The sequence below is a fragment of the Streptomyces sp. NPDC005962 genome (assembly GCF_040629205.1).
Classification (GTDB): Bacteria; Actinomycetota; Actinomycetes; order Streptomycetales; family Streptomycetaceae; genus Streptomyces.
Genome location: NZ_JBEXVE010000046.1, coordinates 1 through 55267, shown reverse-complemented (window position 1 = coordinate 55267; position 55267 = coordinate 1). Strand labels below are relative to the sequence as shown.

The 55267-nt window shown below is 71.1% G+C and carries 58 protein-coding genes and 2 tRNA genes (1 of these 60 cut by a window edge); 38 read left to right on the top strand and 22 right to left on the bottom strand.

Annotation, left to right across the window (positions count from 1 at the left end; all coding sequences use genetic code 11):
- The 6 genes from ABZ370_RS42070 to ABZ370_RS42045 all read left to right on the top strand — a co-directional run.
- Window positions 1-126 carry the end of a beta-N-acetylhexosaminidase gene (locus ABZ370_RS42070; RefSeq protein ID WP_358633220.1) on the top strand. 1542 nt of this gene lie to the left of the window's left edge, so the window shows 126 of its 1668 coding nt (coding positions 1543-1668); its start codon lies beyond the left edge, outside the window; it ends in the stop codon at window positions 124-126.
- A 275-nt stretch (window positions 127-401) separates the two neighbouring features.
- Entirely contained in the window at window positions 402-1301 is a 900-nt protein-coding gene (locus ABZ370_RS42065; RefSeq protein WP_358633217.1) for an FAD binding domain-containing protein, read from the top strand.
- Window positions 1298-3424 carry a 2Fe-2S iron-sulfur cluster-binding protein gene (locus ABZ370_RS42060; RefSeq protein WP_358633214.1) on the top strand — a complete coding sequence of 709 codons (2127 nt, stop codon included), beginning with the start codon at window positions 1298-1300 and terminating at the stop codon, window positions 3422-3424. The genes ABZ370_RS42065 and ABZ370_RS42060 overlap by 4 nt, the downstream gene beginning before the upstream one ends.
- Window positions 3421-5742, top strand: coding sequence for a molybdopterin cofactor-binding domain-containing protein (locus tag ABZ370_RS42055; protein WP_358633211.1), 2322 nt, complete (start codon window positions 3421-3423; stop codon window positions 5740-5742). The genes ABZ370_RS42060 and ABZ370_RS42055 overlap by 4 nt, the downstream gene beginning before the upstream one ends.
- Window positions 5743-5746: 4 nt before the next feature.
- The gene (locus tag ABZ370_RS42050; protein ID WP_358633208.1) at window positions 5747-6703 is read left to right on the top strand and encodes a GNAT family N-acetyltransferase; all 957 of its coding nucleotides are present in this window, start codon (window positions 5747-5749) and stop codon (window positions 6701-6703) included.
- A 63-nt stretch (window positions 6704-6766) separates the two neighbouring features.
- Window positions 6767-7156: a DUF3592 domain-containing protein gene (locus ABZ370_RS42045; RefSeq protein ID WP_358633205.1), complete on the top strand. Its 390-nt coding sequence runs from the start codon at window positions 6767-6769 to the stop codon at window positions 7154-7156.
- A gap of 30 nt (window positions 7157-7186) precedes the next feature.
- Here the strand turns inward: ABZ370_RS42045 and ABZ370_RS42040 are convergent, their stop codons facing one another.
- Window positions 7187-7582, bottom strand: a complete 396-nt coding sequence (locus ABZ370_RS42040; protein ID WP_358633203.1) for a GNAT family N-acetyltransferase — start codon at window positions 7580-7582, stop codon at window positions 7187-7189.
- Window positions 7583-7635: 53 nt separating this feature from the next.
- Window positions 7636-8874 carry a GNAT family N-acetyltransferase gene (locus ABZ370_RS42035; RefSeq protein WP_358633200.1) on the bottom strand — a complete coding sequence of 413 codons (1239 nt, stop codon included), beginning with the start codon at window positions 8872-8874 and terminating at the stop codon, window positions 7636-7638.
- An 86-nt stretch (window positions 8875-8960) separates the two neighbouring features.
- Between ABZ370_RS42035 and ABZ370_RS42030 the strand changes: the two genes are divergently transcribed.
- A complete protein-coding gene (locus ABZ370_RS42030; protein WP_358633197.1) occupies window positions 8961-9722 on the top strand; it encodes an SDR family oxidoreductase in 762 nt (253 codons plus the stop codon).
- A 16-nt stretch (window positions 9723-9738) separates the two neighbouring features.
- Here ABZ370_RS42030 and ABZ370_RS42025 read toward each other — a convergent pair whose 3' ends face one another.
- The 4 genes from ABZ370_RS42025 to ABZ370_RS42010 form a co-directional block, all read right to left on the bottom strand.
- Window positions 9739-10506, bottom strand: a complete 768-nt coding sequence (locus tag ABZ370_RS42025; protein ID WP_358633194.1) for a sulfite exporter TauE/SafE family protein — start codon at window positions 10504-10506, stop codon at window positions 9739-9741.
- A gap of 121 nt (window positions 10507-10627) precedes the next feature.
- A complete protein-coding gene (locus ABZ370_RS42020) occupies window positions 10628-14641 on the bottom strand; it encodes an amino acid adenylation domain-containing protein (protein ID WP_358633191.1) in 4014 nt (1337 codons plus the stop codon).
- A gap of 353 nt (window positions 14642-14994) precedes the next feature.
- Window positions 14995-15069 (bottom strand) — tRNA-Cys (locus ABZ370_RS42015).
- 125 nt (window positions 15070-15194) lie between these two features.
- The gene (locus ABZ370_RS42010; RefSeq protein WP_358633188.1) at window positions 15195-16079 is read right to left on the bottom strand and encodes an alpha/beta hydrolase; all 885 of its coding nucleotides are present in this window, start codon (window positions 16077-16079) and stop codon (window positions 15195-15197) included.
- A 159-nt stretch (window positions 16080-16238) separates the two neighbouring features.
- Here ABZ370_RS42010 and ABZ370_RS42005 point away from each other — a divergent pair, with 159 nt between their 5' ends.
- The 9 genes from ABZ370_RS42005 (at window position 16239) to ABZ370_RS41965 (ending at window position 23490) form a co-directional block, all read left to right on the top strand.
- On the top strand, window positions 16239-17144 hold the full coding sequence (locus ABZ370_RS42005; protein WP_358633185.1) for a LysR family transcriptional regulator: 906 nt from the start codon (window positions 16239-16241) through the stop codon (window positions 17142-17144).
- 137 nt (window positions 17145-17281) lie between these two features.
- Window positions 17282-17842: a cysteine dioxygenase family protein gene (locus ABZ370_RS42000; protein ID WP_358633182.1), complete on the top strand. Its 561-nt coding sequence runs from the start codon at window positions 17282-17284 to the stop codon at window positions 17840-17842.
- Between the two features lie 34 nt (window positions 17843-17876).
- The gene (locus ABZ370_RS41995; protein WP_358633180.1) at window positions 17877-18992 is read left to right on the top strand and encodes a putative sulfate exporter family transporter; all 1116 of its coding nucleotides are present in this window, start codon (window positions 17877-17879) and stop codon (window positions 18990-18992) included.
- Between the two features lie 72 nt (window positions 18993-19064).
- On the top strand, window positions 19065-19262 hold the full coding sequence (locus tag ABZ370_RS41990; protein WP_014061073.1) for a ribbon-helix-helix protein, CopG family: 198 nt from the start codon (window positions 19065-19067) through the stop codon (window positions 19260-19262).
- The gene (locus tag ABZ370_RS41985) at window positions 19263-19646 is read left to right on the top strand and encodes a type II toxin-antitoxin system death-on-curing family toxin (RefSeq protein ID WP_358633177.1); all 384 of its coding nucleotides are present in this window, start codon (window positions 19263-19265) and stop codon (window positions 19644-19646) included.
- Window positions 19647-19760: 114 nt separating this feature from the next.
- Window positions 19761-21557, top strand: a complete 1797-nt coding sequence (locus tag ABZ370_RS41980; RefSeq protein ID WP_358633174.1) for a DEAD/DEAH box helicase — start codon at window positions 19761-19763, stop codon at window positions 21555-21557.
- A complete protein-coding gene (locus ABZ370_RS41975) occupies window positions 21536-21805 on the top strand; it encodes a hypothetical protein (protein ID WP_358633171.1) in 270 nt (89 codons plus the stop codon). Before ABZ370_RS41980 ends, ABZ370_RS41975 begins: the two co-directional genes overlap by 22 nt.
- A gap of 137 nt (window positions 21806-21942) precedes the next feature.
- The gene (locus ABZ370_RS41970) at window positions 21943-22584 is read left to right on the top strand and encodes a helix-turn-helix domain-containing protein (protein WP_358633168.1); all 642 of its coding nucleotides are present in this window, start codon (window positions 21943-21945) and stop codon (window positions 22582-22584) included.
- A 105-nt stretch (window positions 22585-22689) separates the two neighbouring features.
- Window positions 22690-23490, top strand: coding sequence for a S16 family serine protease (locus tag ABZ370_RS41965; RefSeq protein WP_358633165.1), 801 nt, complete (start codon window positions 22690-22692; stop codon window positions 23488-23490).
- A 31-nt stretch (window positions 23491-23521) separates the two neighbouring features.
- On the opposite strand, the gene ABZ370_RS41960 is transcribed toward ABZ370_RS41965, so the two are convergent.
- From ABZ370_RS41960 to ABZ370_RS41950, 3 genes are read right to left on the bottom strand one after another with little or no spacing between them, the layout of a single operon-like run.
- Window positions 23522-24664, bottom strand: a complete 1143-nt coding sequence (locus ABZ370_RS41960; RefSeq protein ID WP_358633252.1) for a methyltransferase domain-containing protein — start codon at window positions 24662-24664, stop codon at window positions 23522-23524.
- Between the two features lie 26 nt (window positions 24665-24690).
- Window positions 24691-25095: a hypothetical protein gene (locus ABZ370_RS41955; RefSeq protein WP_358633162.1), complete on the bottom strand. Its 405-nt coding sequence runs from the start codon at window positions 25093-25095 to the stop codon at window positions 24691-24693.
- Window positions 25092-25328: a hypothetical protein gene (locus ABZ370_RS41950; protein ID WP_358633160.1), complete on the bottom strand. Its 237-nt coding sequence runs from the start codon at window positions 25326-25328 to the stop codon at window positions 25092-25094. The genes ABZ370_RS41955 and ABZ370_RS41950 overlap by 4 nt, the downstream gene beginning before the upstream one ends.
- Window positions 25329-25438: 110 nt before the next feature.
- Here ABZ370_RS41950 and ABZ370_RS41945 point away from each other — a divergent pair, with 110 nt between their 5' ends.
- Both ABZ370_RS41945 and ABZ370_RS41940 read left to right on the top strand, forming a co-directional pair.
- Window positions 25439-26269, top strand: a complete 831-nt coding sequence (locus ABZ370_RS41945) for a helix-turn-helix transcriptional regulator (RefSeq protein ID WP_358633157.1) — start codon at window positions 25439-25441, stop codon at window positions 26267-26269.
- The gene (locus ABZ370_RS41940; protein ID WP_358633154.1) at window positions 26266-26475 is read left to right on the top strand and encodes a DUF397 domain-containing protein; all 210 of its coding nucleotides are present in this window, start codon (window positions 26266-26268) and stop codon (window positions 26473-26475) included. Before ABZ370_RS41945 ends, ABZ370_RS41940 begins: the two co-directional genes overlap by 4 nt.
- A gap of 83 nt (window positions 26476-26558) precedes the next feature.
- Here the strand turns inward: ABZ370_RS41940 and ABZ370_RS41935 are convergent, their stop codons facing one another.
- From ABZ370_RS41935 to ABZ370_RS41925, 3 genes are all read right to left on the bottom strand, one after another.
- Entirely contained in the window at window positions 26559-26738 is a 180-nt protein-coding gene (locus ABZ370_RS41935; protein ID WP_358633151.1) for a hypothetical protein, read from the bottom strand.
- Between the two features lie 22 nt (window positions 26739-26760).
- Window positions 26761-27360: a helix-turn-helix domain-containing protein gene (locus ABZ370_RS41930; RefSeq protein ID WP_358633148.1), complete on the bottom strand. Its 600-nt coding sequence runs from the start codon at window positions 27358-27360 to the stop codon at window positions 26761-26763.
- Between the two features lie 68 nt (window positions 27361-27428).
- Entirely contained in the window at window positions 27429-27896 is a 468-nt protein-coding gene (locus tag ABZ370_RS41925) for an Lrp/AsnC family transcriptional regulator (RefSeq protein ID WP_358633146.1), read from the bottom strand.
- 148 nt (window positions 27897-28044) lie between these two features.
- On the opposite strand from ABZ370_RS41925, the gene hppD reads away from it, so the two are divergent.
- A complete protein-coding gene (hppD, locus tag ABZ370_RS41920) occupies window positions 28045-29190 on the top strand; it encodes a 4-hydroxyphenylpyruvate dioxygenase (protein WP_358633143.1) in 1146 nt (381 codons plus the stop codon).
- On the opposite strand, the gene ABZ370_RS41915 is transcribed toward hppD, so the two are convergent.
- Window positions 29191-30456: a mannosyltransferase family protein gene (locus tag ABZ370_RS41915; protein WP_358633140.1), complete on the bottom strand. Its 1266-nt coding sequence runs from the start codon at window positions 30454-30456 to the stop codon at window positions 29191-29193.
- Between the two features lie 296 nt (window positions 30457-30752).
- Between ABZ370_RS41915 and ABZ370_RS41910 the strand changes: the two genes are divergently transcribed.
- Both ABZ370_RS41910 and ABZ370_RS41905 read left to right on the top strand, forming a co-directional pair.
- Complete coding sequence (locus ABZ370_RS41910; protein WP_358633138.1) at window positions 30753-31784, top strand: teichoic acid biosynthesis protein C; 1032 nt, start codon at window positions 30753-30755, stop codon at window positions 31782-31784.
- Between the two features lie 54 nt (window positions 31785-31838).
- Window positions 31839-33206: an FAD-linked oxidase C-terminal domain-containing protein gene (locus ABZ370_RS41905; RefSeq protein WP_358633135.1), complete on the top strand. Its 1368-nt coding sequence runs from the start codon at window positions 31839-31841 to the stop codon at window positions 33204-33206.
- Between the two features lie 105 nt (window positions 33207-33311).
- On the opposite strand, the gene ABZ370_RS41900 is transcribed toward ABZ370_RS41905, so the two are convergent.
- Window positions 33312-34361, bottom strand: a complete 1050-nt coding sequence (locus tag ABZ370_RS41900; RefSeq protein ID WP_358633132.1) for an NAD(P)-dependent alcohol dehydrogenase — start codon at window positions 34359-34361, stop codon at window positions 33312-33314.
- 108 nt (window positions 34362-34469) lie between these two features.
- Window positions 34470-35411, bottom strand: a complete 942-nt coding sequence (locus tag ABZ370_RS41895; RefSeq protein ID WP_358633129.1) for a helix-turn-helix transcriptional regulator — start codon at window positions 35409-35411, stop codon at window positions 34470-34472.
- A 285-nt stretch (window positions 35412-35696) separates the two neighbouring features.
- On the opposite strand from ABZ370_RS41895, the gene ABZ370_RS41890 reads away from it, so the two are divergent.
- The 3 genes from ABZ370_RS41890 (at window position 35697) to ABZ370_RS41880 (ending at window position 38580) form a co-directional block, all read left to right on the top strand.
- Window positions 35697-37325, top strand: a complete 1629-nt coding sequence (locus tag ABZ370_RS41890) for an RDD family protein (RefSeq protein ID WP_358633126.1) — start codon at window positions 35697-35699, stop codon at window positions 37323-37325.
- Between the two features lie 118 nt (window positions 37326-37443).
- Window positions 37444-38022 (top strand): RDD family protein, encoded by a 579-nt coding sequence (locus ABZ370_RS41885; protein WP_358633123.1) that lies wholly within the window; start codon window positions 37444-37446, stop codon window positions 38020-38022.
- 51 nt (window positions 38023-38073) lie between these two features.
- On the top strand, window positions 38074-38580 hold the full coding sequence (locus tag ABZ370_RS41880; RefSeq protein ID WP_358633120.1) for an RDD family protein: 507 nt from the start codon (window positions 38074-38076) through the stop codon (window positions 38578-38580).
- Here ABZ370_RS41880 and ABZ370_RS41875 read toward each other — a convergent pair.
- Complete coding sequence (locus ABZ370_RS41875; RefSeq protein ID WP_358633117.1) at window positions 38566-38838, bottom strand: hypothetical protein; 273 nt, start codon at window positions 38836-38838, stop codon at window positions 38566-38568. The two genes, ABZ370_RS41880 and ABZ370_RS41875, sit on opposite strands and share 15 nt — an antisense overlap.
- 331 nt (window positions 38839-39169) lie before the next feature.
- On the opposite strand from ABZ370_RS41875, the gene ABZ370_RS41870 reads away from it, so the two are divergent.
- Window positions 39170-41557 carry an immune inhibitor A domain-containing protein gene (locus tag ABZ370_RS41870; RefSeq protein WP_358633114.1) on the top strand — a complete coding sequence of 796 codons (2388 nt, stop codon included), beginning with the start codon at window positions 39170-39172 and terminating at the stop codon, window positions 41555-41557.
- Between the two features lie 112 nt (window positions 41558-41669).
- Window positions 41670-41981, top strand: coding sequence for a hypothetical protein (locus tag ABZ370_RS41865; RefSeq protein WP_358633111.1), 312 nt, complete (start codon window positions 41670-41672; stop codon window positions 41979-41981).
- Window positions 41982-42067: 86 nt separating this feature from the next.
- Here the strand turns inward: ABZ370_RS41865 and ABZ370_RS41860 are convergent, their stop codons facing one another.
- Both ABZ370_RS41860 and ABZ370_RS41855 read right to left on the bottom strand, forming a co-directional pair.
- Entirely contained in the window at window positions 42068-42652 is a 585-nt protein-coding gene (locus ABZ370_RS41860; RefSeq protein WP_358633108.1) for a nicotinamidase, read from the bottom strand.
- Window positions 42653-42783: 131 nt separating this feature from the next.
- A complete protein-coding gene (locus tag ABZ370_RS41855; RefSeq protein WP_358633105.1) occupies window positions 42784-44118 on the bottom strand; it encodes a nicotinate phosphoribosyltransferase in 1335 nt (444 codons plus the stop codon).
- 81 nt (window positions 44119-44199) lie between these two features.
- Between ABZ370_RS41855 and clpS the strand changes: the two genes are divergently transcribed.
- The 8 genes from clpS to ABZ370_RS41815 all read left to right on the top strand — a co-directional run bounded on the left by clpS (window position 44200) and on the right by ABZ370_RS41815 (window position 49809).
- Entirely contained in the window at window positions 44200-44511 is a 312-nt protein-coding gene (clpS, locus tag ABZ370_RS41850; protein ID WP_358633249.1) for an ATP-dependent Clp protease adapter ClpS, read from the top strand.
- On the top strand, window positions 44511-45119 hold the full coding sequence (locus tag ABZ370_RS41845) for a DUF2017 domain-containing protein (RefSeq protein WP_358633102.1): 609 nt from the start codon (window positions 44511-44513) through the stop codon (window positions 45117-45119). Before clpS ends, ABZ370_RS41845 begins: the two co-directional genes overlap by 1 nt.
- 219 nt (window positions 45120-45338) lie before the next feature.
- Window positions 45339-46745, top strand: coding sequence for an amino acid permease (locus ABZ370_RS41840; RefSeq protein ID WP_358633099.1), 1407 nt, complete (start codon window positions 45339-45341; stop codon window positions 46743-46745).
- An 82-nt stretch (window positions 46746-46827) separates the two neighbouring features.
- Complete coding sequence (locus ABZ370_RS41835) at window positions 46828-47250, top strand: M67 family metallopeptidase (protein ID WP_358633096.1); 423 nt, start codon at window positions 46828-46830, stop codon at window positions 47248-47250.
- Between the two features lie 91 nt (window positions 47251-47341).
- The gene (locus ABZ370_RS41830) at window positions 47342-47458 is read left to right on the top strand and encodes a putative leader peptide (protein ID WP_358633093.1); all 117 of its coding nucleotides are present in this window, start codon (window positions 47342-47344) and stop codon (window positions 47456-47458) included.
- A gap of 133 nt (window positions 47459-47591) precedes the next feature.
- Window positions 47592-47870 (top strand): MoaD/ThiS family protein, encoded by a 279-nt coding sequence (locus ABZ370_RS41825; protein ID WP_358633090.1) that lies wholly within the window; start codon window positions 47592-47594, stop codon window positions 47868-47870.
- On the top strand, window positions 47870-48820 hold the full coding sequence (locus ABZ370_RS41820; protein WP_358633087.1) for a cysteine synthase: 951 nt from the start codon (window positions 47870-47872) through the stop codon (window positions 48818-48820). Before ABZ370_RS41825 ends, ABZ370_RS41820 begins: the two co-directional genes overlap by 1 nt.
- Before the next feature lie 236 nt (window positions 48821-49056).
- A complete protein-coding gene (locus tag ABZ370_RS41815) occupies window positions 49057-49809 on the top strand; it encodes an MBL fold metallo-hydrolase (RefSeq protein ID WP_358633084.1) in 753 nt (250 codons plus the stop codon).
- Between the two features lie 93 nt (window positions 49810-49902).
- Here the strand turns inward: ABZ370_RS41815 and ABZ370_RS41810 are convergent, their stop codons facing one another.
- Window positions 49903-51201 (bottom strand): PTS transporter subunit EIIC, encoded by a 1299-nt coding sequence (locus tag ABZ370_RS41810; RefSeq protein ID WP_358633082.1) that lies wholly within the window; start codon window positions 51199-51201, stop codon window positions 49903-49905.
- 196 nt (window positions 51202-51397) lie between these two features.
- On the opposite strand from ABZ370_RS41810, the gene ABZ370_RS41805 reads away from it, so the two are divergent.
- From ABZ370_RS41805 to rdgB, 4 genes are all read left to right on the top strand, one after another.
- Complete coding sequence (locus tag ABZ370_RS41805) at window positions 51398-51691, top strand: PTS glucose/sucrose transporter subunit IIB (RefSeq protein ID WP_358633246.1); 294 nt, start codon at window positions 51398-51400, stop codon at window positions 51689-51691.
- Between the two features lie 102 nt (window positions 51692-51793).
- Complete coding sequence (gene rph, locus ABZ370_RS41800) at window positions 51794-52519, top strand: ribonuclease PH (protein WP_358633079.1); 726 nt, start codon at window positions 51794-51796, stop codon at window positions 52517-52519.
- 63 nt (window positions 52520-52582) lie between these two features.
- Window positions 52583-52978, top strand: a complete 396-nt coding sequence (locus ABZ370_RS41795; RefSeq protein WP_358633076.1) for a hypothetical protein — start codon at window positions 52583-52585, stop codon at window positions 52976-52978.
- Window positions 52979-53004: 26 nt separating this feature from the next.
- Window positions 53005-53646, top strand: a complete 642-nt coding sequence (gene rdgB, locus ABZ370_RS41790) for an RdgB/HAM1 family non-canonical purine NTP pyrophosphatase (protein ID WP_358633073.1) — start codon at window positions 53005-53007, stop codon at window positions 53644-53646.
- Window positions 53647-53711: 65 nt separating this feature from the next.
- On the opposite strand, the gene ABZ370_RS41785 is transcribed toward rdgB, so the two are convergent.
- From ABZ370_RS41785 to ABZ370_RS41775, 3 genes are all read right to left on the bottom strand, one after another.
- Window positions 53712-53795 (bottom strand) — tRNA-Leu (locus tag ABZ370_RS41785).
- 54 nt (window positions 53796-53849) lie between these two features.
- Window positions 53850-54854: an HNH endonuclease gene (locus ABZ370_RS41780; protein WP_358633070.1), complete on the bottom strand. Its 1005-nt coding sequence runs from the start codon at window positions 54852-54854 to the stop codon at window positions 53850-53852.
- Between the two features lie 65 nt (window positions 54855-54919).
- Window positions 54920-55267: zinc ribbon domain-containing protein (locus ABZ370_RS41775; protein WP_358633067.1), on the bottom strand; the 348-nt coding region annotated here is incomplete at its 5' end.

Here is a 55267-nt window from a genome sequence, read left to right as displayed (position 1 = left end):
GAAGCACACTACGCCCGTCTGGACGCGCTGGGCGTGAGCTATCGCCCGCCCTCCGGTCCGCGCCCCTGGCAGCGCCGACCCGGCCTGCTCGGACGTCCGATCGAGGGATCGCCCCCGATCGTGTGAGCCCACGGCAAGGCGCTCGCCCCCGCGCCCCGCCCCTGGGACGGTGGACGTCCGGTCGTTACGCAAGTTCGTACAAGGGTCCCTGAAACGTGGCAATCCACACTCGACGGAGACGTCACCCGAAACCCGTACCATCCCCCAGGTCAGGGACGGAACCGTGCTTCCTGGACCCTCGCGACGGCAGGCGTGCGAGATGTGCCAGAGTTGCCACGTCCGGGCTGTGAGCACGTACCGTACGGCGCAACAGCCGGGACACCGGGGAAGGGGCAGCTGGGTTGACCACGCACGCACCGCAGGCGGCGCACACGGTGACGTTGCCGGGCTCGCTCGATGAGGCCGTGGCGGCGCTGGCCGCCATGCCCGCCGCCGTGCCCGTCGCCGGCGGTACCGATCTGATGGCCGCGGTCAACTCCGGCCTGCTGCGGCCCGCCGCGCTCGTCGGGCTCGGCCGGATCAGCGAAATCCGCGGCTGGCGCTACCTGGACGGACACGCCCTGCTCGGCGCCGGACTCACCCACGCCCGGATGGGCCGCCCCGACTTCGCGGCGCTCATCCCGGCCCTGGCCGCGGCCGCGCGCGCCGCGGGCCCCCCGCAGATCCGCAACGCCGGAACGCTCGGCGGCAACATCGTCACCGCCGCCCCCACCGGCGACGCGCTGCCCGTGCTCGCCGCCCTGGAGGCCACCCTCGTCATCGCCGGGCCCGAGGGCGCGCGCCGCGAGATCCCGGTCAGTCATCTGCTCGCCGGAGTCGAGATGCTGAGCCCCGGTGAACTCGTCGGATTCGTCCGGGTTCCGCTGCTGCACGCCCCGCAGGCCTTCCTCAAGGCCACCGGGCGCACCGGCCCCGGCCGGGCCACCGCGTCCGTCGCCGTCGTCCTCGACCCGGCGCGCCGGGGCGTGCGCTGCGCGGTGGGGGCGGTCGCGCCGATGCCGCTGCGCCCGCTGGAGGCCGAGCGCTGGGTCGCCTCGCTCATCGACTGGGACGGCGAGCGCGGCCATCTCGATCCGCAGGTCACCACGGCATTCGGCGAGTACGTGGCCGCCGCGTGCATCCCGGACCAGCCGCCGCCGGAGGACGGCTCCGAGCCGGTCCCCCTGCCGCCCGCGGCGATCCATCTGAGGCGTACGGTGGCAGCCCTGGCCCGCCGAGCATTGGGGAGGGCACTCGCGTGAGTGACGAACAGCGGCCGGACCCGGGGAGCGGGTGGCAGCCGATGCCGCACGGCCCGGAGTACGACGCGGAGTCGACGGCTTTCGTCCAGCTTCCGCCCGACTTCCAGTTCCCGGAGCCGGGCGACCCGGCCGCGGGCTGGGACCCGCTCGCCGCGCCCGGCACCGGCTACACCCCGCCGCCGATGCCCGGCGCGCCGTCCCAGGGCGGCCAGTGGCAGCCGGGCGGGCACGGCGGCCCGTACGACACGTCCGGACAGGACCACTCCGGCACCGGGCACTGGACCATGCCCCACCCGGACACCGGCGGCTACGCGTACGGCGGCCACCAGGACCAGCACGGCGGTCACCAGTGGCCGGCGCCCGCCGAGGACGCCGGGGGCCAGGCAGGACATGTGCCGCACACCGGTCACTGGCCGGTGCGCACCGAGGAGCCGGTCGACGACTGGCCGCTGCCCGAGGGCGCCACCCACGGCGAGGGCACCCCGGTGCACACCAGCCAGTGGACGATCCCGGTCGCGGGCGACGAGGGCGTGGACGAGACCGGTGAGTACCGGGTCGACGACCACCCCGGCCCGGCGGCCCCGCCGTACGGCGGCCCGGTCGCCCCGGGGGACCCCGGAGACCTCGGCGATCCGGCGGAGACCGCCCAGCTGCGGCTGCCGTTCGGCCGTAACGCGCGGCAGCAGCAGGCCGCCCCGTACCAGCAGCAGCCTCAGCAGCCGTCGCACGCCGACCAGGTCCATACCGACCAGGCGGGACACAGCGGCCAGTGGTCGGTCCCGGCGGCCGACGAGGGCGTGGACGACTCTGGGGAGTACGTGGTCGAGGGCCGCCCCGGCCCGGCCGCCCGGCAGGGCGCCCCGGCGCGCCGTCCGCTGCGGATGCCCGACGACGACGCGCCGCGCGAGCACTCCGCCCCGGCGACCCCGCCGCACGGCACGCCGCCCCAGGGCACCCCCGCGCAGGGCACCCCGGCCCAGGGCACGCCCGTCCACGGCACTCCGCCGGACGGTATGGACGGCAGCACCTGGCACGGCGCGTTCGTACGGGAACGGGTGCGGGAGCGGGGACAGGAGCGGGAGGACGACCGGCACGCGGGCCCCGCGGCGCCCGGCGTCCCGCCCGAAGAGGCCGCCTGGCAGCGCGAGTTCACCGACGGCACCGGGCTACACGGCCCCTCCGCCGGGGACTCGGGCGAGTTCGTGGTGGACCCCGGACACCCCGGTCACCCCGGGCCGCACACCCCGCCGCACGGCAGCCCGGCCCCCGGCGGGCCCGCTGCCGAGGACCGGGCCGGGGCCGAACAGCAGGCGGCCGACGAGGCGTTCACGGACGCCCCGGAGCGGCCCGTCCCGGCCGAGAACCCGGCCTCCGACCCGGCCGAGAGCCCGGCGGACGCCCCCGAGGCCGCCGACGCTCCCGCCGAGCCCCTCCCCGCCCCCGCCGAGGACGAGGACCCGGGGCCCCGAGCCGACCAGCCGGACCCGGCCCACAGCGAGCACCCCCAGGCGTCGTACGTGCTGCACGTCAACGGCGCCGACCGGCCCGTCACCGACTCCTGGATCGGCGAGTCGCTGCTCTACGTGCTGCGCGAGCGGCTCGGCCTCGCCGGTGCCAAGGACGGCTGCTCGCAGGGCGAGTGCGGCGCCTGCTCGGTCCAGGTCGACGGGCGGCTCGTCGCCTCCTGCCTGGTGCCCGCCGCGACCGCCGCGGGCTCGGAGGTCCGTACGGTCGAGGGCCTCGGCCAGAACGGGCAGCCCTCCGACGTCCAGCGCGCGCTGGCCGAGTGCGGCGCCGTCCAGTGCGGCTTCTGCGTGCCCGGGCTCGCGATGACCGTGCACGACCTGCTGGAGGGCAACCACGCCCCCACCGACCGGCAGACCCGCCAGGCGATCTGCGGCAACCTCTGCCGCTGCTCCGGCTACCGCGGAGTCGTCGACGCCGTACGCGAGGTCGTCGCGGCCCGCGAAGCGGCCGACGAGGCGGCGCGGGCCGCGGAAGCCGACGAGGACGAGGCGGCGGTACACGACCCGGCCCGCATCCCGCGGCAGGCGGGCCCGCCCGGCACCGGGAACCGGGGCGACGGCGGCAACGGCAGCGGTATGGGAAGGGCATCGGCATGACCGGAATCGCGGACGGCGCGGGAGCCGTCACCGCCACCCCCTCCGCCGGAACGCCCGTCCCGCCGCCGCCCCACATGGGGCTCGGCGTGTCGCTCCAGCCCGCCGACGTGACGGCCAAGGCGTCCGGGACCTTCCCGTACGCGGCCGACCTGTGGGCCGAGGGGCTGCTGTGGGCCGCCGTACTGCGCTCTCCGCATCCGCATGCCCGCATCGTCTCCATCGACACCTCCCCGGCCGCAGGAATGCCCGGCGTGCACGCCGTGGTGACCCACGCCGACGTCCCCGGCGACGCCTCGCACGGCCGCCGGGTCGCCGACCGGCCGGTCTTCGCCAAGGACTTGGTGCGCCACCACGGCGAGCCCATCGCCGCGGTCGCCGCCGACCACCCCGACACCGCCCGGCTGGCCGCCGCCGCCATCGCCGTCGAGTACGAGGTGCTGGAGCCGGTCACCGACCCCGAGCAGGCCTTCGCCGCCGAACCGCTGCACCCCGACGGCAACCTGGTCCGCCACATCCCGCTGTCCTTCGGCGACCCGGAGGCCATGGGCGACGTCATCGTCGAGGGCCTGTACCGGATCGGCCGCCAGGACCCCGCGCCCATCGGCGCCGAGGCGGGCCTCGCCGTACCGCGCCCGGACGGCGGCGTGGAGATCTACACCGCCTCCACCGACCCGCACACCGACCGCGATCTGGCCGCCGCCTGCTTCGGTCTCGAACCGGAGCGCGTCAAGGTCGTCGTCACCGGCGTCCCCGGCGCGATGGGCGAGCGCGAGGACCCCGGTATGCAGCTGCCGCTCGGGCTGCTCGCGCTGCGCACCGGCCACCCGGTCAAGCTCGCCGCCACCCGCGAGGAGTCCTTCCTCGGCCACGCCCATCGCCACCCCACCCTGCTGCGCTACCGCCACCACGCGGACGCGCAGGGCAAGCTGGTGAAGGTCGAGGCGCAGATCCTGCTCGACTCGGGCGCCTACGCGGACTCCTCGGCGGAGACCCTGGCCGCCGCCGTGTCGTTCGCCTGCGGCCCCTACGTCGTCCCGCACGCCTTCATCGAGGGCTGGGCGGTCCGCACCAACAACCCGCCCTCCGGCCATGTCCGCGGCGAGGGCGCGATGCAGGTGTGCGCCGCGTACGAGGGCCAGATGGACAAGCTCGCGGCCAAGCTCGGCATCGACCCGGCCGAGATCCGGATGCGCAACGCCCTGGCCACCGGCGATCTGCTGCCCACCGGGCAGACCGTCACCTGCCCGGCGCCGGTCGCCGAGGTGCTGCAGGCCGTATGCGACGCCCCGCTGCCCGACCTCCCCGCCGACGAGCCCGAGGAGGACTGGCTGCTGCCCGGCGGCCCCGAGGGCGCCGGCGACCCGGCCGCCGTGCGGCGCGGCGTCGGCTACGCGCTGGGCATGGTGCACATGCTGGGCGCCGAGGGCGCCGACGAGGTGTCCACCGCCACCGTCAAGGTCACCGGCCCGGTCGCCACCGTCATCTGCGCGGCCGTCGAGACCGGCCAGGGCTTCACCACCCTGGCCCGCCAGATCGTGCAGGACGTCCTCGGCATCGAGGAGGTCCACGTCGCCCCCGTCGACACCGACCAGCCCCCGGCCGGACCCGCCTCGCGCGGCCGCCACACCTGGGTCTCGGGCGGTGCGGTCGAGCGCGCCGCGAAGATGGTCCGCACCCAGCTGCTCCAGCCGCTGGCGCACAAGTTCGGCATGTCCACCGAGCTGCTGACCATCGCCGACGGCAAGATCACCTCGTACGACGGCGTCCTCAGCACCACCGTCGAGGAAGCCCTCGAGGGCAAGGAGCTGTGGGCCACCGCGCAGTGCCGCCCGCACCCCACCGAACCGCTCGACGAGACCGGCCAGGGCGACGCCTTCGTCGGGCTCGCCTTCTGCGCCGTCCGGGCCGTGGTGGACGTCGACATCGAGATCGGCGCGGTCCGGGTCGTGGAGATGACCGTCGCCCAGGACGTGGGCCGGGTGCTCAACCCGCGCCAGCTGCGCACCCGCATCGAGTCCGGCATCGCCCAGGGCATCGGCGCCGCCCTCACCGAGAACCTGCGCACCTCGCGCGGCGTCATCCGCCACCCCGACCTCACCGGCTACGCCCTGCCGACCGCCGTGGACGTCCCCGACATCCGCATCGTCAAACTGGTCGAGGAGCGCGACGTGGTGGCCCCCTTCGGCGCGAAGGCGGCCAGCGCGATCCCGGTCGTCACCTCCCCGGCGGCGGTGGCGGCAGCCGTCCGCGCCGCCACCGGCCGCCCGGTCAACCGCCTCCCCATCCGCCCCCAGGCAGCGGTCGTCAACCGGACATAGCCACATGCTCGTGGACCCCTACGCGCTGCGCCCGTACCGCGGCGCCGACGACCACGAGGCCATGGCCGCCGTACGGCGCGGCTGTGCGGCACGGGATGGGGCCGACGTCCGCTCGGTCGTGGAGGGTGTACCGACGGCGGCCGAGATCGCCGAGACCTCCGCCGCGCTGGACGACCCGTTCCGCGACCAGGTCCTGGTGACGCACGGCGGACGTGTCGTCGGCCATGTGACGCTCCGGTGGTGGGAGGAGCGGGACGGTACGTGGCTGTACCTGCACCGCGGCCACCTCTTGCCCGAGCACCGCGGCCGGGGCGTTGGCACGGCCATGCTGGACTGGGCCGAGACCCGCGTCCGTCACCTCGTCGCCCGGCACGGGACCGCGCGGACGGCAGTCATCGGCGCGAACGCCATGGCCACCGAGCGGGACGCCACGGCGCTGCTGCTGGACGCCGGTTACCGGCGTGTCTTCAGCCTCGTCGAACTGGCCCTGCCCGACTTGCGCCAACTGCCCGGCCCCGGCCGCACCTTGCCGGCCGGCTTCACCCTGGGCCCCGTCGAACCCGCCGACTACCGCGCCGCCTGGCGGACGGTCGTCGACTCCTACGCGAACGCCCCCTTCACCGAGACCTGGGCCTTCGAGGACTTCCTCGCCACCGCCGCCCCGGCCTGCTGGCGAGCCGTCCGGCAGGGCGACCGGCTGGCCGGTGTCGCCCTGTGCTCGCCGCGCCGCCACGACCGTACGGTCGGCGAGGTCCAGGAGCTGAGCGTCGACGCGGACTTCCGCCGCCTGGGCCTCGGCCGGGCCGTCCTGCTCGCCGGACTGCACGCCCTCCGCGCCCAGGGCGCGACGACCGCCCGCCTCTACACGGGCACGGCCAATCCGCACCGCTCGTACGACCTCTACGAAAGCGTCGGCTTCCGCCGCCTGAACGAGTACGTCCGCTACCGCCGGAGCAACTGATACGCCGGGGGGATCGTCCTTCCTCATGATCCCCTTGGCCGCGGTTTCGGAAGGTGTCCGCTCGTGCCCCTCCTGCTCATGTCGATCAGTACGGCCTTCCTCCTGGCCATCGCCCTCTGGACCCCCGCCCGGGCGCACTGGCTGCGGCGGACCGGGCGGCAGGCGGAGGGGCGGGTGACCGGCCGCCTGGTGGTCGACCGCGGCGAGGACCACCACACCGAGCTGACCCTGACCTTCACCGACCACGACGGCCGCGACCGCGAGTTCGAGACCCGCCTGCTGACCACCCGGGCCGCCCCGGCCGTCGGCACCCGCGTCCCGGTCGGCTATCCCGCCGACCGCCCGGAAGAGGCCCGGATGCTGACGTACACCTGGCGGGCGACCCGGTCCTACCTGGCCTTCTTGCTGCTGGGCGTGATGTGGATGACGGCGCTGGTGCCGCACTTGCAGTAGCCGACCAGGCGGAGAGCCGTGGCCATGGCGTTACAGGGCGATCAGCCCGGCTGTCGTCTTCTCGAAGCCACAGGCATCGAAGTAGAACGAACGCAGATGCTCCTCGAAGTCGACGTGAAGCCACTCGCACGTCGCGGCACGGGCTTCTTCGGCCGCAGTGGCGATAAGCGCCGTGCCGACTCTTCTTGCCCGGCAATGCGGGGCGACCACCGTGTCCAGGACGAAGGCATGCGTTCCGCCGTCCCAGACAACGTTGACGAAGCCGATCAGAGAGCCGCCTTCCCACGCGCAGACCCAGCCAAGGCTGTGGCGCTCAAGTCGTGTCCGCCAGTCGGTCTGAGCGACCGGGTGGCCGAAGCCGTCGGCGTGCAGCGCGTTGAGGGAGGCATTGTCGAAGTCGCCCCGCCACTCGTACGTGATCGTCACGCCCTGATCGTATGGGCGGCGCATCCGGGCGGCTGTTCAGCAGACGCGGCCGTTCAGTAGAGCGGGAAGGCCCAGCCGCCGGGGTACCAGGGCTCGCGGTCGCCGCGGAAGGCCGCCGAGGCGAGGGGGAGCGCGCCGGGGCGCAGTTCCTCGACGAGGCCTGCGGCGGCGAGGGTGGTGAGCGAGGTGCCGCCGAGGAAGGCGGCGCCCAGCTCTGCCGCCGTCAGGCGCAGGTCGGCCGGGGCGGTTGTCGGCTCGCAGGCCGCGTTCCCGCCGTCCGCCTGCAACCGGTGGCGGCCGGTGTTCCACGGACAGAAGTCGTCCCGTACGTCCAGGACGAGGTCGATCGGGAGGCTGTAACTCCGGCCCGCGAGGGCCCGGTCGACGTCGACCGGGCGCAGCCACAGGCGGTCCACCGGGGCGGCGCGGACCGCTCGGGGGTCGGCCAGCAGGTGCGGGAGGGGCTCGTCCACGGCGCCTTCGTAGTCGATCCAGGTCGACAGGTCGATCCCGGCGAGGTAGCGCCACAGCGCGGCGTACGCCTGGCGCGAGAGCGCCGCCAGCTCCACGACCTGTACGACGGCGGCGTCCGGCTCGGAGCTGTGCCGGTAGAGGGCGTAGCCGGTGGCGCGACCGTCGGTCTCCTGGTGCACGGCGAACCGGAGCGCGGTCGCGGCACCGCGCCGGTGCGGATGGTCGGCGAGGCGTACGGCCCAGTGGGGCGCCTGCCGGTCGGGCCAGCCGGGCGTCGTGGTGCGGGCCTGGTCGTAGACGTTCTCCAGGATCGGGCGGGCCTGGCCGGCGTGGAGGAGCCGGATGGTTCCCTCGCCGAAGTCGGTGCCGGGGCGGAAGCGCATGGCGCGCCGGTCGTAGCGCATCTGGTTTCCGAGAGTCGCGGGGCCGTAGCCGTAGCGCCCGTAGATTCCGGCCTCGGAGGGGCGGAGTACGGCGATGGGCTCGCGCCGGTGCTCGTGCAGGCCGGTCAGCTGGGTGCGCATCATCGAGGTGAGGATGCCGCGGCGGCGATGTGTCGGGGCCACCCCCACGGAGGCGATCCCCGCCACGGGCAGGACGCCGCCGGGGACGGTCAGCATGCGGCGGTAGATGGACGCTCCGGCGACCGGCACCCCGCCGTCGAACGCGGCCAGGGTGCGGCCGAGGTCCGTCGCGTCCCGCTGGTGGGCCAGTTCCTCCTCCGACCGGTCCATGCCGTACGTATCGGCGATCATGCGCGCCCAGGGCGCGAACTCCTGGTCGAGGACGCTGCGAAGCCGGAACGGGGAATCGGTCACCGGGCATGTGTACATCGGTGTCCGGCGGCACCGCACGGGAATTAACCGCTTTCGCCCGGCGGCTGTCGTTTGCTAGTTCTTGCAGGATGCGGGAGACGTTGCAGACGGGCCATATCGCGATCGTGACCGGAGCGAGCCACGGCATCGGGGCCGCCACCGCCCGGGCGCTCGCCGCACGCGGTGTCGCCGTGCTGTGCGCCCACCTCGGGCCGGGCGGCGAGGAGGTGGCGGAGGAGATCCGCCGCGCGGGCGGGCGGGCCGCGGCGTTCGAGGCGGACCTCAGCGACTCCGCCGCCCCCGGAACCCTCTTCGACGTCGCCGAGGAACGCCTCGGCGCGGTCGACATCCTGATCAACAACGCCTCGGGGTGGGTGCAGGACACCTTCACCCCCGATCCGGCCGACCGGTTCGGGCGGCCGTTGCGGCCCGTCACCGCGGAGACGTGGTCGCGGCAGTTCGCGGTGGACGCGATGGCCCCGGCCCTGCTGATCGCCGAGCTGGCCGGGCGCCACCGGGCCCGGGGCGCCGGGTGGGGGCGGATCGTCGGGCTGACGTCGGGCGGGGACCTCGGCTTTCCGGGGGAGGTCTCGTACGGCGCCGCGAAGGCCGCCCAGGTCAACTACACGATGTCCGCCGCCGTGGAGCTGGCCGGACTCGGCATCACCGCCAACATGGTGCACCCGCCGGTGACCGACACCGGATGGGTGACGGACGAGGTGCGGCAGTTCGTCGCGTCGAGCGGTAGCCACTTCCACGTCGCCGAACCGGCCGAGGTCGCGGAGACGATCGTGTTCCTCACGTCCGACGAAGCGGCGCTCGTCACCGGCAACACGATCACCCTCCGCTGAGCCGAGGTCGCGGGGCCTACCGCAGCACCAGCTGCACGATCGCCGCCGTCCCCACCGTCACGATCAGCGCCCGCAGCGCGGCCGGGCTGAAGCGGCGGCCCACCATGGCTCCGGTCGTGCCGCCGACGGCGGAGCCGACCGCGATGAGGAGGACGGCCGTCCAGTCGAAGTGGGCGGCGAAGAGGAAGAACAGCGCGGCGACGGAGTTCACGACGGCGGCGAGGACGTTCTTGATGCCGTTGAGGCGTTGCATCGGCTCGTCGAGCAGCATGCCCATCAGGGACATGTAGATGATGCCCTGGGCGGCGGCGAAGTAGCCCCCGTAGACACTGGCGAGCGTCAGCCCGAGCAGCAGCAGCGGCCCGACATCCCGCCGCCCGGTGTCGCCCGCCGCCTCCCGTCGGCTGCGCACCTTCTTGGCGATCACCGGCTGCAGCACGACCAGCACCAGCGCCAGCCCCACCAGCGTCGGCACGATCCGCTCGAACGCCGAGCTGGGCAGCCTCAGCAGCAGCGTGGCCCCCGCGAGCCCCCCGACCAGCGCCCCGGCACTCAGCTTCAGCACCCGCCGCCCTTGCCCCCGCAGCTCCTTGCGGTAACCGATGGCCCCACTGATGGAACCGGGTATGAGCCCGAGCGCGTTGGACACCGTGGCGGTGACGGGCGGCAGCCCGGTGGCGAGGAGCACGGGAAACGTGATCAGCGTCCCGGACCCCACAACGGAGTTGATCCCCCCGGCCCCCACCCCCGCCACAAAGACGGCCACCATCTCCCACGGCGTCACGCCGCCACCTCCCGCTCGCTGCCTGATGGACGTCTCATAAGGCCCGACGTTAGACGGTGATCGCTTCGGTGTCCGCCGAAGTCCGGGCGGGGCGCCCGCCGATGGGGCCCCGCCCGAAGGGTCAGCGGGAGGTGTCCAGGGACTGGGCCAGGGTGGGGCCTATCAGGGTCAGGGCCTGTTCGTGCAGCAGGTGGTAGTGGTGGGTCGGGACGCCGTGGACCTTGACCTCGCCGGAGACGTACGGCTGCCAGGACTCGGGGACGTGCTGGGCGTCACGCTGGTAGCCGGGGATCTCCTCGTCGGCGGTGAAGAGGAGCATGTCGCCCTCGAAGCGGTCGGGGGCGAACTTGCGCATCAGTTCCTGGTCGTTGAGGAAGATGTCGAGCAGCGGGAAGCTGTGCTCGCCCTCCAGGAGCCGCTTCGGCAGGCCGGTCTCTTGGCTGAGGTCGGCGATGAGCTGGTCGCCGTCGTCGAGGCCGTCGGGGTGGGCTTCCAGCCAGCCGGGGGCGAAGATGTCGCCGCCGCCGATGTTGTCCAGCAGGACGCCGAGCCACCGGCGCTTGCCCAGGTCCGGGAGGTCGGGTAGGGCCAGGTCGTTGTCGGGGTAGGCGTCGATGACGGTGAGGGTGGCGACCTCTTCGCCCTCGCTCTGTAGCTGAGTGGCCATGGCGTGGGCGATGAGCCCGCCGAAGGACCAGCCGAGCAGGTGGTACGGGCCGGTCGGCTGGACGGTGCGTATCTGGTCCAGGTAGTCGGCGGCCATCTCCTGGACGTTGGCGGGCAGCACGTCGGGCTCGGTCAGGCCGCGCGCCTGGAGGGCGTAGACGGGCTGGTCCGGGGCGAGGTGGCGCATCAGGCCGGTGTACGACCAGCCGAGGCCGCCGCCGGGGTGGACGCAGAACAGCGGCGGGCGCTCGCCCTCGCCGCGCAGCGGCAGCAGGGTGTCGAGCGGGTGCAGCTGCGGGGCGTCGACGGGGGTGACGGAGTCGAGGCGGGCCACCAGGCGGGCGACGGTCGGAGCCTCGAACAGGTCACGCATCGACAGCTCGGTGTCCAGGGCGGTACGGGCCTGGCTGGCCAGCTTGGACGCGAGCAGGGAGTGGCCGCCGAGGAGGAAGAAGTCGTCGTCGATGGTGACGTCGGGGGCGCCCAGCACCTCGCCGAACAGCGCGCACAGCGCCTCCTCGCGGGGAGTGCGGGGCGCGCGGCCGCCGCGGGCGGCCTCGTGGGAGGGGACGGGCAGCGCGGCCCGGTCCAGCTTGCCGTTGGGGCTCAGCGGCAGTGTGCCGAGGACCATGAACGCGGTGGGCACCATGTGCTCGGGCAGATCGCGGTGGAGCATCTCGCGGGCGGTGGCGACGCACGGCGCGGCGTCGCCCTCGGCCGTCAGATAGGCCACCAGACGCTGGTCGCCGGGCTGGTCCTCGCGGACGATCGCCGCGGCCTCCGCGACATCCGGCAGGGCGCGCAGCGCGGTCTCGACCTCGCCGGTCTCGATGCGGAAGCCGCGCAGCTTGACCTGGTCGTCGGAGCGGCCCAGGTAGGCGACGCCGCCGTCCGGCAGTCGCCGGGCCAGGTCGCCGGTGCGGTACATGCGGGCGCCGGGCGCGCCGAAGAGGTGGCCGTACGGGTCGGGCACGAAGCGCCCGGCGGTCAGCGACGGCCGGTCGTGGTAGCCGCGGGCCAGCTGCGGCCCGGCCAGGTAGACCTCGCCGACGGCCCCGGCGGGGGCGTGCCGGAGGGCGGAGTCGAGGACGTACAGGCGGCTGTTCCACACCGGGGCGCCGATCGGGACCGGTCCGGTGGCGCCGGGCTCGCAGGTGTGGGCGCTGATGTCGACGGTGGCCTCGGTGGGCCCGTACACGTTGTGCAGCGGTATGCCGGGCAGCAGCCGGTGGAAGCGGTCGGCAGTCTCGCGCGGCAGCGCCTCGCCGCCGCAGAACACCTGGCGCAGGCTGCCTGCGCACTGCTCGGCGACGTCGGGTTCGGCGAGGAACGCGCGGAGCATCGACGGGACGAACTGGAGCGTGGTGATGCGCTCTTCGCGGACGGTGCGCACCAGGTACGCGGGGTCCTTATGGCCGCCGGGCTGGGCGAGCACCAGTGCGGCGCCGCTGACCAGCGGCCAGAAGAACTCCGCCACCGAGGCGTCGAATCCGGCCGGGGTCTTCTGGAGCAGCCGGTCCTCGGGGGTGAGGGGGTGGCTGCCCCGCATCCACTCCAGGCAGTTGACGATGGCACGGTGGGGGATCAGGACGCCCTTGGGGCGGCCGGTGGAGCCGGAGGTGTAGATGACGTACGCGGGGTGCTCGGGGTCGAGTGCCACCTGTGGCGCGTCGGCCTCGCCGGTGTCGTCGTACGGGTCGTCGAGCAGCAGCCGCTCGACACCGTCCGGGCCTTCCGCCGCGGGCAGCTGCTCGGCGTGCTCGGCGCGGGTGACGAGGAGCGCGGGCGCGGCGTCGTCGAGCATGAACGCCAGCCGGTCGGCCGGGTAGTCCAGCTCCAGCGGCAGATACGCGGCGCCCGACTTGAGCACCGCCAGCAGGGCGATGACCAGCTCGGGGGAGCGGGGCAGGGCGACGGCGACGGTGCGCTCCGGCCCCGCGCCGCGCGCGGTCAGCCGGTGGGCGAGCCGGTCGGCGGCGCGGTCCAGCTCGGCGTAGCTCAGCCGGGTGTCGCCGAAGACCACGGCCTCGGCGTCCGGGGTGCGGGCGGCCTGCGCCGCGAACAGCGCGGGCAGGGTGGTGCCGGAGGTGGCGTGCGCCGTGTCGTTCCATTCCTCGACGGCGCGCCGCCGCTCCTCGGCGGAGAGCAGCTCGATGGCGCCGACCGTGCGCTCCTTGTCCGAGGTGTCGGAGAGGGTGCGCAGGAGGTTCAGATACCGCTCGCGGTGGGCGATCAGACCGTCGGCGGTGTAGAGGTTGGAGTTCGCGTTGAGGTCGATGCGGATGCCGGTGCCGTCGGAACGGTCGTATCCCATGATCGAGAGGTCTTCGACGGTGCCGTTGGACAGGTTGTGCCCGACGACGCGATGTCCCGCGAAGTCGAAGTCGTAGTCGTACGTCATGATGTTGACGTGGGGGCCGAGGAAGCCGTTTCCGCCGTCCGGGAGGTGGAGATCCCGGGCCAGGTCGATATGGCGGTAGCGCTGATGGCGCAGCGCCTGCCGGACTTCCCGCGAGACCTGCCGGACCAGATCCCGTATTCGCATATCCGAGCGCACCTGGATGCGCAGCGGCACCACATTGGCGAACATTCCGGGAATCCCGCGCAGCGTGGCATCGGTGCGGGCGGTGACCGGCAGCGTCAGAATGATGTCCGTTTTACCGGTCAATCGATGCAGATAGGTGGCGGTCGCCGTGATAATCATGGCCGACCAGTGGGTCGCGTATTTACGCGCGGCGGCGCGCAGCTCGACCGCTTCCGCCTCGGTCAGGTAGGCGGTCTCCCGCAGCACGCTGGAGAGTTCATCGCCGGGGCGGCCGGAAAGCCGGGCGGGTTCCGGGGAATCCGCGAAGTGTTCCGTCCAGTACGCGCGGTCCTTGGCGAAATCCTCCGACGCCCGGTATTCCGCGTCCCGGTCGAGCATGGTCCGCAGAGAGCCCAGGATCGTTTCTGCCGGGGCCGGGTCGCCGCCTTCGACGAGCGCGGTGTAGATCTCGGCGGCGCGCCGGCCCACCAGGGCGGCGCTGCCCGCGTCCGACACGATGTGATGGGTGCCCTGGTACCAGTAGGAGCGATCCTCGCCCACCTTGATCAGGGCGAAGGAGAACAGCGGGTGGTCGTCCAGCTCCAGCCGGGTGGCCAGGTCGTGCTTCATCCAGTGAACCGCGGCGGCGTGCGGGTCAGGCTCGCCGCTCAGGTCGAGGACCGGGAAGTCCCAGTCGGCCACGGGGTCGAGGACCTGCCAGGGCACTCCGTCGTCCTCGCCGACGCGCACGTTGTACGGCTCGGCTTCCGAGACCGCCTGCCGCAGTGCCCTCTCGAATATCGCGGCGTCTATGGGGCCTTGAATCTCAAGGTACTCGCCGACCTTGAACGTCGTGCTCTCCGGCGGTTCCAGCTGCTGAATGAACCAGATCTCGCTCTGGCCGGTCGACAGTGGCAGACGGGTGGCCGGTACGGCGGGCTGCACATTTCCCCCAGACGGAACACAGGATCACAGGTCGAAACAAAGGGTGCCTGTTCAGTCACGGCGGGTTCTTCCTCGCGGACTGCAGGCACCACTGTGAGCCTATGCGGCGTAAACGCACTCACTGCGGGGGGTCGGAGACCATTCAGTGGGGAGAATGTGAAAAAGGTCAGGTGACCAGTTGCGTGAACGGCGTTCGCGATTCTGATCATGCGCCTCGTAAGGCCTGTGTGTCCAGAGGGTTTCTGGTAGTTCACCAGGAGAGCGGCCGGGCGGCGGGACGAGTGGCCCGGCCGAGTGACCCGGAAGAGCGGCCCGGGAGAGTGTTGCGGGAGTGGGGGAGCGCGGGGGCGCTGTGGAGGCCGTGGCGGGATTCGAACCCACGTAACTCGCTTTGCAGGCGAGCCCCTGAACCACTCGGGCACACGGCCAATGTCGTGCTTGTGCTTATGACCATACGGAGCGGCTCAGGGGGGATCAACGGTTCGGCGGCCGCTGCCATACGACTGACATACGCCGTTCACAACGGGCGTTCACGACGGCCGACAGAGGGTCCTCAGGGGCGGCCCGGGGCGTGCGGGTGCTCCAGGAAGTCCTCCACCACCGGGCGGAACAGCTCCGGCTCGTCCACCCACGGGTAGTGCCCCACGCCGTGCAGCGGCCGGGCGCGCCCGGCCGGGAACGACTCCGCGACCAGCTCCCCGGCCCGTACGCCGGTCACCGCGTCCCGGTCCCCGGTGATCGCCAGCACCGGGCACGCCACCTCGCGCAGCCGCGCCAGCACCGCGCGGCGGCCCGCCTCGTCCACGCCCTGCCAGAAGCCCGCGCGCGGCACCGGGCCCAGCTGCTCGCCCTCGCTCGCCGCGTGTGCCTGCTGAGGCTCGTCCCAGCGGCCGTAGGCCATCGGGGCGGCCCGCAGCAGCAGCTCGCGCACCTCGGCGAGGTCGGTGGTGTCGGGGAGCATCTGGATCGCCACGTACGCGTCCTGCCACCACGCCTCGTCGGCGCGCGACTCGAAGATCTCCCGGGCGTCCTCGGGCAGTTCGCCCTGCATCCGCGCGCCCGGGCAGACCAGGATCAGATGGGTGAGGTGCTCCGGGTGGGCCGCCGCGTACGCCTGCGCCGTGGCCGCCGCCGCGTCATGGGCGAGCAGCGCGAAGCGGGTGAGCCCGAGGTGGCGGCGGAGCGCCTCCAGGTCCTCGGCCAGCCCCGGGAACGCGTAGCCGCTCGGATCGGCGGCGGGCGGCGAGTCCCCGGTGCCGCGGCTGTCGGGGATGACCAGGGTGCGGTGGGCGTTGAGACCGCCGAGGTCGCCCAGGTAGGCGGCGTTCCGCCCCGGCCCGCCCGCCAGGCAGACGAGCGGCGGCCGCGCGGACCCGTCGCGGGCCTCCAGGACGCGGTAGGCCAGCTCCGATTGGTCGTACGACGTGTAGTGCGGCATAGGGCCAGCCTGCCTGATCAGAAGGGCATCGGCGGTGTGACTTCGCCAATCGGCGTGGGGCGGGTGTGGGGCGGGTGGGGCAGGTGACTCAAAAGCGCCGGGAGGGGTGAAGTTCCGTTCCCCCAAATCGCGCTTATGGTTTCCCTCTATGATGCCCGTGTGTTCGATTCGCGGCACATCAGGACGTTCCACGAGGTGGTCCGGGCCGGGTCCTACTCGGCCGCCGCCCGGGTGCTCGGCTATACGCAGCCCGCCATAACGCAGCAGATGAAGGCGCTCGAACGGACCGTCGGCAGCCCGCTGTTCATCCGCGTCGGCCGGGGTATGCGGCTCACCGAGGCGGGGGAGACGCTCGCCCGGCACGCCGAGACCATCCTCTCGTCCATCTCCGCCGCGCAGGCGCAGATGAACGCCATCACCCGGCTGCGCACCGGGCGGGTACGGGTGTGCGCCTTCCCCAGCGCCAACGCCACCCTCATCCCCGAGGCCATGGCCCGCCTCGCCGCCGCCCACCCCGGGGTGCGGGTCGATCTGCTGGAGGGCGAGCCGCCGGACTCGCTGGGCCGCGTCGTCCGCGGCGAATGCGACATCACCCTCGCCTTCACCTATCCCGGGCTGCGCGAGGAGACGCCCCCCGACCTCGTCGAGATCCCGCTGATGGAGGACCAGCTGACCGTCCTCCTGCCGACCGGGCACCCGCTGGCCCGGCGGCGCGCCGTCAAGCTCGCCGAGCTGAGCGGGGAGCGGTGGATCGCCGGATGCCTGCGCTGCCGCGCCAACTTCCTGCACGAATGCGCCGAGCAGGGCTTCGCGCCCGACATCGCCTTCACCACCGACGACAACCTGGTGGTGCAGAGCATGGTCGCGGCCGGGCTCGGCGTGGCGATGATGCCGGGTCTGGTGCTGTCCTTCCTGTGCCACCAGAAGGTCACCGGGCGCGCCCTCGACCCGGCGTCGCGGCGGCATGTCTCGGCGTACGTGCTGCGGGAGCATCTGGAGATCCCGGCGACGGCGCGGGTGCTGGAGGAGCTGAAGGCCGTGGCCGGGAACAGAGTCGGCTGCTGACGCGCCCTTCGCGTAGGGGCCCGCCGTACAAGGACCCGCACAGGGCCCGCACAACGGGCCTTATATAAGCGGAAGTTGACCCCCGTCCAACAAACTGTCGTTGGACGTGATGGACGCCGCGTCCGCACGCTGCCGATATGACCACCGCGTATCCGTCCTCTCGTGTCACGGCCCCCCTCGGCGCCTTCGTCGACGGCGTCCGCGAGGCCGTCGGACGCGGCCTGCCGCCCGATGTGACCGCCTACCTGGTGGGCGAACGCCTCGCCCCCTACCTCGGCGTGCCCGATCTGCTCGCCCCCGCGGAGCGCGAGGGCGATCCCGACGGCTACCGCCAGCACGTCCTGCACGCCGAACCCGACGGCAGCTTCTCCGTCGTCGCCCTCGTATGGCTGCCCGGCCAGCGCACCGCCGTGCACGACCATGTGTCCTGGTGCGTCACCGGCGTCCACGAGGGCGAGGAGCACGAACGGCGCTACCGCCTCGTCCCCGACGGCCCGGCCTCCCGGCTGGTCGCCGTGGAGGACGTGATCAACCCGCGGGGGGCGGTCTGCGGCTTCGCCCCGCCCGGAGATATCCACAGGGTGTGGAACGCCTGCGGCACGAAGGCGATCTCGCTCCACGTCTACGGCGCGGACATCGTGCGGCTGGGCAGCAGCGTACGGCGGGTGTACGAGGCCCCCGTGGTGGACGACCTGTGACCGGGCCGCGGTGTTACGTCGGGCGGGTGACGTCATGGCGGTGACCGGAGCACCCGCCGGGACGTCTGCCGGGAAGCCCGCTGGGACGCCCGTCGGAACGCCTGCCGGGACGATCGCGGCTCATCGGCCCCGGATACCCGCCCCCGCCTACGGGCTCGGGCTGGCCGCCTGCGGGGTCGTGGCCGCGTGGTCGGTCCACCGGGCCGTCCCCGCCGTCCCCCTGCTCACCGCCGCCGTCGTGCTCGGCATCGGCGCCGCGCATCTGCCCGGCGCCCGGGGGCTCGTACGGGGCCGCTGCCGGGCCGGGCTCTCGCTCGCCGGAAAGCGGCTGATGCGGCTCGGCATCGTGCTGCTCGGCCTGAAGCTCAGCCTGAACGATGTCCTCGGCCTCGGCTGGGCCACCGTCGCGATGGTGTTCTGCGTGGTCGCCGCCACCTTCTCCGGCACCTGGTGGCTCGGGCGCCGGATGGGGCTGCGCGGCGACCAGCCGCTGCTGATCGCCACCGGCTATTCGATCTGCGGCGCGTCCGCGATCGGCGCGGTCGGCGAGGTGTCCGAGAGCGACGAACAGGACGTGGCCACCTCGGTCGCGCTCGTGACGCTGTGCGGCACGCTCGCCATCGCCGTACTGCCCCTGCTCCAGCAGCCCCTGGGCCTCGCCGACGCCCAGTTCGGCCGCTGGGTGGGCGCGAGCGTGCACGACGTGGGCCAGGTCGTGGCCGCCGCGCAGACTGCCGGGCCCGCGGCGCTGAAGGAAGCGGTGCTGGTGAAGCTGATGCGGGTGGCGCTGCTGGCCCCGCTGGTCGCCGCGCTCGCCGTGTCGTTCCGGGCACGGGCACGGGCACGGGCGCGGGCCCGGGCGGAAACGCGGCCCACCGCCGGGGCCCGGCGGCCCCCGCTGGTGCCGCTCTTCGTGGCCGGGTTCCTCGCCATGGTCGTACTGCGCAGCACCGGCCTGCCGTCCGCCGCCGCGCTCGACGCTGCCGCCACCGGCCAGGAACTCCTGCTCGCCGCCGCCCTCTTCGGCCTCGGCAGCGCGGTCCACCTCCCCTCTCTCACCCGCACCGGCCCCCGGGTCGCGGCCCTGGGCCTGTGCGCCTGGGCAGTGATCGCGACCGTCTCGTACGCGGGCGTCCTGCTCACCACGTGACGCCCCGGGGACCGCGCCCCCGACATTCTGGTACCACTCTGGCCCCATAAGTGGTACCGTCGTGGTATGGCAATGAATCTCCGACTGCGCGACGACCAGCAAGAGGCGCTCAAGCAGCGGGCCGAAGAGGAGGGCCGCAGCATGCACGCCATAGTGCTCCAGGCGATCGACCGGTATCTGGAGCAGGAGGCGGACCGGGAGTCCGTCCAACGACTGGGGGCAAAGTACGCGGCACGCCACGCGGACCTGCTGCGGAGGCTGGGGGAGTAAGTGAAGTACCTGACGGTCCAAGAAGTGCTGGACCTGGCGGAGCTCGCCTGTGGGGGGCAGCGGATCGCGGTGCGCGACCTCGGGCTGCTGAGTTCCGCGGTGCACCGTCCTCAGTCGCAGATGTTCGGCATAGAGGCGTACACCGAGCTGTTCGAGAAGGCGGCCGCGCTGCTCCAGTCGCTCGCCGTCAACCACCCGCTGGTGGACGGCAACAAGCGGATGGCGTGGATGTGCACGGCCGTCTTCCTCGACATCAACGGGGTCGAGATGGTCGACGTCGACCAGGACGAGGCGTACAAGCTGGTGGTCGGCGTGGCCTCGGGCACGCTCGACGACGTCGCTGACATCACCGCACAGCTGAAAGCGCTGCACGAGTCGATGTGAGTCTGATCCCACCCGCGGGTGGGATCGGGGCGTACCCCCGAAGCATGAAGCACGGCACCGGTAGGCTGACGCGGTTCCCGATCGACCCCGCCGAGTCAGCCCGCGACGGAGACCGTGAGTAATACTGCCGCCTCCACCAGCCATCACCTCTCGCCCGCCTTCCCCGGCCGGGCCCCCTGGGGTACCGCGAGCAAGCTGCGCGCCTGGCAGCAGGGCGCCTTGGACAGGTACATCGAGGAGCAGCCGCGGGACTTCCTCGCGGTCGCGACCCCCGGCGCCGGTAAGACGACGTTCGCGCTGACGCTCGCCTCCTGGCTGATGCATCACCACGTCATCCAGCAGATCACCGTGGTCGCCCCCACCGAACACCTCAAGAAGCAGTGGGCCGAGGCCGCGGCCCGCATCGGCATCAAGCTGGACCCGGAGTACAGCGCGGGTCCGCTGAGCCGGGAGTACCACGGCATCGCCATCACCTACGCGGGCGTCGGCGTACGGCCCATGCTGCACCGGAACCGGATCGAGCAGCGCAAGACGCTCGTCATCCTCGACGAGATCCACCACGCCGGTGACTCCCGCTCCTGGGGCGAGGCCTGCCTGGAGGCGTTCGAGCCCGCGACCCGCCGGCTCGCGCTCACCGGCACCCCGTTCCGGTCGGACACCAACCCCATCCCCTTCGTCGCCTACGAAGAGGGCAACGACGGCATCCGCCGCTCCTCCGCCGACTACACCTACGGCTACGGCAACGCCCTGAACGACGGCGTCGTGCGGCCGGTCATCTTCCTCTCCTACAGCGGCAACATGCGCTGGCGCACCAAGGCGGGCGACGAGATCGAGGCGCGGCTCGGCGAGCCGATGACCAAGGACGCGGTCTCCCAGGCGTGGCGCACCGCGCTCGACCCGCGCGGCGACTGGATGCCCAACGTGCTGCGCGCCGCCGACAACCGGCTGTCCGAGGTCCGCAAGTCCATCCCGGACGCGGGCGCCCTCGTCATCGCCTCCGACCAGGACTCGGCGCGCGCCTACGCCAAGCTGATCCGCGAGATCACCGGCGAGAAGCCCACCCTGGTGCTGTCCGACGAGGACGCGGCCTCGCAGCGCATCGAGGACTTCACCCACTCCGACGACCGCTGGATGGTCGCGGTCCGCATGGTGTCGGAGGGCGTCGACGTGCCGCGCCTCGCGGTCGGGGTGTACGCGACGACGATCTCCACACCGCTGTTCTTCGCCCAGGCCGTCGGCCGTTTCGTACGGTCGCGGCGGCGCGGCGAGACCGCGTCCGTCTTCCTGCCCACCATCCCGAACCTGCTCGGCTTCGCCAACGAGATGGAGGTCGAGCGCGACCACGTCCTCGACAAGCCGAAGAAGGACGGCGAGGAGGAGGACCCGTACGCGGAGGAGGACAAGCTCCTCGAAGAGGCCGAGAAGCAGCAGGACGAGGACACCGGCGACCAGGAATCGCTGCCCTTCGAGGCGCTGGAGTCGGACGCGGTCTTCGACCGGGTGCTCTACGACGGCGCCGAGTTCGGCATGCAGGCGCACCCGGGCAGCGAGGAGGAGCAGGACTACCTCGGCATCCCCGGGCTCCTCGAACCCGACCAGGTGCAGATGCTGCTCCAGAAGCGGCAGGCCAAGCAGATCGCGCACAGCCGCAAGAAGCCGGACTCGGAGGCGGATCTGCTGGAGGTGCCCGCCGAGCGGCGCCCTGTGGTCACCCACAAGGAGCTGCTGGAGCTGCGGAAGCAGCTGAACACGCTGGTGGGGGCGTACGTCCACCAGACCGGCAAACCGCACGGCGTGATCCACACCGAGCTGCGCCGGGTCTGCGGCGGGCCGCCGAGCGCGGAGGCGACGGCGGGGCAGCTCCGCGAGCGGATCAAGAAGGTGCAGGAGTGGGCCACGCGGATGCGCTGACCCACGGTGGTGTGCTGACCCACTGCGGTGTGCTGACCCACGGTGGTGCACTGACCCACGGTGGTGTGCTGACCCACGGTGATGTGCTGACACACGACGGTGTGCTGACCCACGGTGGTGTGCTGACCCAGAGTGGTGTGCCGACACGCGACGGTGGCGGTGTGCGGGCGCACATCGCGGCAGCGCATGCCGCTGTGTGTGCGGTGTGCAAGGGATCTGCTCGGATTCTGGACAAAGGCTTCCGCTGAGCGAACCCGCTCGCTACCGTTCGTGCACGCACACGCCCCGTGGCAGCGTCGCCTCGGAGTGCAGCCGGTGCGTAACCACCGCGACCGGCGGAGCACCTTCGCGGGGAGCCGCCACTCATCACCGAGGAGGGGGCGTCGTGACCGCGGAGACCTCCCAGACGCTGGACCGGGGACTGCGCGTCCTGAAACTGCTCGCCGAGACCGACCACGGGCTGACCGTGACCGAGCTGTCCACCAAGCTCGGCGTCAACCGCACCGTGGTCTACCGGCTGTTGGCCACCCTCGAACAGCACTCCCTGGTCCGCCGGGACATCGGCGGCCGGGCGCGGGTCGGTCTCGGGGTGCTGCAGCTCGGCCGCCAGGTGCATCCGCTGGTGCGGGAGGCGGCGCTGCCCGCGCTGCGCTCCCTCGCCGAGGACATCGGCGCCACCGCCCACCTCACCCTGGTCGACGGCACCGAGGCGCTCGCCGTCGCGGTTGTCGAGCCGACCTGGACCGACTACCACGTCGCCTACCGGCCCGGCTTCCGCCACCCGCTGGACCGGGGCGCCGCCGGGCGCGCGATCCTCGCCGCCCGCGCGGGCCGCCCCGACGACCCCGGGTACGCGCTCACCCACGGTGAGCTGGAGGCGGGCGCGAGCGGCGCGGCCGCCGCGCTGGTCGGGGTGACCGGGATAGAGGGCAGCGTGGGCGTGGTCATGCTGGTCGACGCGGTCCCGGAGCGGGTCGGCCCACGGGTGGTGGACGCGGCACGGGAGGTCGCGGACGCGCTGCGGTGACGGAGGCCCTGAGACGTAGGCCCCGGGGCGACGGACGCACCGCGCTGACGGCCGCTGACCAGGGCGGCGCGTCATCCGTCCCGCCGGTCAACTAAATTCGTTCCCATGCCTGCCGTCTCCCTCCGCGCCGTCTCCCCCCGCGCCCGAATCCTCGCCGTATGTACCGCGCTCGTCATCGCCCTGCTCGCGGTCGCCGCGCTCGCCCCCCTGCCGTTCACCGTGGCCCAGCCGGGCACCACCGTGAACGTCCTCGGCGCGAACGACGGCAAGCAGGTGATCACCATCTCGGGGAGCGATACCCGTAAGACCAAGGGCCAGCTGCGGATGACGACGATCGCGGCGACCGGCCCGGAGGCCACCGTCCGGCTGGGGGACGTGATCAGCGGCTGGTTCAGCACCCACCGCGCCGTGCTGCCGCGCGAGGCGGTGTACGTGGGCGACACGACCAAGGACATCGAGCGGCACAACGCCGACGAGATGCGGGAGTCCCAGAACACGGCCACCAGCGCCGCCCTCGGCTACCTCCACAAGTCGCCCGGCGACGTCAAGGTCAAGCTGCGCCTCGCGGACGTGGGCGGCCCCAGCGCCGGACTGCTGTTCTCCCTCGGCATCGTCGACAAGCTGGACGGCGACGGCCGCGGCGGCGACCTCACCGGCGGCCGCACCATCGCGGGCACCGGCACGATCGACGCGCGCGGCACCGTCGGCGCGGTGGGCGGCGTCCCCCTCAAGACCCAGGCCGCCAAGCGCGACGGCGCGACGGTCTTCCTGGTCCCCAAGGCCGAGTGCAAGGACGCCGAGGTCGAGCTGCCCAAGGGGCTCCAGCTGATCCCCGTCACCACCCTGGACGGCGCCGTGAAGGCCCTGAACAACATCCGGTCGGGCGCCCCGGTCCCGCACTGCTGAAGCCCGTGAACGGTGCCGCTTCGGGAATCCATCACGCGCCCATTGACGCGCGCCACTGCCCGCGGAACAGATGGCACACCCCGTCCGGAGTGATCCGGACACCCGCGCCGAGCAGCGGCAGCCCGCCGTCGGCGTTGAGCCGGTCCCGGACGCGCTCCAGGGCGTCCCAGAGGTGCTGCGGGCCGCTCTGGTGGACGGTCGGGCGGCCGGTGCCCTCGGCGGAGGCTCGGGCCCAGGACCCGTCGGGGTGCACCAGGTACGCCGTTCTCGTCCGCCCGTCGGTCCCGTAGCCGGGTTCGACGCCCGGCGTGGTCACCTCCAGCGCTGACCGCACCTCCCAGGCGTTCGCCACGTCCACCACCGGATAGCGCCCGGTGCCGACCGCCTCGCCGTCCGTCTCGCGGGCGAGGGCGAACAGCTCGGCGAGGGCGGGCGGGCAGCCGGTGCCGGACCGGGTGGGCATGAAGCCCGCCATGTCCCGCTGCACGTGCCCCACCACGTCCCCGTTGCGGTGCTTCCACCCGGTGACGATCAGGGACGTACGGGCGAGGGTCGTCGCGATCCGCCCGCCGGGTGCGAGCGCGCCGACCACCGCCCGCAGCCCCGGACCGGGGGTGAGCGCGACCGTGGACACGATGCGGTCGTACGAGCCGGGCACGCTCTGCGTGGCGTCCGCCACGAGCATCGTCGGGTGGTGGCCCATGGCCGCGAGCCGTTCCGCCGCCGCGCTGACGACGTACGGGTCCACGTCCAGGCTCGTCACCCGCCGGTCCCCGAGCCGCAGACAGGCGTACGCGGTGAGCCCGCCCGCCCCGGTGCCCAGGTCCAGCAGGGACAGCCCGTCGCCGAGCCGACCGTGCCGCAGCATCCGTACGGCGAGGCCGGGCGCGCTGGCGGACGACGTCGGCTGCCCTTCGGGCCGCTCCCCGGGTTCGGCGTGGTCCGCGTGGAGCGCGCCGACTCTCGTGACCAGGGAACGGTCGGCGTATGCGACGTCCGCCCACACCTCCGGGTTGTCCGGGCCGTCGCGGAGCACCCACCGCCCCGCCTCGTCGCGGTCCCACCACCGGGGAACCAGTTCGTGCCGGGGCACCCGCGCCACGGGGGCGAGCCATCGGGAGTCCGGGTCGGTCACCTCGTCGGCGAGCCGTTCCGCGAATCGCACCCAGTCCATGGTGTTCGGCCTTTCTGCCATGCCGTTTAGTTGGGGGATACGGGCGCCCGGAGCGGCCACACGGAGAGCGTGTACCGGCAGCCGATGTCGGGGACGACGACCGACAGCGGCTCACCGCCCTCGATCCGCGCCCGCGCGGCGCGCTGTGCGCCGGGCTCCTTGATTTCCTCGGCCCACACGCGGAGTTCGGCGGGACCGTCGGGGACGGGGACGGACACGAGCCGCATCGTCCCGCGCACCCACGTGGAGCGCGCCGGATCGGGATCGAGCCGCTCCGCGATGTGCAGCGCCGCGACGCGGAGCCACCGCAGGGCGAAGTCGGAAGATTCGGTCCGGCAGGTCCCGAGGACGTACGGCACCTCGCGATCGGTGCCGTACACCAGCCCCACGGCGAGCGCCTGGCACCAGTAGTCCCCGGGCCCCGCCGTCACAACAGCTCACCCCGGCTCCGCGCGTTCCGGCGGGCGTTCTCGGCGCGCAGGCGCTGTTCGGGGTTGGCGGGCCGGGTGTCCCCGGGGACGACGGTCCACTCCGTCCCGCCCGTCACGGGCCGCAGGTACCACAGCCCGAACCACTCGCCCCGGAACTCACCGACCCGGTCCTGTAAGACGTCCACCAAGAGCGTGCCGAGGGCGGGGACGGATGGGGGTTCCTGCCGTTTCACGACCACGTCCACTCCTCTCTGTAGCGATTTCGCTACCAGGGGGAGTCAGCGTGGCCTAGAGTTGGGGTGTCTTCAACTTGCGCGGGTTGGCTGGATAGTTGGGTGTCGCGATGGTGAACCGTAAGGAACTGGACCCCGAGAAATCACTCGCTGCCGCGTTCGGGCAACGTTTACGCAGGCTGAGGGATGAGCGCGGCTGGACGCAGGACGAGCTGGCGGAACGCTTGGGGTGCTCGGGGACGCACATTTCCGCTGTCGAAACTGGTCGCCGCCCCCCAACTCGCCGTTTCGCGGCAAACGCTGACCGGGTGTTCGGCACCGGCGACAGGCTCGAACGCCAGAGTCGGGCCCTGCGGCACACGGCGCTCATCGAAGGGTTCCCGGAGTACGTCGCCCATGAAGCGCGAGCCGTAGAGATCCGGCTGTACGAAGTAGGCGTTATCCCCGGCCTGCTCCAGACGCCGGAGTATGCCGCGACGCTGGAAGCGGACGCAGTGCGGCGGGAAGCGATCACTCCTGAGCAAGCCAGTGAACGGGTTGATCTGGTGGTGAAGCGGCAAGCTGCCCTTGTGCGGTCACCGTCCCCCCTGGTCCTCGCGGTACTTGACGAGGGGAGCATTCGCCGACCGATGGGGTCCACTGCCGTCATGGATGCTCAGTTCGCGCGCTTGCTTGAGTTCGCCGAGCTGCCGAACACTGTGCTGCAGGTCGCGCCGTTCTCCATGGGGGCCCGCAGGCCATTCAGTCTGCCCGTCACCCTGCTCACGATGCCGGACCGCTCACTCATGTCGTACGCCGAGTCCGCGCACCGAGGCCATCTCGAACGAGAAAGCACTTTCGTGGTGCCCATATTGACGGCCTACCATCAGCTACAGGCGGAAGCGCTCTCCCAGGCCGCATCTGTGGCCATGATCAGCCAGTTGCGAAAGGGCACCCTGTGACGACCGAATCCCCGCGTTGGTTCACGTCCTCATACAGCGGCAACGGCGGCCAGTGTGTCGAGGTCGCTGCCAACCTCGTCGCTTCGCGCGGTGTGGTTCCCGTCCGTGACTCGAAGAACCCGAGTGGACCGGTGCTGGACTTCCCGGCCGGGGCGTTCTCGTCGTTCGTGGCGAGCGTCAAGGCCGGAGACCTCGGCACCGTCTGAGCACACACAGCACACGCTCGGCCGGGGTCGTTCCCGGCCGAGCGCGCGTGGGCGTCAGGCCGGTTGCCAGTCGAGGATCGACGCTAGTCGAAGCGCGGCAGCCGGGGCGCGCGCGGTGTCGTCAGCCGCAGCCCGACCTCGACGAGCCGCCAGCCGAGCCGGGTCCGCAGGGGGTCCATGCGCCGCGGCCCGCGCGGGGCCTCGCGCCGTAGCTGCTCGGCGCGCAGGTGGTGCAGTAAGTGGTGGACGTGGTCGCCGTACATACGCTCTCCCCCAGGGGTCGGGTCAGTCTTCGTCGCGCGGGAAGCCGTGCAGCTGGACGCGGTACCGGGCGGAGTGCTCGGTGTCCCGGTCCAGCTCCTGCTCGCGGTAGCCGTTGATCACTTCGTGCACTTTGTCGATCATTTCCCGCGCGAGCTCGGGCGTCAGACGCAGGGTGAAGTCGCTGATGTCCGAGTTCGTGCGCCACTCCGCGGGCCATTCGTGCATGGTGCCGAGCCAGGTGGACAGCTCCTGGCCGTGAACGGTCGCCCACTCGTGCAGCAGGGTGTTCATCGCGCCGCGCACGGACGGGTCGGTGTGGAGCAGCAACTCGTCGGTGCCCACCCTCGTCGCGCGCTGCGCCGCCTTCCACCACCGCTCGCGCCCCTTGCCGCGCTCCGGGTCGTCCGCGACGAAGCCATAGGCGGCCAGCTGTCGCAGGTGGTAGCTGGTGGAACCGCTGGACTCGCCCAGCCGGTCGGCCAGTTGGGAGGCGGTGGCGGGCCCGTACTCGCGCAGCGCGCCGAGCAGCCGCAGGCGCAGCGGGTGGGCGAGTCCGCGCAGGGAGCGGGGGTCCAGTACCCGTACTTCGTCGCTCTGAGCCTTGTCGTCGCCCTGGGTCATGGGGAGCAGCGTAAGGGTGCAAAGACTCCTTTGCAACGGGTTCTTTGCACGCCCTTGCGTCGGTCGCCTCAGTCCTCGGCTGCCTGCCGCACCAAGGGGATGATCCGGAGCGGGACCGGGTTTTCCATCACGATCGCGGTCGAGGCGCGCAGGATGCCCTCGATGCCGACGACGCGGTCGATCACCCGTTGGAGGTCGGCGTTCGAGCGGGCGACCAGGCGGCAGAGCATGTCGCCCTCGCCGGTGGTGGTATGCAGCTCCAGCACCTCGGGGACACTGGCCAGATGGGTCCGTACGTCCGGGCCCTGGCCCTGTTTGATCTCCAGGGTCGCGAAGGCGGTGACCGGGTAGCCCAGCGCCGCCGGGTCCACGTCCGGGCCGAAGCCGCGGATCACGCCCTGGGTGCGCAGCCGGTCCAGCCGCGCCTGGGCCGTGCCGCGGGCGACGCCGAGGCGGCGGGAGGCCTCCAGGACGCCGATGCGGGGCTCCCGGGCGAGGAGCTCGATCAGGCGGGCGTCGAGCGCGTCGATTCCCATGGGGCCTCCTGGGCGGTCTGTGAGTGGTGGTCTGTGAGGGTGGTCACTCTGTACAGAATGCTGCCCCGCACCGCAGCAGCGCTATGCAGCCTGTGCAGCGATTTCGCCAACTGTTGCGCACCCTGAGTCACGGAGAGACGCTGCCGGTATGACTGAGATCCTGAACCCCACCCCGACCACCGCGCGGCAGGCAGACCCCTTCCCGGTGAAGGGCATGGATGCGGTCGTCTTCGCCGTCGGCAACGCCAAGCAGGCCGCCCACTTCTACGCCACCGCCTTCGGCATGAAGCTCGTCGCCTACTCCGGACCGGAGAACGGCAGCCGGGAGACCGCCAGTTACGTCCTCGTCTCGGGCGGCGCCCGCTTCGTGTTCACGTCCGTCATCAAGCCGTCCGGCCCCTGGGGGCACTTCCTCGCCGATCATGTGGCCGAGCACGGCGACGGTGTGATCGACCTCGCCGTCGAGGTCCCGGACGCGCGGGCCGCGTACGCGTACGCCGTCGAGCACGGCGCCACCGGGATCGAGGAGCCGCACGACGTCAAGGACGAGCACGGGACGGTGGTGCTCGCCTCGATCCGTACGTACGGCGACACCCGCCACACCTTCGTCGAGCGCTCCGGCTACGACGGCCCGTACCTGCCGGGGTACGTCGCCGCCGCCCCGATCGTCCAGGGACCCGAGAAGCGGCTGTTCCAGGCGATCGACCACTGCGTCGGCAATGTCGAGCTGGGCCGCATGGACGAGTGGGTGGCCTTCTACAACCGGGTCATGGGCTTCACCAACATGAAGGAGTTCGTCGGCGACGACATCGCCACCGAGTACTCCGCCCTGATGTCGAAGGTCGTCGCGGACGGCACCCGGAAGGTCAAGTTCCCCCTGAACGAACCGGCGATGGGGAAGAAGAAGTCGCAGATCGACGAGTATCTGGAGTTCTACGGCGGCCCCGGCGTCCAGCACATCGCCCTCGCCACGAACGACATCGTCGCGACGGTCCGCGCGATGCGCGCGGCGGGCGTCCAGTTCCTGGACACGCCCGACTCGTACTACGAGACCCTGGGGGAGTGGGCCGGCGACACCCGCGTGCCGATCGAGACCCTGCGCGAGCTGAAGATCCTGGCGGACCGGGACGAGGACGGGTACCTGCTGCAGATCTTCACCAAGCCGGTCCAGGACCGGCCGACGGTCTTCTTCGAGATGATCGAGCGGCACGGCTCGATGGGGTTCGGCAAGGGGAACTTCAAGGCGCTGTTCGAGGCGATCGAGCGCGAGCAGGAAAAGCGCGGCAACCTCTGATCATCCCGCCCACCGTCCTGACAGGAAGGTGAGGGTGAGGACGGTGCTCACGGGTGCCACAAGGCAGAGGTAGACCGTCCTGACCTGCGGCCGACGCAGGCTCCACCCCGCCAGGCCGATCCACAGGGGCCACCACAGCAGGGTGGAGCGGGGGATGGACATGAACCAGTACGAGGTGCCCAGCGCCCACAGCGTGAGACCGATGTAGACGGCCTCGGCCCAGCGGCGCCGCCACAGCAGCACGCCGAGCAGGACGAGCCCGAGGACCATGGCCACCAGCTCGGCCTGGAACATCGCGGCGAACCCGGTGGACTGCGTCCTCTCGAAGGCCGCGTCCCAGGTGTGGGACCAGCCCTCCCAGGGCGAGCGGAAGGTGCGCGACCAGCCGCGTTCCTGGGCGTGCTTCCAGGCCATCCAGTCGCCGGTGTGCGCGTGCAGGTACCAGGCGAATAAGGCCGCGGGCACCGCGGGCAGCGCCAGCCAGGGCAGCGACCGCCAGTGCCCGCGGGCGCGGGCGGCGGTGAGGATGAAGTGGACGGCGATGGCGGCCGCGACGAACAGGCCGCTGATCCGCACGGTGGTGGCCAGCGCGGTCAGCAGCGCGGCGGCGGCCCAGCGGTGCCGCTGGGCGGCGAGCCAGCCGGGCAGCGCGAACGCGAGGAAGAGCGCCTCGGTGTAGCCGACGGCCAGGAAGATCGCGCACGGGGAGAGCAGGAAGAACAGGACGGTGCGCCGGTCGCCGTCCGTGCCGGGCAGATACAGCCGGGCGATCCGGGCCAGCGCCAGGACGCCGACGGCCCCGGCGGCGAAGGAGATCAGCAGCCCGGCCGCGGTCCAGCTCGGGACGACGGTGTGCAGGGCGCGCAGCAGCAGCGGGAAGCCGGGGAAGAACGCTTCCCGGCTGTCCCATTTCTTGTCCCATGGGCCGCTCTCACCGGGGAAGTAGCCGTCGCGCGCTATGTGGAGGTAATGCCCCCAGTCCCATCGGGCGAACGGTTCGAGGAGGGCGGTGGGCTCGTGCGTGCCGCCGTCGCCGGGGAACATCCAGCGGACGCAGTAGGCCGTGATCCCTATGGATATTCGGGTCAGCAGATACAGCCACAGCACCTCGCGGTCGCCCGGGTCCAGCCGGTCGCGCAGCCGGGCGGGCAGCCGGACGAGCCGCGTGAACCGCCGAGGGGACGGGGGCCGCTCCGGCGGTGCGGAGGAGGACCACGCGGGGCGGCGGGGCGCGGAGCGGCGCGGCTCGGGCGGTGCGACTGACATACGGGGATCTTTCGCGTAGACGTGAGGCTGCCTCTTGAGGGAGACGCTGTCGCGGACCGGTACGTCACGTCGGCGATCCCATATTCGCCCGCCGTACGACATTCGGGTTACCCAACTGGGAAGAAAGGGAGTGATACAGCACACAATGCGCCGCTCATGCCAGAAAAATGGAACACCAGCTCGGTTGGAGAATCGCACCGTCTACACTCTCGGCGTTTCCTGTTCACCCCAACACGGTGTGTTCTCTTGGGAGTTGTTGAGTTCGCATGCAGACGGAAAAGTACGCTACGGGTCGCTTGACGAGGCGCAAGTTCGCGCTGGCCGGAGGCGCGGCCGCGGCGGGCGCGCTCGGGGCGTTCGCGGTGCGGCCCACCGAAGCCGAGGCCGCGGAAGCGGCGGCCGCTGAAGCCGGGGCCGCGGCCGCAGGCGGCCGGTTCGACCTCTCCGTGGCCTCCACGCAGCTGATCCGCGAAAAGGCACCGCACAACGCGACCGTGCTGCAGTCCTTCGCATTCGACGACGTCAACGGCCACCTCTACACGATCCAGCTGATGCAGGGCGGCATCCGGCTCAGCGGCGAATCCGCCGCCGTCTCCGGCGCCGACCGGGCCGCGCGCGGCGACATGTGCGTCACCCGGCTGTCCCTCACCGGCAGCGAGCTGGGCTACATGTACGTCAGGGGCTTCGGCCACGGCGTCTCCATCGGCTGTGAGCCCGCCGGTGCCACCGCGTATCTGTGGACCGAGTCGGACGCCAACCCCGACTCCGGTTACGGGCGCGCCATCAGCCGCTTCGCGTATCAGGACGGGGCCGTCCTCGACAGCGGCGCGTCCGGTCTGGCCACCCACCGCCCGGTGGCCGGTTCGACCAGCAACCAGCCCGCCGTCGACATGCTCAACAAGCGGCTGCTGCTGCGCTACCGCCAGGGCGGCGAGGCCCGCTACCGGCTGATGAGCCTGGCCGGGGTCACGGCCGGCGACTACTCCGCCGTGTACGACGACATACCCCAGGCCGGAATCGAGGACGGCGAGGTCTTCCAGGGCTTCACGGTGCTCGGCGACTACGTGTACCAGCTCACCGGCACCGCGTACTCCGCCGAGAACGGTTCCAACCCGCCCTCCGGCCACGGCAACGCGTATGTCTCCTGCGTCGATCTGCGCACCGGCGAGCTGGTCCAGCGCTCCCGCACCGAGGCCGGGTACTCGCTCGACTACCGCGAGCCCGAGGGCATGGCCGTCCAACTCACCAGCCCGCGCAGGCTGTGCATGGGCTTCGCCTCCAGCCTGGAGAGCCCCCGCAAGCTGAGCGTCTACTACAAGCCGCAGTAACCCGCTCGCCGCGCCGATCTTCCCTGGCGCCGCGCCGAGTGCGAGCCTGGAGGTATGACCGACCTCATCGAGTCGCTGCGGGAAGGCCTCCCCGAGGAGGCAGTGCTGACCGACCCCGATGTCACGGCGGCGTACGGAAACGACATGGCGAGCTTCTGCGACGCGGGCGTGCCCGCCGTGGTCGTCCTCCCGCGCACCGTCGAGCAGGTGCAGCACGTGTGCCGTACGGCCACGGCGCTGCGCGTCCCCATCGTTCCGCAGGGCGCGCGCACCGGCCTGTCGGGCGCGGCCAACGCGTCCGACGGCTGCATCGTGCTGTCCCTGGTCAAGATGGACCGCATCCTGGAGATCAACCCGGTCGACCGGATCGCGGTCGTCGAACCGGGCGTGGTGAACGCCACGCTGTCGCGCGCGGTGCTGGAGAAGGGGCTGTACTACCCGCCGGACCCCAGCAGCTGGGAGCAGTGCACCATCGGCGGCAACATCGGCACGGCGTCGGGCGGGCTGTGCTGCGTCAAGTACGGCGTGACCGCCGAGTACGTCCTCGGCCTGGACGTCGTCCTCGCCGACGGACGGCTGCTGTCCACCGGCCGCCGCACCGCGAAGGGCGTCGCGGGCTACGACCTGACCCGCCTCCTCGTCGGCTCCGAGGGGAGCCTCGGCATCGTCGTACGGGCCGTCCTCGCGCTCAAGCCCGCCCCGCCCGAACAGCTCGTCCTGGCCGCCGAGTTCCCCTCCACCGCGGCCGCCTGCGACGCGATCTGCCGCATCATGGAGCGCGGCCATGTGCCCTCGCTGCTGGAGCTGATGGACCGTACGAGCGTGCGCGCCGTCAACGCCCTGGGCGGCATGGGGCTCCCCGAGTCCACCGAGGCCCTGCTGATGGCCGCCTTCGACACCCCGGACCCGGCGTCCGACCTGGCCGCCGTGGGCGAGCTGTGCACGGCCGCCGGGGCGACCGAGGTGGTCCCGGCGGAGGACGCGGCCGAGTCCGACCTGCTGCTCCAGGCCCGCCGTATGACGCTGACCGCGCTGGAGGCGGTCAAGGGCGTCACGATGATCGACGACGTCTGCGTACCGCGCTCCCGCCTCGCCGAGATGATCGACGGCACGGCGGCCATCGCCGAGAAGTACGCCCTCACCATCGGCGTCGTGGCCCACGCGGGCGACGGCAACACCCATCCGACGGTCTGCTTCGACCCGGCGGACGCGGACGAGTCGCGGCGGGCACGTGAGTCGTTCGACGAGATCATGGCGCTGGGGCTGGAGCTGGGCGGCACGATCACGGGGGAGCACGGGGTGGGCGTGCTGAAGCGGGAGTGGCTCGCGCGCGAACTGGGACCGGTGGGGGTGGAGTTGCAGCGGGGCGTCAAGCAGGTCTTCGACCCCCTGGGCCTGCTCAACCCGGGCAAGCTGTTCTGACCTTCTGAACCTTCTGGCCTTCTGACCTTCTGAACCTTCTGACCTGCCGAAGGGGGCGCGGCCCGCGCCACGCCCCCTTCCGGTCGGCCGTTACGCCTTCAGCCGTTACGCCTTCAGAGAGGCGATGTCGATCACGAAGCGGTACCGCACATCGCTGCTCACGACGCGGTCGTATGCCTCGTTGATCTGGTCACCGTTGATCACCTCGATCTCCGAACCGAGGCCGTGCTCGGCGCAGAAGTCCAGCATCTCCTGCGTCTCCCGGATGCCGCCGATCTTCGAGCCCGCCATCGTCTTGCGGCCCATGATCAGCGAGAACTGGCTGAAGGCGCTGGGGTTCTCCGGCGCGCCCACGTGCACGAGCGTGCCGTCCCGCTTCAGCAGCGACAGATAGGCGTCCAGCGGAAGGTTCGCCGACGTCGTGTTGACGATCAAGTCGAACGAACCGGCCAGCTCGGCGAAGGTGGCCTCGTCGCCGGTCGCGTAGAAGTGGTCGGCCCCCAGCCGCAGCCCGTCGTCCTTCTTGCGGAGCGTCTGGCTCAGCACGGTCACCTCGGCGCCCATCGCGTGGGCGATCTTGACGCCCATGTGGCCGAGGCCGCCCAGGCCCACGATCGCGACCTTCTTGCCGGGACCGGCCTTCCAGTGGGCCAGCGGGGAGTAGAGGGTGATGCCCGCGCACAGCAGCGGGGCCGCGACGTCCAGCGAAAGCCCCTCGGGGATGCGGAGCGCGTAGTTCTCGTCGACGACGATGTGGGTGCTGTAGCCGCCGTGCGTGGGGGCGCCGTCGTACTCCTCGCCGTTGTACGTCGCCACCTCGCCCTTGAGGCAGAACTGCTCCTCACCGGCCAGGCAGTTCTCGCACTCCCGGCAGGAGTCGACGAAGCAGCCCACGCCGACCCGGTCGCCCACGGAGTACCTGGTCACACCGGGACCCGTCGCGCTGACGACACCGGCGATCTCATGACCGGGCACCATCGGGAAGTGGGCGCTGCCCCACTCCTCCCGGGCCTGGTGGATGTCGGAATGGCAGATCCCGGCGTAGGCGATCTCTATGAGGATGTCGTGCTCGCGCAGCGCGCGGCGCTCGACGGTGGTCTTCTCCAGCGGAGCCTTCGGAGCGGGGGCGGCGTAGGCGATGGCGCTGGTCGTCATGGTGGTGCTCTCCTTGTGTGGAAGGTCGAACGAAAGGGGAAAAGGGCAGGAATGTGCGGTGAACGGGCGTAGGGGGACGAAAGAGGGGCGGAAGAGGGACGGATACGCTCAGGAAGAACGCGGGGAACGGGGATAACGGGCGGACTCGGCGGAATCGGTGGGCTCGGCGGACTGCGGCGAGGTGGTCGGCCGCTCGCCCGACGGGCTCGCCGTCCAGCTCGCCAGCAGCCGCAGCGCCTCCTCCGACGGGGACCCCGGCTCCACCGTGTAGATGCACATCGCCTGGTCGGCATCGCCGGGGAAGTGCACCATCTCGTAGGCGAGCGTCATGTCGCCCACCACGGGGTGCCGGTAGAGCTTGAAGCCGTGTGTCTTCTCCCGCACGTTGTGGTCCGCCCACCATCTGCGGAAGTCCGCGCTCTTGATGGTCAGCTCGCCCACCAGCTCGGTCAGCCGAGGATCGTCGGGATGGCGCCCGGCCTCCATCCGGAGGGTGGCCACCGTTTCCGCCGCCACCGTCTCCCACTCCGGCCACAGCTCACGGGCCGCCTCGTCGAGGAACATGAAGCGGGCCATGTTCCGCTCGTGGTACGGAAGCGCGTCGAAGTCGATGATCAGTGCCCGGGCCAGCCGGTTGGTGGCCAGGACATCGCTCCGGCGGCCCAGTACGAACGCCGGTGAGACCCCGTCCAGCATCCCCAGCATGTTGTGCACCCCCGGCCGCACCCGCTGGGGGCGGGGCGGGCGGCGGCGCACCGCGCGGCGCGGGCGCGGCCGGGCCAGTTCGAAGAGGTACGCGCGCTCGGTGTCGTTCAGCCGCAGCGCGCGGGCCACGGCGTCCAGGACCGCCTCCGACACATTGAGGTGGCGCCCCTGCTCCAGCCGGGCGTAGTAGTCCGTGCTCACCCCGGCGAGCTGCGCCAGTTCCTCACGGCGCAGCCCCGGCACCCGGCGCGGGCTGGGGTTGCTGGCACTTACTCCCGCGTCCTCAGGGCTCAGCCGTGCCCTGCGGCTCCGCAGGAACTCACTGAGCTCTGTGTTGCGGTCCATGGGTTCCAGTATTGGCCGCCAAAAAGCCGTTGGGCGGTGCCAAAGTAGGTCTGCTGGACCTAGGCCGGGCGAACCCAGGCGGGAGTTCTCCCCCGCGCACCGGCGATTGGCGCAGCGGGAGGGAGGGTACGAGCGGCGAGCAGGTCTGATACACCTTGACAGCGCGCTCCAGGTTGCACTGCGGCACCTTTACGGCAGACTTCCTACCGCCCCCACCGCGAGGCACCGCACAGGCGCAGCGCAGCACAGCAGCACGGCGAGCACAGATACGGGACATCGGAGATCATGAGCGCCCCTTCCTCAGGATCGGCTGACGGCAGCTCCATTCCTGGTTTCTATCCTGATCCGTCCATTCCCCACTACATCCGGTATTGGAACGGAGCGGCATGGGTGCCCGGCACCAGTCGGCCCGCCCCGGCCGAGGGCGAGGCCATGCCCGCCCCGCCGCCCGGAGTCACCCACACCCAGGTCACCAGCCCGGTGCCGGACGAGACCGGCCCGATGTTCCTCGACGAGGACCCGGAGCCCGGCGGCGCCCTGCCCGAGGTGCGGCGGCGCGCGGAGATGGATGTGCGGGACCCCGGCCCCGGCGCCGTCATGGGCACCGAACCGGTGCCGCCCGGCGGGACGGCCGCCCCGGCCGCCCCGGCCGCCTCGGTGGACTGGGACGATCCGCAGCGGCTGCACGGCACCCGCCCCGGTGCCGGGGCCGCCTGGCAGGCCGACGCGTCCCACCAGGCCGGGTTCGGCGGTGAGCAGGACCGCCGGATCTCCTGGGGTTCGGCGCCGGAGGACCCACGGGCAGGAGTGCCCGACCCGCGCGGCGCGCCGGACCGTGAGGGCGGTGGCGACGGAAGCGGCCGTGGTGAAGGCGGTCGCGACCAGGGCACGCTGACCATGCGCGGCGACGCCACGGGCGGTGCGGGCGGTACGGATCGCGCCACCCACGCCCTCCCCGCCGTACCGGAGCTGCCCTCGGCCGAGGCGGGTGCGGCGGACGGCACGATGGCGATCCGCGCGCTGCGGCCGACCGGCCGCGACGAGGGCACGATGACGTTCCGTACGCTCGACCGCGACGCCCCGCAAGGCCCCCAGCAGTCGCCCCGGCCCCAGCACCAGCAACAGCCCCATCAGCCGCCGCAGCAGCAACAGCCCCCGCAGCCTCATCAGCAACAGCAGCAACAACCGCCCCAGCAGCAAGCCCCGCAGCAGCCCTACGGCGGCATCCCGGCCCAGCCGTCCCACGGCAACCCCGGAGGCGGCTGGCAGCAGCAGGTGCACCACCTCGCCCAGCAGCCGCCCCAGCCGCAACAGCACCAGCAGCCTCAGGCCCCCCAGTACTCGGCCCCCCAGCAGGGCCCGCCCGAGGGCGTCATCCCCTGGAAGCCGCCGGTCGACAACCCGTTCCTCCAGGCCGCCCAGACCGAGGGGCGGCCCGCCGGGCTCGGCCGCCGCCTCGCCGCCCGGCTGATCGACATGGTCGTGCTGCTCGCCATCACCGGGGCGGTCGGGTTCCCGCTGTGGGGGAAGGCCGCCGACCACATCGACGAGAAGGTGGAGACGGCCAAGCAGTCCGGCGAGACCGTGACCGTCTATCTGCTCGACGGCACCACGAGCGGCTATCTCGCCATCGTGCTGGGCGTGCTGCTGCTCGGCGGGGTCCTCCTGGAGGCGCTGCCGGTGTCCCTGTGGGGCCGTACGCTCGGCAAGAAGCTGTGCGGGGTGCGGGTCCTGGACATCGAGGGGCACGACACCCCGACGTTCGGCGCCGCGCTGCGCCGCTGGCTGGTGTACGGGGTGCTGGGGGTCCTGGTGGTCGGCGTGGTCAACGTGCTCTGGTGCCTGTTCGACCGCCCCTGGCGGCAGTGCTGGCACGACAAGGCGGCCCGCACGTTCGTCGCCACGGCGGACTGACGGCGGACTGACGGCGGACTGACGGCGGGGATGGTTCATCCAGTCGGATGGACCATCCGCATCGCCCGAACGGGGCGTGCCGGATGCGGTCGGCCGCGATCGGCGGTCGACTCGGGCCATGAGCACCGATCAGCCGCCGCCACCCGGGGACGAGCCCCGGGACCGGGACGCGTTCGCCAAGCAGCCGCCGCCCCGGGCGAACGGCTCCCCCTACGGCGACCACGGCGGCGGCGCCGATCCGCTCGCGGGCATGCCCCCGCTGGCCCACCTCGGCCGCCGCCTCGTCGCCCGGATCATCGACGGGCTGATCATCGGCATCCCCGTCGGCCTGATCATGGCCCTGATCCTGGGCACCTACTACCCGATGGGCGACGGCGGCGACGCCCGCTCGTCCGTGTTCACGCTCGCCTATGTGCTGGCGTACTTCGTCTACGAAGGGCTGATGCTGACCCACTACGGTCAGACCCTCGGCAAGAAGGCCATGAAGATCCGGGTGGCCATCCTGGAGACCGGCGAGACCCCGGCGGGCGGGCCCGGCTGGGTGCGGGCCGCCGTCTACGCGTTGCCCGAGATCGTGCCCTGCTGCGGTGCCCTCTTCTGGCTGGTCAACGTCTTGTGGTGCACCTGGGACCGGCCGTATAGGCAGTGCCTGCACGACAAGGCGGCCAAGACGGTCGTCGTATCGACCGAACATTGAGCCCTCGGCCCGCCGGGAGCGGCCGGAGCGGCTGCTGATGTAATCGGGGTCATGAGCCCCGACCAGCTGTCGTCGCCCCCGTACCCCGACCTCGCCGGGATGCCCCCGCTGGCCACGCCCGGCCAGCGCTTCGTGGCCCGGCTGATCGACGGCCTCGTGCTCGGCGTCATCTGGACGGTGGCGCTCGGCATGACGGGTGCGCTCCAGTACGGCATGGAGCACCCGGGCGAGCAGGACCTGGGCAAGGTGATGTCCGCGCTGACCATCACCATGGCGGTCTATTTCGGCTACGAGGGCACGATGCTGGCCCGCAGCGGTCAGACGCTCGGCAAGAAGGCGATGCGCATCCGCGTGGCCGTGCTCTCGGACGGGAACATTCCGGGCCGCCAGGGCTGGGTGCGCGCAGCGGTCTACACGCTGCCGGGCCTGCTGATCCCGATCCTCGTCGGCACCCTGTTCTGGGTGCTGAACGTGGTGTGGCAGCTGTGGGACAAGCCGTACCGCCGCTGCCTGCACGACAAGGCGGCGCGGACCGTCGTGGTGTCAGCCGTGCAGTGAGTGCTCCCGCTGCCGCTCGGCCACCGCGGCTCCGGCCAGCGGGCGGTTGCTGCGCACCGTACGGCCGGTACGGCCCGTACGGGACGGTCGGGACACCGGCACGGTGAGGGCTACCAGCAGCCCGAGCGCGAGACCGGCCACGGTCACCATGCCCACCCCGACACCCGAGCGGGTTTCGGACAGCAGCAGCATGGCCAGTGTCGACAGGACGACGGTGGCCGAACCGTAGGCGAGCTGGGCAGAAGTCGGACGCGGCATGGCGGAACCGTCCTCAGGGGGCATCGATATGCGGGGGTATGAGTCGGGCTGATGTGCGCCGTCGAAAAAGACTCTACGGTCCTGGATGCCCGATGGGGAACGGAGCTAAGCGTGACCTCACCCACGGGTGCGGTGCACGGGGGGCGCACGGAATCACCGGCGTGCTCCCACGTGTCGCACCCCGGCTGAGCGGCACGCTCGCCGGTGTCCGGTAACCGGTACACGGCGGACCGGGAAACGTAACGATCCCTCAAGCCCAAGTCAAGGACTGTCTTTTCGCTTGCCTCTCCGGTCAAATGTGCGGCACCGGTGTGTGGAAGGGGAGGAACAAGTGAACAGCCAACGGAGGGCGCTCAGATCGGCCGCGGTGGCCACGGTGGTGGCAGCGCTCGGCGCGGCCACTCTGGCAACGGGTGTCGCCCAGGCGGACGCGCCGTCTACGCGTGTCGAACGCCATGACCCGGCGCCCGCGAAGACGGACGTCGAGCACGATCTGGCGGGCCCGTTCAGCAAGCGGCAGGAGGCGCAGCGGCAGGACGCGCTGCGCCAGGTCATATCCGGGGACAAGGAGACCACCCGGCGCGGCGGGTCGCAGGTGGTGAAGCTCGGCAAGGGCAAGTACGTCGAGCTGGCCCGGGAGAAGACCGACAAGATCTTCACCGTGCTCGTCGAGTTCGGCGACAAGGTCGACGACACCACGATGTACGACCCGGACGGCGCCGACGGCCCCCAGCCGCCGGTGAAGAAGTACGGCGGCGACGCGGGCCCGGCGCACAACACGATCGCCGAGCCGGACCGCGCGACCGACAACAGCACCGCCTGGCAGAAGGACTACAACCGCAAGCACTTCCAGGACCTGTACTTCTCGGAGGCCAAGGGCAAGGAGTCCCTGAAGAAGTACTACGAGAAGCAGTCCTCGGGCCGCTACTCGGTCGACGGCGAGGTCTCCGACTGGGTCAAGGTCGACTGGAACGAGGCCCGTTACGGCTCCAACTACTGCGGCGACACCAACTGCGCCAACGCCTGGGACCTGATACGCGACGGCGTCAACCAGTGGGCCAAGGCCCAGAAGGCGGCCGGCCGCACCGACGCCCAGATCAAGGCGGACCTGGCCCAGTACGACCAGTGGGACCGCTACGACTTCGACGGCGACGGCAACTTCAACGAGCCCGACGGCTACATCGACCACTTCCAGATCGTGCACGCCGGTGAGGACGAGTCCGCGGGCGGCGGCGCCCAGGGCGAGAACGCGATCTGGGCGCACCGCTGGTACGCGTACGGCACCGACGCGGGCAGCACCGGCCCCGGCGCCAACAAGGCGGGCGGCGCCGAGATCGGCGACACCGGCATCTGGGTCGGCGACTACACGATGCAGCCGGAGAACGGCGGGCTCGGCGTCTACGCGCATGAGTACGGCCACGACCTCGGCCTGCCCGACGAGTACGACACCACGGGCAAGGGCGAATCCTCCGTCGCCTACTGGTCGCTGATGTCCGCGGGCTCCTGGCTGGGCACCGGCGAGGACGCCATCGGGGACCTTCCGGGCGACATGTCCGCCTGGGACAAGCTCCAGCTCGGCTGGCTCGACTACGGCACCGCGAAGGCCGGTACGAAGTCCCGGCACACCCTCGGGGTCGCCGAGTACAACACCAAGGACAAGCAGGCCCTGGTCGTCAACCTCCCCGACAAGGCCGTCACCACCGAGATCACCGCACCCGCCGAGGGAGCCAAGCAGTGGTGGTCCGGGATGGGCGACGACCTGAAGAACACCCTCACCCGGTCCGTCGACCTCACCGGCGCCGCCAAGGCGAACCTGGACCTCCAGGGCTGGTGGGACATCGAGGAGAACTTCGACTACCTCTATACCGAGGTCTCCACGGACGGCGGCGCCAACTGGACGCCGGTCGACGGCACCGCGGACGGCAAGGCCATCCCGCGCGACCCCGGTGACAAGCCCGCGCTGACCGGCACCTCCGGGGCGTACCGGAAGCTGTCCTTCCCGCTGGACGCCTACGCGGGCAAGAAGATCGACCTCCGCTTCCGCTACCAGACGGACGGCGGGGTCGCGCAGAAGGGCTTCACCGCCGACGCCATCTCCCTGACCGCGGACGGCAAGCCCGTCGTCACCGACGGCGCCGAGGGTGACGACAACGGCTGGACGGCGGACGGCTTCTCGCGCGTCGGCGCGTCCTTCACCAAGGACTACCCGCAGTACTACCTCGCCGAGAACCGCCAGTACGTGAGCTACGACAAGACCCTCAAGACCGGCCCGTACAACTTCGGCTGGGCCTCCACCCGGCCCGCCTGGGTCGAGCACTTCCCGTACCAGAACGGTCTGCTGATCTGGCAGTGGGACACCTCGCAGCCGGACAACAACACCGGCGTCCACCCCGGCTCCGGCCAGATCCTCCCGGTCGACGCGCACGCCACCCCGGAGAAGTGGGCGGACGGCACGCTGATGCGCAACCGCATCCAGGCGTACGACTCGACCTTCAGCTGGTACCGGACCGACGGCTTCACCCTCCACAAGGACGGGAAGGCCGCGAAGATCAAGGGCAAGTGGGGCACCCCGGTCTTCGACGACCATAAGGGAACCTACTGGGACAAAACCAACCCCACCGCCGGGGTCCAGGTTGCTGACACCAGCACCCGGATCTCGATCCTCCGGGAGCGCCCGGACGGCCAGACGATGACCGTCCAGGTCGGCCCCTCGTCATAATCCCAGGTCAACGCCGTGACGGCCGTCACCCACTAGCGGGCGGCGGCCGTTCGCGTTTAGATGCACCTAGACCTTCTTATTGACACGACGTCTCACGGGGGACATGAACCATATGGCCGACGGAGGATTCACCAAGCTGCCGGGCGGCAGTGTGGTGGTGGCACTGACCCTGCCCCGCCCGCTGGGCGAGGGCGGCGTCCGCGTCCTGGTCCACGCCGCGAACCGGGCGCGCGCCCTGACCAGGCTGCGCAACCTGGGGCTTCGCGCCGTGTATCTACGCGGCAACAGCGCGCCACCGACACCCGACGAGGTGACGGCGGTGCTCCACCACCCCGACGGCCTGATCTGGCGCACGTCCCCCGATATCGGCGGCGAGCTGTGGCACGGCATCGCCGCCCTCCTGCGCCCCGCGGCGACCGCCTGACGGGCGTCTGAGGCCTCCCCGGGCCCGGTCGTGACCGACGCGGCCGGACCCGGGCTACGCGGCCGGACCCGGGCCCGGAGCGCCTCTCAGGCCACCGGCTGCCCGCTCAGCTGCACGCCCGCGTCCCGCAGCTCCTCCAGGGCGCGCTCGGTGGTGGCGGGGGCCACCCCCACCGTCAGCCCCAGCAGTACGTGCGTCACGAACCCCTCACGCCGCGCGTCCAGCGCCGTGGCCCGCACACAGTGGTCGGTGGCGATCCCGGCCACGTCCACCTCCGTCACGCCCCGCTCCCGCAGCCACGCCGCCAGCGTCGTGCCGTGCTCGTCGACGCCCTCGAAGCCGCTGTACGCCGCGGCGTGCGCGCCCTTGTCGAAGACCGCGTCGATCGCGCCCGAGGCCACCGCGGGCGCGAAATTGGGGTGGAACCCGACCCCCTCCGTGCCCGCGACACAGTGCGGCGGCCAGCTGCGCTCGTAATCCGGGTGGTCGGAGAAGTGATCACCCGGGTCGATATGGCGATCGCGGCTGGCCACGATGTGCCGGTAGCCGGGCGCCGCCTCCCCGATGTAGTCGGTGATGGCGGCGGCGATGTCCGCGCCGCCCGTCACCGCGAGGCTTCCGCCCTCGCAGAAGTCGTTCTGGATGTCGACGACGATCAGTGCCCGGTGCATCACGCACGCCTTCCGGCTCGGCCGAGGTGGTCACAACAGAGGTGGTCACAACAGTGGGAACAGCGGGTGTGCGATCAGTCCGATCCGTCCGATCGCCATGGTCGTCAGGGTGGTCGTCAGGGACGTACCCCTCAGGCCTGTGAGTACTCCGTCGGCAGCACCGGGTCGCCCTGCGACAGCTGCGTCGCGGACAGGGGCAGCCCCGCCCGCGCCGCCGCGTGGCGGTCGCGCGCCGCGTCCAGCGGCTCCCGGGCCACGACCCGGCCGCCGCGCACCAGCTCGACCAGCAGCGTACGCTCCGCCAGGGCCTCGGGGACGGGGCCGCTGCCGACCACCTCGGCCTCGGCCACCCCGTCCGCGTCCAGCCGCCGGGCCGCCCACTTGCGGCCGCCGATCGAGGTCTTCGCGCCCATGGACTTCTTCGCCACCGGCACCAGCGGCGCGTCCGGTGCGCCGGACTCGGCGCGGGCGACCAGCTTGTAGACCATCGAGCAGGTCGGATGGCCGCTGCCGGTCACCAGCCGGGTGCCGACCCCGTACGCGTCCACGGGGGCCGCGGCGAGCGAGGCGATCGCGTACTCGTCCAGATCGCTGGTGACCACGATCTTCGTGCCCTTGGCGCCCAGGTCGTCCAGCTGCTGCCGCACCCGGTGGGCGAGCAGCAGCAGGTCGCCGGAGTCGATCCGGACGGCGCCCAGCTCTTGACCTGCGATCTCCACGGCGGTGCGGACGGCATGGGCGACGTCGAAGGTGTCCACCAGCAGGGTGGTGTCGCTGCCGAGCGAGTCGACCTGGGCGGTGAAGGCGTCGCGCTCGCTGTCGTGCAGCAGGGTGAAGGCGTGGGCGCTGGTGCCGACGGTGGGGATGTTGTAGCGGAATCCGGCCGCGAGGTCCGAGGTGGTGGCGAAGCCGCCCACGTACGCGGCCCGGGCGGCGGCCACGGCGGCCAGCTCATGGGTGCGGCGCGCGCCCATCTCGATCAGCGGGCGGCCGCCCGCCGCGACGGACATCCGGGACGCGGCGGCGGCGACCGCCGAGTCGTGGTTGAGGATGGAGAGGATCACGGTCTCCAGCAGCACCGCCTCGGCGAAGGTGCCCTCCACCCGCATGACCGGCGAGCCGGGGAAGTAGACCTCACCCTCCGGGTAGCCCCAGATGTCGCCGCGGAACCGGAAGTCGGCGAGCCAGGCGAGCGTCGGTTCGTCCACGATCCGGTACTGGGCGAGGAAGTCCAGGACGCCGCCGTCGAAGCGGAAGTTCTCGACGGCGTCGAGGACGCGCCCGGTGCCCGCGACGACGCCGTAGCGGCGACCCTCGGGCAGGCGCCGGGTGAAAACCTCGAAGACCGAGCGGCGGTCGGCGGTGCCCGCCCGCAGCGCGGCCTGCAGCATGGTGAGTTCGTACCGGTCGGTGAACAGCGCAGTCGACGGCACGTCCACCGGCAGTCCCAAGTCCGCAGTGTCCATGTTGATGATGTTACCTCGCATACTCGTCAGACTGACGAGATCTGGGTGCCGTTTAGGCGACCGCCCCTACCGGGTGGCAGCATTGGGGGTGTGAGTGTCAGTCCGGTGGAGATCGAACGTCCTGAAGCCAGCGAGGCGCCGATGGAGGTGCCCGAGCCAGACGTTCCCTGGGTGACGATGGTCCACAATGACCCCGTCAATCTCATGAGCTATGTCACGTACGTGTTCCAGAGCTACTTCGGCTACTCCAAGGACAAGGCGCACAAGCTGATGCTCGACGTTCATCACAAGGGGCGCGCGACCGTCTCCAGTGGCAGCCGCGAGGAGATGGAGCGCGACGTGCAGGCGATGCACGGGTACGGGCTGTGGGCGACGCTCACGCAGGACCGCTGATGTCGGGACGATTCGAGCCGCTGCCCGGCGGCGGAGCCGCCGTCGCCCTGGACGAGGTGGAGATCTCGATCCTGCGCAGCCTCGCCGTGCAGCTCGCGGAGCTGATCGGCCCGGGCGACCAGCCGGCCGGGACCACGGACCCGCTGGACGCGCTGTTCGCCGAGGGGCCCACCAAGCCGCCGAGCGACCCGGCGCTGGCCCGGCTGTTCCCGGACGCCTACGGTGCGCCGGACCGGGAGCTGGAGGGGGACGCGGAGAAGGAGGCGCGGGCCGCCTCGGCGGAGTTCCGCCGGTACACCGAGAACGACCTGCGGGCCCGCAAGCGCGACGACGCCCTGGCGATGGTGCGCGATCTGGACTCGCTGTCCGCCGGACCGGCCGCCAAGGACCAGGTGGTGCTGGAGCTGGCCCCGCAGAAGTGCCGGCAGTGGCTCGGCGCCCTCAACGACCTGCGGCTGGCGATCGGCACCCGGCTGGAGGTCACCGACGATGACGACGGCGGTGAGATGCTCGGGCTCCCCGACTCCGACCCGCGCAAGCCGATGGTGATGGCGTACTTCTGGCTCGGCGGGCTGCAGGAGACGCTGATCGAGACCCTTATGGCGTGATCGCGGCCGATCGCCACCGCTTTTGATCACTGAGCGTTCGTTTAGAGAGTGCTCAACTCCGGATAACGATCGCATCACCGCGACCATTCGCTTTATCGTGCGTGGCAACCTATGTCCGCTTCTCCCTGTGGCGTGCCTCACATTCGACTGAGTCGATCAGTGTTGCTCGCGTGATAAATCTTCACGATCGCCAGCCGCACAGGGAGAAAGGCACATCACATGACCTCAGCGGCGCCTGAAGAAGGCTATGAGCGGGGCTTGGGCAGTCGACAGGTACAGATGATCGCCATCGGCGGTGCCATCGGTGTCGGTCTGTTCATGGGAGCCGGGGCGAACATCGCCAAGGCGGGGCCCAGCATCATCCTGATGTACGCCCTCGCGGGCGTCGTCATCTTCTTCATCATGCGAGCGCTCGGTGAGCTGCTCCTGTACCGCCCTGTCTCGGGTTCCTTCGCGGAATACGCCCGCGAGTTCATGGGCCCGTTCTTCGGCTACATCACCGGCTGGACCTACTGGCTCATGTGGGTCGTGACCGGCATGGCGGAGCTGACCGCCGCGGCCATCTACATCCACTTCTGGTTCCCGTCGATCCCGCAGTGGGTCAGCGCCCTGGTCTTCCTGGTCGTGCTCTTCGGCGTCAACCTGATCTCGGTGAAGATCTTCGGCGAGGTCGAGTTCTGGTTCTCGATGGTCAAGGTCACCGCGATCATCGGCATGATCGTCATCGGTCTCGGCGTGCTGACCCTCGGCTTCTCGCAGGCCGGTGACACCGCGGCCGCCTCCAACCTCTGGTCCCATGGCGGCTTCTTCCCGAACGGCATAGGCAACAGCCTGATGACGCTCCAGGGCGTCATGTTCGCCTACCTCGCCGTCGAGCTGGTCGGCGTCACCGCGGGCGAGTCCGAGGACCCCGAGAAGACCCTGCCCAAGGCGATCAACACCCTGCCGTTCCGCATCATCGTCTTCTACGTCGGCGCCCTGCTCGTCATCCTCTCCGTGGTGAAGTGGACCGACTTCTCGGCGGGCGAGAGCCCCTTCGTGCACGCCTTCTCGGTGATCGGCATCCCCTTCGCGGCGGGCATCGTCAACTTCGTCGTCCTCACCGCGGCCCTGTCCTCCTGCAACTCCGGTATGTACTCCACCGGCCGCATGCTGCGCGACCTGGCCTCCAACAGCGAGGCGCCGGGCGTCTTCGGCAAGCTCAACTCCCGCAAGACCCCGTTCGCCGGTATCGCCCTCTCCGCCTTCCTCATGGGCATCGGCGTGGTGCTCAACTACACCGTCCCGGACAAGGTCTTCCTCTACGTCACCTCGGTGGCCACCGCGGCCGGCATCTGGGCCTGGGCGATGATCCTCGTCAGCCACATCCGCTACCGCAGCGCCGTCGTGGCCGGGCGGCTGCCCGCCTCGTCCTTCCCGGCGCCCGGCGGAGCGGTCTTCAGCTGGGTGGCGCTGGTCTTCCTCGTCTGCGTCACCGGCCTGATCGCGTACGACAAGGACGCCCGGATCTCGCTGTACGTCGGGGCCGTGTGGGCCGTGATCCTGGGCATCGGCTGGCTCGTGCTCAAGCGTCGTACGCCCGCGGCCGTCGAGACGGAGCGCAAGGTCGAGTACGCCCGGGACTGACCGCTTCCGCCCCTTGGGCACATCGTCTCAGCAGGCGGGCTCCGGTACTTCGGTCCGGAGCCCGCCTCCTATTGTGTGCACCATGCTGACCATCACCCAGGAGCTTCACGACCGGATCGTCGCCCACGGCCGGGCCGACCACCCCGACGAGGCATGCGGCGTGATCGCGGGCCCGGCCGGGAGCGGCCGCCCCGAGCGGTTCATCCCGATGCTGAACGCGGCCCGTTCCCCCACGTTCTACGAGTTCGACTCGGTCGATCTGCTCAAGCTCTACCGCGAGATGGACGACCGTGATGAAGAGCCGGTCGTGATCTATCACTCGCACACCGCGACCGAGGCATACCCCTCGCGCACCGACATCTCCTACGCCAATGAGCCCGGTGCGCACTACGTTCTCGTCTCCACCGCCGACTGCGGGAACGAGGAGGGGCCCTTCCAGTTCCGCTCCTTCCGGATCGTCGACGGCGAGGTCACCGAGGAAGAAGTCGAGATCATCCCGGGTTGACCCCGGATGTCGTCTCGCATCGCGGTTGTTACCCGTCCGTATAACGGGACACGCTTCCGGGGGCGGGACCGGGAATCGATACGATGAGTTCATGGTTTTCGATGACGTGAGCGAGAAGACGCCGGGCACGCTGCTCGTGGCGCGGCTCCACGTCGACCTGTGCCGGCTCGCCAGCGCGATGTGTCCGCGCCACGCCGAGACTGCCTGAGCGCGCGCCCTCTCGACGCCCGAAGCCCGCACGAAGCCCGTCCGACAAGCGAAGCCCGAACCCCTTCGACGACGCCCTCCCGGGCCCATCCGGTCCGGGGAAGACCACCCCGCCCTTCCACAGGAGCTTAAGAATGGCCATCGAGGTCCGCATCCCGACCATCCTCCGCACCTACACCGACGGCCAGAAGGCGGTCGAGGGCAGCGGGACCACGGTCGCCGAGCTCTTCGCCGACCTGGAGTCCCGGCACACCGGCATCCAGGAGCGCCTGGTCGACGGCGGCGAGCTGCGCCGCTTCGTCAACGTCTACCTGAACGACGAGGACGTCCGCTTCCTCGACGGCATCACCACCAAGCTCTCGGACGGCGACAGCGTGACCATCCTCCCGGCCGTCGCCGGCGGAATGCGCTGATGCGGTACGACAGCCCCCTGGCAGCGGTCGGCAACACGCCGCTCGTCCGGCTGCCACGGCTCTCGCCCTCCCCGGAGGTCCGGGTCTGGGCGAAGCTGGAGGACCGCAACCCGACCGGTTCGATCAAAGACCGCCCCGCGCTCCACATGGTCGAACAGGCCGAGAAGGACGGCCGGTTGACCCCCGGCTGCACCATCCTGGAGCCGACCTCCGGCAACACCGGCATCTCGCTCGCCATGGCGGCCAAGCTCAAGGGCTACCGCATCGTGTGCGTCATGCCGGAGAACACCAGCGAGGAGCGGCGCCAGCTGCTCGCCATGTGGGGCGCGGAGATCATCTCCTCGCCCGCCGCCGGCGGCTCCAACACCGCCGTCCGGGTGGCCAAGGAACTGAGCGCCGAGCACCCCGACTGGGTGATGCTCTACCAGTACGGGAACCCGGACAACGCGGGCGCCCACTACGCCACCACCGGCCCCGAGATCCTGGCCGACCTGCCGTCCATCACCCACTTCGTGGCGGGCCTGGGCACCACCGGCACCCTGATGGGCGTCGGCCGCTTCCTGCGCGAGAACAAGCCCGACGTACGGATCGTCGCCGCGGAGCCGCGCTATGACGACGTCGTATACGGGCTGCGCAACCTGGATGAGGGCTTCGTCCCCGAGCTGTACGACGAGTCCGTCCTGACCACCCGCTTCTCCGTCGGCTCCGAGGACGCGGTGGCCCGCACCCGTGAACTCCTCGCCCAGGAGGGCATCTTCGCGGGCGTCTCCACCGGCGCCGCGCTGCACGCCGCCCTCGGCGTGGCCCGCAAGGCGGTCGCGGCGGGCGAGAGCGCCGACATCGTCTTCGTCGTCGCCGACGGCGGCTGGAAGTACCTGTCGACAGGCGTCTACACCGCGGCCACCACCGAGGAGGCGGTCGAGACGCTGCACGGCCAGCTCTGGGCGTAGGCCGGGGGAGCCGGGCATCCGGTAACCGGCAGGGAGCGGGGGCGCGGGGATTGCGGGGAAACGGGGATATGGGCCTGCCAGGGGCTCCGTCCTGGTGATTCCGCCCACAACGCGGGCCTGTGGAGGAGCTACCAGGGCTTTAGCGCCTTACGCTCGTGGGCACCCCGTTTGACCCCGCACCCGCCGCCTCGCCCATGGCCCTCGGCATGGGGACCCCTCAAGGAGGTTCCTGCTCCATGAAGCTCACCGTCGTCGGATGCTCGGGGTCGTTCCCGTCCGCGGAATCGGCCTGTTCGAGCTACCTCGTAGAGGCCGACGGCTTCCGGCTGCTCCTCGACATGGGCAATGGCGCCCTTGGCGAGCTGCAGCGCCACTGCGGTCTCTACGACCTCGACGCCGTGATCCTCTCCCACCTCCACCCCGACCACTGCATCGATATGTGCGCCTACTTCGTCGCGCGCTACTACCGGCACGACGGAGGCCGCGCCGAGGCGATCCCGGTCTACGGGCCCGAGGACACCGAGCGCAGGCTGGTCCAGGCGTACGACGACGTGCCCGACGAGAAGTCGATGCAGGAGGTCTTCGACTTCCGCACGCTGGCCCCGGGCACGTTCGAACTGGGCCCCTTCACGATCCGCACCGCCCGGGTCTGCCACCCCGTGGAGGCGTTCGGTTTCCGTATCGAGCACGGGGGCCGCACCCTGGTCTACTCCGGCGACACCGGCCCCTGCGAGGCCCTGACCGACCTCGCCCGGGGCGCCGACCTCTTCCTCTGTGAGGCGGCCTTCACCCACGGCAAGGAAGACATCCCGGAGCTGCACCTCAACGGCCGCCAGGCCGGTGAGCACGCCCAGGCCGCGGGCGCCGCCGCCCTGGTCCTCACCCACATCCCGCCGTGGACCGACCCGCAGCTCAACCAGCGCGACGCCGAGGCCGTCTTCGACGGCCCGGTGACCCTGGCGCGCGCGGGCGCCGTCTACGAGGTCTGAGCGCACGGCATACGCACGACGCACGCACGGCACACGCACGGACGGGCCGGATCTGCCCCCGCAGATCCGGCCCGTCCGTCGTCGTATGCCCGGCTACCCCGTCGCGGCGGCGCCCTTCGTGGCACCCTTCTCCGCGTCCACCGTGCTCTTCGTGCTCTTCGCGCTCTTCGCGTCCGTCGCGGCCGCGTCGTCGAGGGAGTCCTCGGGTTCTCGGCCCGGGGTCGGGATGTTGAACTTCGTGATCACGAAGCGGAACACCACGTAGTACACGACGGCGAAGGCCAGCCCGATCGGGATGATCATCCAGGCCTTCTCGCTGTGCGACCACCCCAGCAGATAGTCGAAGAGCCCGCCCGAGAACGTGAAGCCGCTGCGAATCCCGAGCGCCCAGGTCAGCGCCATGGACACACCCGTCAGCACGGCGTGGATTCCGTACAGCACCGGCGCGATGAACATGAACGAGAACTCGATCGGCTCCGTCACACCGGTCACGAAGGCGGTCAGCGAGACGGAGATCATCATGCCCATCACGGCCTTGCGGCGCTCCGGGCGCGCGCAGTGCGCGATCGCGAGACCGGCGGCGGGCAGGGCGAACATCATGATCGGGAAGAAGCCGGTCATGAACATTCCGGCCGACGGGTCGTCGTGGAAGTAGCGCGCGATGTCGCCGTGCCAGGTCTGGCCGCCGGAGGAGAAGTCGCCGAACTGGAACCAGGCGAACGAGTTCAGCAGCATGTGCATGCCGACGGGGATCAGCAGCCGGTTCACGACGCCGAAGATGCCGGAGCCGATGGCGCCGTTGGCCGAGAGCCACTCGGAGAAGCTGTTGAGACCGTCACCGATCGGCCCCCACAGGAAGCCGAAGACGACGCCGTACAGCACGCCCGCGAAGGACATCAGGATCGGGATGAAGCGGCGGCCGCTGAAGAAGCCCAGCCAGTCCGGCAGCCGGGTGCGGTGGTACTTCTCCCACAGCACGGCGGCGGTTATCCCGACCACGATGCCACCCAGCACGCCCGGGTCCTGGGGCTTGCCGGTGACGTCGCTGACGAAGCCGGTCAGCACGTTCTTGTAGACGAGGAAGCCGACCAGGGCCGCGAACGCCGTCGTGCCGTCCGACTTCTTCGCGAAGCCGATGGCGACACCGAGGCAGAACAGCAGGGCCAGGTTGTCGAAGAGCGCGCCGCCCGCGTGGGCGAAGATCTCCGCGAGTTTGTTCCAGCCGAGCCCTGCCTTGCCGAAGACGTCGTCCTGGCCCAGTCGGCTCAGGATGCCCGCGGCGGGCAGGGCGGCGACGGGCAGCTGGAGACTGCGTCCGATCTTCTGCATACCCTTGATCAGACCGGCACCCCGCTTCTGCGCGGGGGCCGCCGAGGCGGTGGCCGTACTCATCGGATTCCTCCTGGTGAGGCGGGCGCTCGGGAGACTGGGGACGGCCCGCGATATGGTCTACACCACATGTGGTGTAGACCTGTTGTAACACGTGAGGATCAGATAAAGGAATCGATGGTTCCGATCTGGTCTGAACCTCTGAAGGCCCTGCGCGGCCGGGCGCGCGTGGTTACCGTAGGAAAGCCGTTCATCCGGTATTCCGAAGGGCCGAGACAACAGGACAACACAGGACAGCTCAGGACAACAGGGAGTGGACATGGCCAGTAAGGCTGAGAAGATCGTCGCGGGGCTCGGCGGCATCGACAACATCGTCGAGATCGAGGGTTGCATCACCCGTCTCCGCACCGAGGTCAAGGACCCCTCCCTGGTCGACGAGGCCGCCCTGAAGGCCACCGGGGCCCATGGCGTGGTGAAGATGGGCAGCGCGATCCAGGTCGTCATCGGCACCGACGCCGACCCGATCGCCGCCGAGATCGAAGATCTGATGTAAGTACGCGCGCCCACGCGGGCGCGCGTACGCAGTCCTGAGGGACGGCCCCGGCCCCGCTCCTCCCCGGACCGGGGCCCTCTGCGTTGCCGATAGGCTCATCCCATGTCTCGTATCGACGGCCGTACGCCCGACCAGCTCCGCCCCGTGACCATCGAACGCGGATGGAGCAAGCACGCCGAGGGCTCCGTCCTCGTCTCCTTCGGCGACACCCGCGTGCTGTGCACCGCGAGCGTCACCGAGGGTGTCCCGCGCTGGCGCAAGGGCAGTGGCGAGGGCTGGGTCACCGCCGAGTACGCGATGCTGCCGCGTGCCACCAACACCCGCGGCGACCGCGAATCCGTCCGCGGCAAGATCGGCGGCCGCACCCACGAGATCTCCCGCCTCATCGGCCGCTCGCTGCGCGCCGTCATCGACTACAAGGCCCTCGGCGAGAACACCGTCGTCCTCGACTGCGACGTCCTCCAGGCCGACGGCGGCACCCGCACCGCCGCCATCACCGGCGCCTACGTGGCCCTCGCCGACGCCATCACCTGGGCCCAGGGCAAGAAGCTGATCAAGGCCGGGCGGCAGCCGCTCACCGGCACCGTCTCGGCCGTCAGCGTCGGCATCGTCGGCGGCGTCCCGCTGCTCGACCTGTGCTACGAGGAAGACGTACGCGCCGAAACCGACATGAACGTCGTCTGCACCGGCGACGGCCGCTTCGTCGAGGTGCAGGGCACCGCGGAGGGCGAGCCCTTCGCCCGCGAGGAGCTGAACAGCCTGCTCGACCTCGCCGTCGGCGGCTGTGTCGACCTGGCGGGCAACCAGCGGGCGGCGCTTGGCGTTTAGTCAGATGACGGGCGCGCGCGATCCCGCGCGCGCCCGCATCCGATCCCAGGGGGAGAACCACCCATGACGCCGCGCCAGGCCCGCCACCGTTATGCCGCCGCCACCACGCTCGCCGCCGTCGCCTTCCTGACGCCGCTCACCACCGGCTGCGATGCCGTGGACAAGGCCCTCGACTGCGGCCGGCTCGCGGTCGAGATATCCAACGACGTGGACAACCTCCAGGACGCCGTCACCGGCGCCGCCGTCGACCCCACCGAGGCCGACAAGGTCTTCGACGCCCTGGACAAGGACATCGACAAGGTCGGCGACCGTACGGACAACACGGACGTAGGCAAGGCCCTCGACCACCTCCGCAACGCCGTGGACAACGTCCAGAAGTCCGTCGACAGCGGCAACCGCCCCGACCTGACCCCGGTCAAGAACGCCACCGCCGAACTGTCCAAGGTCTGCACATCCTGATCCGCACGCCCTGATCTAATCGAGCCATGCAGCCACAGCACACCGCAGCGGCGGACAGCGCACACCCCCGCCGCCTGATCCTGGCCACCCGCAACGCGTACAAGATCACCGAGCTGCGCTCGATCCTGGGCGACGCCGGGCTCGACGTCGAACTCGTCGGCGCCGACGCCTACCCGGAGATCCCGGACGTCAAGGAGACCGGCGTCTCCTTCGCCGAGAACGCCCTCCTCAAGGCCCACGCCCTGGCCCAGGCCACCGGCCACCCGGCCATCGCCGACGACTCGGGGCTCTGCGTCGATGTCCTGGGCGGCGCCCCCGGCATCTTCTCGGCCCGCTGGTCCGGCCGCCACGGCGACGACCGCGCCAACCTCGACCTGCTGCTCGGCCAGCTCCGCGACGTCCCCGACGAGCACCGCACCGCCCACTTCGAATGCGCCGCGGCCCTCGCCTTCCCCGACGGCACCGAACGCGTCGTCTCCGGCCGCCTCACCGGCACCCTCCGCCACGAACCCACCGGCGGCGGCGGCTTCGGCTACGACCCGATCCTCCAGCCCCACGGCGAAACCCGCACCTGCGCCGAACTCACCCCCGACGAAAAAAACGCCATCAGCCACCGCGGCCACGCCTTCCGCGCGATGGCCCCGGTGGTACGGGAACTGCTGGGGTAGGTGCCGCGCTGCGGGCAACGTGATACGGCCTGCGATTCGAGTGATGAATCGCAGGCCGTATGCGGTGCGGCGGAAGGGATTCGAACCCTCAAGCCCTGTCACGGGCCACAGATCCTAAGTCTGCTGCGTCGCCGTTGCGCCACCGCCGCTCGTCGTCAGCCATCGTAGCGGCCTGATGGCGGGCAGGTCACTTCGCGTAGGCGCTAGGTGGCAGCCCGGTGTCTACGCCTGCGATTCCGGCCGCACCACGTGTCCGTGATCGCGTGGCAATTCGGGCACAGGTACCGCAGGTTTTCGGGGCGGTTATCGAGCCAGTCGCCGTTCACGTGATCAATCTGCAGCGTCATGCCCACCCCCTGCCACTGGCCTCCGTTGCCGCACCGCGCGCACCTGTACGGGCGGCCGATTTCATCCAGGGCCTTACGAAGCCGGGAGTGGTTGGTACGAGGAGAACCCGGCGGACGGACCCGGAGCACCTCATCCGCCACGGGCTTTGATGCCACCGTTCGGGCCTGGCGCCGAGTGGGCCGCTTGAAGTGTGTTGTGTCCAGGCCCAACTGGGCCGACCTGCGGTGCACACGGCGGTGATTGGCATCGTTCACCGGTAGACCCAGGGCGCGCATGACGTCCGCGTAACTTGTGCTGTTCGCGACGGCCGCGCGAAGTGGGCCCTCGGGGATGGTGACGCGGGCGTGGGCGAAGTGAGAGGTGTCTATCCCGTGCTTGTTCAACATGCGGCGCAGGGTGGCCCGCGACCGGCCGTCGTCGGAAACTCCCAGAAGTCGCGCAACGGACCGGACGCTGTCCCCGGAGAGGGCGGCTTCTCTCAGCTGGTTGCGACTGAAGGGCAAGTCGATGTGCGGTCGGTTCAGCCCGGCGATGTGGCTGATATCGATGCCGGATGCCGCGATTCGTCTGCGGATGTGTGACAGCGTCCCCGTCGCTGGGCGTGCCCCCAACTTCTCGACCACTTCGCGCAACGTGGTCGACGATGCCACGGCTTCGGCGATCGCCATGTCGGAATACTTGCGCCACGGGCTGCGCTGCTTGAAGTGACCGGTGTCGATGCCGTGCGCAGCGACGAGTCTCTGCAACGCGCGACGACTCCCTCCGCTGGCTGTGACCTCCAGCGTGCGCATGAGGTCGGCCCAGCTCGATGAGCGGGCGACGGCTTCGGCAAGTGCCTCGGGCGAGTATTCGGCTCGCATAGTCCCCCCGTGCTCATGGTGCGACCACATGTCGCACCATCGCACTGATTGACGTGCTCCCCGGCCTAAAGTCCGGGGATTCCTGTCACGGTCGGGTGACCGTCTGGGTGGCTTCCTGCTTCAACGCGCTGTGCCAGGACTTTCGTCCTGGTCTTACCTGCGCTCTGCGAGGCGTTTAGCCTGTCCGCCCGTCCGGCGGCCAGGGTGTTCCGGGAGGCGTTGTCATCGCGGTCGTGGACGGCCCCGCACCCTGCGCACGTCCACTGGCGGACGTGGAGGGGTTTGGGGCCGTCCTTAACTCCGCACACCGAGCACTTCTGCGAGGTCGGCTCGAAGCGTCCGATCTTCCCGAAGTACCGGCCGTGCTTGACCGCCTTGTACTCCAGCATGTTCACGAATGCCGACCATCCGGC

What these genes read in the sequence shown, in the direction of transcription:
- ABZ370_RS42055 (WP_358633211.1), top strand. Translation starts at nt 3,421, where the DNA reads ATGACCGGAATCGCGGACGGCGCGGGAGCCGTCACCGCCACCCCCTCC.
- ABZ370_RS42050 (WP_358633208.1), top strand. Translation starts at nt 5,747, where the DNA reads ATGCTCGTGGACCCCTACGCGCTGCGCCCGTACCGCGGCGCCGACGAC.
- ABZ370_RS42030 (WP_358633197.1), top strand. Translation starts at nt 8,961, where the DNA reads ATGCGGGAGACGTTGCAGACGGGCCATATCGCGATCGTGACCGGAGCG.
- ABZ370_RS42010 (WP_358633188.1), bottom strand. Translation starts at nt 16,079, where the DNA reads ATGCCGCACTACACGTCGTACGACCAATCGGAGCTGGCCTACCGCGTC.
- ABZ370_RS42000 (WP_358633182.1), top strand. Translation starts at nt 17,282, where the DNA reads ATGACCACCGCGTATCCGTCCTCTCGTGTCACGGCCCCCCTCGGCGCC.
- ABZ370_RS41995 (WP_358633180.1), top strand. Translation starts at nt 17,877, where the DNA reads ATGGCGGTGACCGGAGCACCCGCCGGGACGTCTGCCGGGAAGCCCGCT.
- ABZ370_RS41990 (WP_014061073.1), top strand. Translation starts at nt 19,065, where the DNA reads ATGAATCTCCGACTGCGCGACGACCAGCAAGAGGCGCTCAAGCAGCGG.
- ABZ370_RS41965 (WP_358633165.1), top strand. Translation starts at nt 22,690, where the DNA reads ATGCCTGCCGTCTCCCTCCGCGCCGTCTCCCCCCGCGCCCGAATCCTC.
- ABZ370_RS41960 (WP_358633252.1), bottom strand. Translation starts at nt 24,664, where the DNA reads ATGGACTGGGTGCGATTCGCGGAACGGCTCGCCGACGAGGTGACCGAC.
- ABZ370_RS41945 (WP_358633157.1), top strand. Translation starts at nt 25,439, where the DNA reads ATGGTGAACCGTAAGGAACTGGACCCCGAGAAATCACTCGCTGCCGCG.
- ABZ370_RS41935 (WP_358633151.1), bottom strand. Translation starts at nt 26,738, where the DNA reads ATGTACGGCGACCACGTCCACCACTTACTGCACCACCTGCGCGCCGAG.
- ABZ370_RS41930 (WP_358633148.1), bottom strand. Translation starts at nt 27,360, where the DNA reads ATGACCCAGGGCGACGACAAGGCTCAGAGCGACGAAGTACGGGTACTG.
- ABZ370_RS41925 (WP_358633146.1), bottom strand. Translation starts at nt 27,896, where the DNA reads ATGGGAATCGACGCGCTCGACGCCCGCCTGATCGAGCTCCTCGCCCGG.
- hppD (WP_358633143.1), top strand. Translation starts at nt 28,045, where the DNA reads ATGACTGAGATCCTGAACCCCACCCCGACCACCGCGCGGCAGGCAGAC.
- ABZ370_RS41915 (WP_358633140.1), bottom strand. Translation starts at nt 30,456, where the DNA reads ATGTCAGTCGCACCGCCCGAGCCGCGCCGCTCCGCGCCCCGCCGCCCC.
- ABZ370_RS41905 (WP_358633135.1), top strand. Translation starts at nt 31,839, where the DNA reads ATGACCGACCTCATCGAGTCGCTGCGGGAAGGCCTCCCCGAGGAGGCA.
- ABZ370_RS41900 (WP_358633132.1), bottom strand. Translation starts at nt 34,361, where the DNA reads ATGACGACCAGCGCCATCGCCTACGCCGCCCCCGCTCCGAAGGCTCCG.
- ABZ370_RS41895 (WP_358633129.1), bottom strand. Translation starts at nt 35,411, where the DNA reads ATGGACCGCAACACAGAGCTCAGTGAGTTCCTGCGGAGCCGCAGGGCA.
- ABZ370_RS41890 (WP_358633126.1), top strand. Translation starts at nt 35,697, where the DNA reads ATGAGCGCCCCTTCCTCAGGATCGGCTGACGGCAGCTCCATTCCTGGT.
- ABZ370_RS41885 (WP_358633123.1), top strand. Translation starts at nt 37,444, where the DNA reads ATGAGCACCGATCAGCCGCCGCCACCCGGGGACGAGCCCCGGGACCGG.
- ABZ370_RS41880 (WP_358633120.1), top strand. Translation starts at nt 38,074, where the DNA reads ATGAGCCCCGACCAGCTGTCGTCGCCCCCGTACCCCGACCTCGCCGGG.
- ABZ370_RS41875 (WP_358633117.1), bottom strand. Translation starts at nt 38,838, where the DNA reads ATGCCGCGTCCGACTTCTGCCCAGCTCGCCTACGGTTCGGCCACCGTC.
- ABZ370_RS41865 (WP_358633111.1), top strand. Translation starts at nt 41,670, where the DNA reads ATGGCCGACGGAGGATTCACCAAGCTGCCGGGCGGCAGTGTGGTGGTG.
- ABZ370_RS41860 (WP_358633108.1), bottom strand. Translation starts at nt 42,652, where the DNA reads ATGCACCGGGCACTGATCGTCGTCGACATCCAGAACGACTTCTGCGAG.
- ABZ370_RS41855 (WP_358633105.1), bottom strand. Translation starts at nt 44,118, where the DNA reads ATGGACACTGCGGACTTGGGACTGCCGGTGGACGTGCCGTCGACTGCG.
- ABZ370_RS41845 (WP_358633102.1), top strand. Translation starts at nt 44,511, where the DNA reads ATGTCGGGACGATTCGAGCCGCTGCCCGGCGGCGGAGCCGCCGTCGCC.
- ABZ370_RS41840 (WP_358633099.1), top strand. Translation starts at nt 45,339, where the DNA reads ATGACCTCAGCGGCGCCTGAAGAAGGCTATGAGCGGGGCTTGGGCAGT.
- ABZ370_RS41835 (WP_358633096.1), top strand. Translation starts at nt 46,828, where the DNA reads ATGCTGACCATCACCCAGGAGCTTCACGACCGGATCGTCGCCCACGGC.
- ABZ370_RS41830 (WP_358633093.1), top strand. Translation starts at nt 47,342, where the DNA reads ATGGTTTTCGATGACGTGAGCGAGAAGACGCCGGGCACGCTGCTCGTG.
- ABZ370_RS41825 (WP_358633090.1), top strand. Translation starts at nt 47,592, where the DNA reads ATGGCCATCGAGGTCCGCATCCCGACCATCCTCCGCACCTACACCGAC.
- ABZ370_RS41820 (WP_358633087.1), top strand. Translation starts at nt 47,870, where the DNA reads ATGCGGTACGACAGCCCCCTGGCAGCGGTCGGCAACACGCCGCTCGTC.
- ABZ370_RS41815 (WP_358633084.1), top strand. Translation starts at nt 49,057, where the DNA reads ATGAAGCTCACCGTCGTCGGATGCTCGGGGTCGTTCCCGTCCGCGGAA.
- ABZ370_RS41810 (WP_358633082.1), bottom strand. Translation starts at nt 51,201, where the DNA reads ATGAGTACGGCCACCGCCTCGGCGGCCCCCGCGCAGAAGCGGGGTGCC.
- rph (WP_358633079.1), top strand. Translation starts at nt 51,794, where the DNA reads ATGTCTCGTATCGACGGCCGTACGCCCGACCAGCTCCGCCCCGTGACC.
- ABZ370_RS41795 (WP_358633076.1), top strand. Translation starts at nt 52,583, where the DNA reads ATGACGCCGCGCCAGGCCCGCCACCGTTATGCCGCCGCCACCACGCTC.
- rdgB (WP_358633073.1), top strand. Translation starts at nt 53,005, where the DNA reads ATGCAGCCACAGCACACCGCAGCGGCGGACAGCGCACACCCCCGCCGC.
- ABZ370_RS41780 (WP_358633070.1), bottom strand. Translation starts at nt 54,854, where the DNA reads ATGCGAGCCGAATACTCGCCCGAGGCACTTGCCGAAGCCGTCGCCCGC.